General features: G+C 66.4%; 50 protein-coding genes, 1 tRNA gene and 5 pseudogenes (2 of these 56 only partly in view). 19 read left to right on the plus strand and 37 right to left on the minus strand.

Annotated features, from left to right (window positions below):
• From dcd to SHTP_RS23110, 5 genes are all read right to left on the minus strand, one after another.
• Window positions 1–130, minus strand: the 5' portion of a protein-coding gene (dcd, locus tag SHTP_RS23090; RefSeq protein ID WP_012392561.1) for a dCTP deaminase. Its footprint begins 443 nt before the window's first position; only the first 130 of its 573 coding nucleotides appear in the window; its start codon is at window positions 128–130; its stop codon lies off the left edge, out of view.
• A gap of 45 nt (window positions 131–175) precedes the next feature.
• Window positions 176–844: a VldE C-terminal domain-containing protein gene (locus SHTP_RS23095; protein WP_015354318.1), complete on the minus strand. Its 669-nt coding sequence runs from the start codon at window positions 842–844 to the stop codon at window positions 176–178.
• A gap of 202 nt (window positions 845–1,046) precedes the next feature.
• On the minus strand, window positions 1,047–1,715 hold the full coding sequence (gene pcp / locus SHTP_RS23100; protein WP_015354317.1) for a pyroglutamyl-peptidase I: 669 nt from the start codon (window positions 1,713–1,715) through the stop codon (window positions 1,047–1,049).
• A gap of 23 nt (window positions 1,716–1,738) precedes the next feature.
• Window positions 1,739–2,155: a DUF1330 domain-containing protein gene (locus tag SHTP_RS23105; protein WP_096371900.1), complete on the minus strand. Its 417-nt coding sequence runs from the start codon at window positions 2,153–2,155 to the stop codon at window positions 1,739–1,741.
• Between the two features lie 86 nt (window positions 2,156–2,241).
• Window positions 2,242–3,576: an MFS transporter gene (locus tag SHTP_RS23110; protein ID WP_096371901.1), complete on the minus strand. Its 1,335-nt coding sequence runs from the start codon at window positions 3,574–3,576 to the stop codon at window positions 2,242–2,244.
• A 212-nt stretch (window positions 3,577–3,788) separates the two neighbouring features.
• On the opposite strand from SHTP_RS23110, the gene SHTP_RS23115 reads away from it, so the two are divergent.
• The 4 genes from SHTP_RS23115 to SHTP_RS23130 all read left to right on the plus strand — a co-directional run bounded on the left by SHTP_RS23115 (window position 3,789) and on the right by SHTP_RS23130 (window position 5,540).
• Complete coding sequence (locus tag SHTP_RS23115; protein ID WP_050674470.1) at window positions 3,789–4,568, plus strand: ZIP family metal transporter; 780 nt, start codon at window positions 3,789–3,791, stop codon at window positions 4,566–4,568.
• A 55-nt stretch (window positions 4,569–4,623) separates the two neighbouring features.
• Window positions 4,624–4,697, plus strand: a tRNA-Gly gene (locus tag SHTP_RS23120).
• Between the two features lie 171 nt (window positions 4,698–4,868).
• Window positions 4,869–5,291 (plus strand): hypothetical protein, encoded by a 423-nt coding sequence (locus SHTP_RS23125; protein ID WP_231991201.1) that lies wholly within the window; start codon window positions 4,869–4,871, stop codon window positions 5,289–5,291.
• Window positions 5,292–5,366: 75 nt separating this feature from the next.
• Window positions 5,367–5,540: a hypothetical protein gene (locus tag SHTP_RS23130; protein ID WP_231507232.1), complete on the plus strand. Its 174-nt coding sequence runs from the start codon at window positions 5,367–5,369 to the stop codon at window positions 5,538–5,540.
• On the opposite strand, the gene SHTP_RS23135 is transcribed toward SHTP_RS23130, so the two are convergent.
• Window positions 5,537–6,739, minus strand: a complete 1,203-nt coding sequence (locus SHTP_RS23135) for an ISAs1-like element IS2404/ISMul1 family transposase (RefSeq protein ID WP_420873044.1) — start codon at window positions 6,737–6,739, stop codon at window positions 5,537–5,539. The genes SHTP_RS23130 and SHTP_RS23135 overlap by 4 nt on opposite strands.
• Before the next feature lie 382 nt (window positions 6,740–7,121).
• On the opposite strand from SHTP_RS23135, the gene SHTP_RS23145 reads away from it, so the two are divergent.
• Complete coding sequence (locus SHTP_RS23145) at window positions 7,122–7,331, plus strand: hypothetical protein (protein ID WP_011738864.1); 210 nt, start codon at window positions 7,122–7,124, stop codon at window positions 7,329–7,331.
• Window positions 7,332–7,415: 84 nt separating this feature from the next.
• Here the strand turns inward: SHTP_RS23145 and SHTP_RS23150 are convergent, their stop codons facing one another.
• The 7 genes from SHTP_RS23150 to SHTP_RS23180 form a co-directional block, all read right to left on the minus strand.
• A complete protein-coding gene (locus SHTP_RS23150; protein WP_096372625.1) occupies window positions 7,416–8,309 on the minus strand; it encodes a class I SAM-dependent methyltransferase in 894 nt (297 codons plus the stop codon).
• Window positions 8,310–8,413: 104 nt separating this feature from the next.
• Complete coding sequence (locus SHTP_RS23155) at window positions 8,414–9,199, minus strand: TIM barrel protein (protein ID WP_096371903.1); 786 nt, start codon at window positions 9,197–9,199, stop codon at window positions 8,414–8,416.
• The gene (locus tag SHTP_RS23160; protein WP_096372626.1) at window positions 9,196–10,305 is read right to left on the minus strand and encodes an alcohol dehydrogenase catalytic domain-containing protein; all 1,110 of its coding nucleotides are present in this window, start codon (window positions 10,303–10,305) and stop codon (window positions 9,196–9,198) included. Before SHTP_RS23160 ends, SHTP_RS23155 begins: the two co-directional genes overlap by 4 nt.
• Window positions 10,302–11,303: an ROK family protein gene (locus SHTP_RS23165; RefSeq protein WP_096371904.1), complete on the minus strand. Its 1,002-nt coding sequence runs from the start codon at window positions 11,301–11,303 to the stop codon at window positions 10,302–10,304. The genes SHTP_RS23160 and SHTP_RS23165 overlap by 4 nt, the downstream gene beginning before the upstream one ends.
• Window positions 11,304–11,309: 6 nt before the next feature.
• The gene (locus SHTP_RS23170; RefSeq protein ID WP_096371905.1) at window positions 11,310–11,978 is read right to left on the minus strand and encodes an HAD-IA family hydrolase; all 669 of its coding nucleotides are present in this window, start codon (window positions 11,976–11,978) and stop codon (window positions 11,310–11,312) included.
• 10 nt (window positions 11,979–11,988) lie between these two features.
• Window positions 11,989–12,747, minus strand: a complete 759-nt coding sequence (locus SHTP_RS23175) for an SDR family oxidoreductase (protein ID WP_096371906.1) — start codon at window positions 12,745–12,747, stop codon at window positions 11,989–11,991.
• Window positions 12,747–13,271: a 3-dehydroquinate synthase family protein gene (locus tag SHTP_RS23180; RefSeq protein ID WP_338101616.1), complete on the minus strand. Its 525-nt coding sequence runs from the start codon at window positions 13,269–13,271 to the stop codon at window positions 12,747–12,749. The genes SHTP_RS23175 and SHTP_RS23180 overlap by 1 nt, the downstream gene beginning before the upstream one ends.
• Window positions 13,272–13,309: 38 nt before the next feature.
• On the opposite strand from SHTP_RS23180, the gene SHTP_RS23185 reads away from it, so the two are divergent.
• Window positions 13,310–14,512 (plus strand): ISAs1-like element IS2404/ISMul1 family transposase, encoded by a 1,203-nt coding sequence (locus SHTP_RS23185; protein WP_420872943.1) that lies wholly within the window; start codon window positions 13,310–13,312, stop codon window positions 14,510–14,512.
• A 110-nt stretch (window positions 14,513–14,622) separates the two neighbouring features.
• On the opposite strand, the gene SHTP_RS23190 is transcribed toward SHTP_RS23185, so the two are convergent.
• Window positions 14,623–15,276: an iron-containing alcohol dehydrogenase gene (locus SHTP_RS23190; RefSeq protein ID WP_231991204.1), complete on the minus strand. Its 654-nt coding sequence runs from the start codon at window positions 15,274–15,276 to the stop codon at window positions 14,623–14,625.
• A 576-nt stretch (window positions 15,277–15,852) separates the two neighbouring features.
• On the opposite strand from SHTP_RS23190, the gene SHTP_RS23195 reads away from it, so the two are divergent.
• The 4 genes and pseudogenes from SHTP_RS23195 (at window position 15,853) to SHTP_RS23210 (ending at window position 21,726) form a co-directional block, all read left to right on the plus strand.
• A complete protein-coding gene (locus SHTP_RS23195) occupies window positions 15,853–17,028 on the plus strand; it encodes an MFS transporter (protein WP_096371908.1) in 1,176 nt (391 codons plus the stop codon).
• 117 nt (window positions 17,029–17,145) lie between these two features.
• Window positions 17,146–19,729 (plus strand): annotated as a pseudogene (locus tag SHTP_RS30200) (flavin-containing monooxygenase).
• 38 nt (window positions 19,730–19,767) lie between these two features.
• Window positions 19,768–20,528 (plus strand): annotated as a pseudogene (locus tag SHTP_RS23205) (alpha/beta hydrolase family protein).
• Window positions 20,529–20,625: 97 nt separating this feature from the next.
• On the plus strand, window positions 20,626–21,726 hold the full coding sequence (locus tag SHTP_RS23210; RefSeq protein ID WP_096371909.1) for a ferritin-like domain-containing protein: 1,101 nt from the start codon (window positions 20,626–20,628) through the stop codon (window positions 21,724–21,726).
• A 114-nt stretch (window positions 21,727–21,840) separates the two neighbouring features.
• On the opposite strand, the gene SHTP_RS23215 is transcribed toward SHTP_RS23210, so the two are convergent.
• The gene (locus SHTP_RS23215; RefSeq protein WP_096372627.1) at window positions 21,841–22,923 is read right to left on the minus strand and encodes an alpha/beta hydrolase family protein; all 1,083 of its coding nucleotides are present in this window, start codon (window positions 22,921–22,923) and stop codon (window positions 21,841–21,843) included.
• 99 nt (window positions 22,924–23,022) lie between these two features.
• Entirely contained in the window at window positions 23,023–24,492 is a 1,470-nt protein-coding gene (locus SHTP_RS23220; RefSeq protein WP_096371910.1) for a PE family protein, read from the minus strand.
• A gap of 521 nt (window positions 24,493–25,013) precedes the next feature.
• Here SHTP_RS23220 and SHTP_RS23225 point away from each other — a divergent pair.
• Together SHTP_RS23225 and SHTP_RS23230 are read left to right on the plus strand one after the other, a co-directional pair.
• A pseudogene (locus SHTP_RS23225) lies at window positions 25,014–26,418 on the plus strand (mannitol dehydrogenase family protein).
• Between the two features lie 49 nt (window positions 26,419–26,467).
• Entirely contained in the window at window positions 26,468–27,910 is a 1,443-nt protein-coding gene (locus tag SHTP_RS23230) for a xylulokinase (protein ID WP_096371911.1), read from the plus strand.
• Here SHTP_RS23230 and SHTP_RS23235 read toward each other — a convergent pair.
• From SHTP_RS23235 to SHTP_RS23245, 3 genes are all read right to left on the minus strand, one after another.
• Window positions 27,858–29,354 (minus strand): bifunctional phosphatase PAP2/diacylglycerol kinase family protein, encoded by a 1,497-nt coding sequence (locus SHTP_RS23235; RefSeq protein WP_096371912.1) that lies wholly within the window; start codon window positions 29,352–29,354, stop codon window positions 27,858–27,860. The two genes, SHTP_RS23230 and SHTP_RS23235, sit on opposite strands and share 53 nt — an antisense overlap.
• Before the next feature lie 34 nt (window positions 29,355–29,388).
• On the minus strand, window positions 29,389–30,048 hold the full coding sequence (locus SHTP_RS23240) for a muconolactone Delta-isomerase family protein (protein WP_096371913.1): 660 nt from the start codon (window positions 30,046–30,048) through the stop codon (window positions 29,389–29,391).
• A gap of 99 nt (window positions 30,049–30,147) precedes the next feature.
• The gene (locus SHTP_RS23245) at window positions 30,148–31,026 is read right to left on the minus strand and encodes a glycoside hydrolase family 16 protein (RefSeq protein ID WP_096371914.1); all 879 of its coding nucleotides are present in this window, start codon (window positions 31,024–31,026) and stop codon (window positions 30,148–30,150) included.
• 276 nt (window positions 31,027–31,302) lie between these two features.
• On the opposite strand from SHTP_RS23245, the gene SHTP_RS23250 reads away from it, so the two are divergent.
• Window positions 31,303–32,604, plus strand: coding sequence for an ISAs1-like element IS2404/ISMul1 family transposase (locus SHTP_RS23250; RefSeq protein ID WP_096371915.1), 1,302 nt, complete (start codon window positions 31,303–31,305; stop codon window positions 32,602–32,604).
• On the opposite strand, the gene SHTP_RS23255 is transcribed toward SHTP_RS23250, so the two are convergent.
• Window positions 32,605–33,633, minus strand: a complete 1,029-nt coding sequence (locus SHTP_RS23255; protein WP_096371916.1) for an NADP-dependent oxidoreductase — start codon at window positions 33,631–33,633, stop codon at window positions 32,605–32,607.
• Window positions 33,634–33,696: 63 nt separating this feature from the next.
• Between SHTP_RS23255 and SHTP_RS23260 the strand changes: the two genes are divergently transcribed.
• Window positions 33,697–34,407, plus strand: coding sequence for a DUF3060 domain-containing protein (locus SHTP_RS23260; RefSeq protein WP_015354297.1), 711 nt, complete (start codon window positions 33,697–33,699; stop codon window positions 34,405–34,407).
• Window positions 34,408–34,454: 47 nt separating this feature from the next.
• On the opposite strand, the gene SHTP_RS23265 is transcribed toward SHTP_RS23260, so the two are convergent.
• The 4 genes from SHTP_RS23265 to SHTP_RS23280 form a co-directional block, all read right to left on the minus strand.
• Entirely contained in the window at window positions 34,455–34,841 is a 387-nt protein-coding gene (locus SHTP_RS23265; protein WP_011742259.1) for an Rv0313 family protein, read from the minus strand.
• Window positions 34,842–34,908: 67 nt separating this feature from the next.
• Window positions 34,909–36,345 carry a DUF7159 family protein gene (locus SHTP_RS23270; RefSeq protein WP_096371917.1) on the minus strand — a complete coding sequence of 479 codons (1,437 nt, stop codon included), beginning with the start codon at window positions 36,343–36,345 and terminating at the stop codon, window positions 34,909–34,911.
• Between the two features lie 221 nt (window positions 36,346–36,566).
• A complete protein-coding gene (locus tag SHTP_RS23275) occupies window positions 36,567–38,447 on the minus strand; it encodes an Hsp70 family protein (RefSeq protein ID WP_096371918.1) in 1,881 nt (626 codons plus the stop codon).
• 152 nt (window positions 38,448–38,599) lie between these two features.
• A complete protein-coding gene (locus tag SHTP_RS23280; RefSeq protein WP_096371919.1) occupies window positions 38,600–39,829 on the minus strand; it encodes a hypothetical protein in 1,230 nt (409 codons plus the stop codon).
• A gap of 59 nt (window positions 39,830–39,888) precedes the next feature.
• Between SHTP_RS23280 and SHTP_RS23285 the strand changes: the two are divergent.
• Window positions 39,889–40,397, plus strand: a pseudogene (locus tag SHTP_RS23285) (nuclear transport factor 2 family protein).
• Between the two features lie 8 nt (window positions 40,398–40,405).
• Here the strand turns inward: SHTP_RS23285 and SHTP_RS23290 are convergent.
• Together SHTP_RS23290 and SHTP_RS23295 are read right to left on the minus strand one after the other, a co-directional pair.
• A complete protein-coding gene (locus tag SHTP_RS23290) occupies window positions 40,406–41,062 on the minus strand; it encodes a L,D-transpeptidase family protein (RefSeq protein WP_096372628.1) in 657 nt (218 codons plus the stop codon).
• A 105-nt stretch (window positions 41,063–41,167) separates the two neighbouring features.
• Window positions 41,168–41,836 carry a phosphatase PAP2 family protein gene (locus tag SHTP_RS23295; RefSeq protein WP_096371920.1) on the minus strand — a complete coding sequence of 223 codons (669 nt, stop codon included), beginning with the start codon at window positions 41,834–41,836 and terminating at the stop codon, window positions 41,168–41,170.
• A gap of 56 nt (window positions 41,837–41,892) precedes the next feature.
• Between SHTP_RS23295 and SHTP_RS23300 the strand changes: the two genes are divergently transcribed.
• A complete protein-coding gene (locus SHTP_RS23300; RefSeq protein ID WP_096371921.1) occupies window positions 41,893–42,375 on the plus strand; it encodes a hypothetical protein in 483 nt (160 codons plus the stop codon).
• Here the strand turns inward: SHTP_RS23300 and SHTP_RS23305 are convergent.
• Window positions 42,359–42,718 (minus strand): hypothetical protein, encoded by a 360-nt coding sequence (locus SHTP_RS23305; protein ID WP_015354289.1) that lies wholly within the window; start codon window positions 42,716–42,718, stop codon window positions 42,359–42,361. The genes SHTP_RS23300 and SHTP_RS23305 overlap by 17 nt on opposite strands.
• Before the next feature lie 85 nt (window positions 42,719–42,803).
• On the opposite strand from SHTP_RS23305, the gene bluB reads away from it, so the two are divergent.
• The gene (gene bluB / locus SHTP_RS23310; RefSeq protein WP_096371922.1) at window positions 42,804–43,454 is read left to right on the plus strand and encodes a 5,6-dimethylbenzimidazole synthase; all 651 of its coding nucleotides are present in this window, start codon (window positions 42,804–42,806) and stop codon (window positions 43,452–43,454) included.
• Window positions 43,455–43,520: 66 nt separating this feature from the next.
• Window positions 43,521–44,918, plus strand: a pseudogene (locus SHTP_RS23315) (sulfatase family protein).
• A gap of 17 nt (window positions 44,919–44,935) precedes the next feature.
• Here the strand turns inward: SHTP_RS23315 and SHTP_RS23320 are convergent.
• Window positions 44,936–45,727 carry a trans-aconitate 2-methyltransferase gene (locus SHTP_RS23320; protein WP_096372629.1) on the minus strand — a complete coding sequence of 264 codons (792 nt, stop codon included), beginning with the start codon at window positions 45,725–45,727 and terminating at the stop codon, window positions 44,936–44,938.
• 156 nt (window positions 45,728–45,883) lie between these two features.
• Here SHTP_RS23320 and SHTP_RS23325 point away from each other — a divergent pair, with 156 nt between their 5' ends.
• On the plus strand, window positions 45,884–47,104 hold the full coding sequence (locus SHTP_RS23325; protein ID WP_096371923.1) for an alpha/beta hydrolase: 1,221 nt from the start codon (window positions 45,884–45,886) through the stop codon (window positions 47,102–47,104).
• Here the strand turns inward: SHTP_RS23325 and eccE are convergent.
• The 9 genes from eccE to eccCa form a co-directional block, all read right to left on the minus strand.
• Window positions 47,091–48,104, minus strand: coding sequence for a type VII secretion protein EccE (eccE, locus tag SHTP_RS23330; protein WP_096371924.1), 1,014 nt, complete (start codon window positions 48,102–48,104; stop codon window positions 47,091–47,093). The genes SHTP_RS23325 and eccE overlap by 14 nt on opposite strands.
• Window positions 48,094–49,518: a type VII secretion system ESX-3 serine protease mycosin MycP3 gene (gene mycP3, locus SHTP_RS23335; protein WP_096371925.1), complete on the minus strand. Its 1,425-nt coding sequence runs from the start codon at window positions 49,516–49,518 to the stop codon at window positions 48,094–48,096. The genes eccE and mycP3 overlap by 11 nt, the downstream gene beginning before the upstream one ends.
• The gene (gene eccD / locus SHTP_RS23340) at window positions 49,515–50,933 is read right to left on the minus strand and encodes a type VII secretion integral membrane protein EccD (RefSeq protein WP_096372630.1); all 1,419 of its coding nucleotides are present in this window, start codon (window positions 50,931–50,933) and stop codon (window positions 49,515–49,517) included. The genes mycP3 and eccD overlap by 4 nt, the downstream gene beginning before the upstream one ends.
• 71 nt (window positions 50,934–51,004) lie before the next feature.
• Window positions 51,005–51,901 (minus strand): ESX secretion-associated protein EspG, encoded by an 897-nt coding sequence (locus SHTP_RS23345; protein ID WP_015354282.1) that lies wholly within the window; start codon window positions 51,899–51,901, stop codon window positions 51,005–51,007.
• Window positions 51,902–51,909: 8 nt separating this feature from the next.
• On the minus strand, window positions 51,910–52,200 hold the full coding sequence (locus tag SHTP_RS23350) for a WXG100 family type VII secretion target (protein WP_012392512.1): 291 nt from the start codon (window positions 52,198–52,200) through the stop codon (window positions 51,910–51,912).
• Between the two features lie 28 nt (window positions 52,201–52,228).
• On the minus strand, window positions 52,229–52,522 hold the full coding sequence (gene esxG / locus SHTP_RS23355) for a type VII secretion system protein EsxG (protein ID WP_011739406.1): 294 nt from the start codon (window positions 52,520–52,522) through the stop codon (window positions 52,229–52,231).
• Between the two features lie 36 nt (window positions 52,523–52,558).
• Window positions 52,559–54,112 (minus strand): PPE family protein, encoded by a 1,554-nt coding sequence (locus tag SHTP_RS23360; RefSeq protein ID WP_096371926.1) that lies wholly within the window; start codon window positions 54,110–54,112, stop codon window positions 52,559–52,561.
• Window positions 54,113–54,114: 2 nt separating this feature from the next.
• Window positions 54,115–54,423, minus strand: coding sequence for a PE family protein (locus SHTP_RS23365; protein WP_011739404.1), 309 nt, complete (start codon window positions 54,421–54,423; stop codon window positions 54,115–54,117).
• Window positions 54,424–54,425: 2 nt separating this feature from the next.
• Window positions 54,426–57,533: the 3' portion of a type VII secretion protein EccCa gene (gene eccCa, locus SHTP_RS23370; protein WP_096371927.1), read on the minus strand. 891 nt of this gene lie beyond the right edge of the window; the window shows 3,108 of its 3,999 coding nt (coding positions 892–3,999); the start codon falls outside the window, past its right edge; its stop codon occupies window positions 54,426–54,428.

A 57,533-nucleotide genomic window follows, 5' to 3' on the forward strand; every position in this document is an offset into this window, starting at 1 on the left:
TGAACACCCGGAACATGCAGTCGAGCCGGACGTCGACGCTGGACGGCTGAACCAGGCTGTCATCGAACGGGTCGATACCCAACCGCCCGGCGGAAATTTCGGCTCTGAGGTCTCGATCAGAGAGCAGCACGCGATGAGCGTATCTGCTCTCGGATCGCCGCCGCCGCGCGACGAGTCAGCGGAGGTAGATTTCCTTGCCAGTGGGGTATCCGCCACCAGTGGTGGTGACGTGGACGTGGTCATAGTGACCGAGGCGGCTTCTGGTTGCACCGGTGGGCGTGTAGTAGACGCCACGCCAAATCGCATCCTGCATCCCGAAGCGCTCGGCGTTGGCCAAGACGTAGGCGACGATCTCGTTGCCCAGCGCTATCCCCTCAGCACTGCCGGGGTTGGGGATCATCACGTCGAGCGCCAATCCGTTCGGATGCCAGCGCAACGCATCGGGGCGCACCCCACCGATTTCGTGAATCTCCGGGAAGACCGCGCTGATGCTGCGCGCCGCCAGGATGGTCTTGACCTGTAGCCCGCGTTCCGGTGCCACCCCGACCGGCAGCAGGCGCGCTGACCTGTCCACCCGCAATCTCGATGCCGCGGCGAACTGACCGGCCGCAAAACCCATCCCCACCGCACCGCTGGATATTTTCGACGACAACTCGATGGGCGTTGCCGCGACAATCTCCACACAACACGCTTCATCACCAACGGCCATTTGGTCGATGCGATCACGCGCGGACGATGGGCCGATATCCCCTGCCACCGCGAAGAAGGCGGCCGCGGGCGCTACCACTGCAGCCAGCAGAACAGACGGCTTGCGCCGCTTCCTGGCTAACTCGTGCCGACCCACGGAAGCAGATTACGACACGATAACGAAATAATAAACACCGGATTGGTTAGCAATCCTGTGGCATATATCGCAGTTCGTCACTTATCAAGACAATAATGGCACCCGACTTGACGCGGGGCCATTTGTCCTGCTCAGCGCGACATTTCTTGTGCCATAAGACACAGCCGAACAGGATTGTCTGGCCGCCAAGAGTTTAGTGCCCTCAGATCTGCAAACGTGACGGGACGGGCTGGCGAGTATCGGCCGCATGCTGCACCGCCGCCTCGATGCCGGCGACCAGTCCCGCGACCGCCGTCTCCACCGACATGCTCGGAACACCCAGGTTGCGATCCAGGGCGGCAACCATCGGCAGACAGGGCAGATGGACCCAGCCGGCGCGGATGGGCAGGTTCCGCGAGGCGATGTGGTGCAGCACGCCGTACATGAGGTGGTTGCACACGAAGGTGCCCGCCGCGTCGGAGACATCGGCCGGGATCCCGGCCGCGCGCATCGCCAGCACCATCTCGTGGACCGGGACGGTGGCGTGGTAGGCGACCGGGCCGTCCGGATCGGTCGGCTCGCCCACCAACACCTTGCCGGCGGTGTCGGCGAGGCCATAGCGCCCGCAATCGTTGATGTTCTGGGCCAGCCGCTCGACGGTCAGCATGGCGCGCCCCGGGTATTCGCCCAACATGATCACCAGCTGCGGATCCACCTCGGCGATGGCCTGCTCAGCCGCCGCGATCGAGTCGAAATAGGCGCCGGGCACAATCCGCGAGACCACCGTCGCCCCGGCGATGGTGCGTCCGTCCAGCGCCTCGGCGGTGAACTGGGCCGGATTGTCCGGCGTCACGCCATACGGTCCGAACCCGGTAACCAGCACCTTGGTCATGTGGTGTTCCTTCCTGGTCGAAACTAGGTGAGCGGGCGTTCGGCCATGGGTATCACCCTGGAATCCTCCAGCATCGCGAACCGATGCGGAAGATCGGCCTGCGCCTGTTCGCTGGACATCACCGCGATGAAGGCTTCCAGCGAGGGATACCGCACGACTTGAATGACGTCCCAGCGCTCCTCGGGCGGGCCGATGAAGCAGCCGCCGGCGTCGGCCACAAAGACCCGCTCGGCGCCGACCTTCGCCAGCACCGACTCCATCCCGGCGGCGTAGCGCTCGAACAGTTCGCGACCGCTGATCGGCGCCGGGGGCGCAAGCTCGGGGTTCGCTGAGTAATCGGCGACCTCGCGGATGCGGTAGAGGTTGAGCATGACGAAGGGGCCGGGCGGCATTGCGGTCAGCATCGCCTCAGCCGCTTGCGGTGTCGGAACGATGTGCACGATCGATCTCCCTCGTCGCCTCTATTTGTACGTGGTGTTGGCGATTCCCGTTGGTCGCGTTGCGGCCAGCGCTCGGCGCCACGGCATCAATTCGGGCGCTCGGCAGCCGTCGGGGAGCCCGGCACGGCGCGCAGCAGGACCACCACAAAGGCCGACATCAGCATCATGGCGCCCACCGCCCACATGCCCGCCTTGTCGGTCCCGGTCACTTGTTCGAGCGCCCCGGTCAGATAGGGCGCGGCGAACCCGCCCAGATTGCCCACCGAATTGATCAGCCCGATGGCGCCGGCTGCCGCAGTGCCGGTCAGGAAATTTGACGGCAACGCCCAGAAGCTGCGGATGGCAGCGAACACCCCCATCGCGGTGATCGCCACGGCCACCATCACCAGCACCGGGGTGTGCAGGTGCAGCGCGACGGGAATGGCCAGCCCGCCAAGCAACATCGGGACGGCGACATGCCACACGTGCTCACCGGTGGCGTCCGCGTGCCGCGACCACAGGTACATGGCCACCGCCGCACAGGTGTACGGGATCGCCGCGATGAGTCCCACTCGCACGATCGAGAAGTCGATCCCGAAGGTCTTCTTGAAGCCCGAGATGATGCTCGGCAAGAAGAACGTCAGGGCGTAGAGCCCGTAGGCGATGCCGAAGTAGACCAGGGCCAGCGCCCAGATCCGTGGGCTGGTCAGCGCGCGGCGCAGCGGAAAGTGAAAGTCGCCGGCAACCTGGCGCTGCTCCTCGGCCAGGGTGTCGACGAGCCATTGCCGTTCGTCGGGCTCTAGCCATGCGGCGTCACCGGGCCGGTCGACCAGGTAGTACCAACAGGCGAACCCCAACACGATCGCCGGGACACCGACGGCGATCATCATGAACTGCCAGCCCGCCAGCCCGAACACCCCGTTGCCGAGGTGGATCAGCCACGCCGCCAACGGGGTTCCAAGCGCTGCCGCGATCGGGCTGGCCATCATGAACAGCGCGACGACCCGGGCCCGGTAGTCGCGCGGGAACCAGCGACTCAGGTAGTAGATGACCCCCGGGAACAGGCCCGCCTCGGCCACCCCTAACAGGAACCGCAACACCAACAGCGTCGTCGCGTTTGGCGCAAAGCCGGTGGCCACCACCACGATTCCCCACGACACCGCGATCCGCGCTAGCCAGCGTCGGGCGCCGTAGCGATCCAGCGCGAGATTGGACGGAACCTCGACCAGCACATAGCCGATGAAAAAGATGCCCGAGGCCAGGCCGAACATCGTCGCTGTGAGCTGTAGGTGCGCGCTGATGTCGGCGCGGGCGATGCCGAGGTTGGTGCGGTCCAGGTAGTTGACGAAATACAGGGCCATCAAGAACGGCACGATGCGAATGCCCAGTTTGCGGATCGTGCGCGCTTCCAGCGAGCGTTCACCGGTGTCTAAAACGGCCATCGTGTCTCCTGCGTGAGGACCCGGTGCCGTCGAGTTCCGCAACGCTCGTGTCTGTTGGATGTCGGGGTCACGGTGGCCCGCGAGGCCAGCGTGCGTCACGTCGGAAACGTACGAACCGAGGCTCCGGTGCCGTCGGCCCGTCCGCCGAGCACTGTATACGCCGGCGCGCCATCCGGCCTCCGCCGATACCGGCCGATCGAGCGCACCCGAGTATGTTCGTCTCAATCGGCCCCGGGAGGTTTGGCGTGAGCACCCTGACAACCGCTGCGGCTTTGGTCGCCTTCCCGGTGATCGCCGGAATCATCGGTGGCGCTGTGGCAGTCGTGCGCACGCCGTCGGCGGCGCTGGTCAGCGGTGTGCAGCATTTCGCGGCCGGTGTGGTCATGGCCGCCGTGGCCACCGAGGTGCTGCCGGACCTGCGGGCGCGGGGCCCGCTGTGGCTGATCATTCTCGGGTTCAGTGCGGGGGTCGCGCTGCTGGTCGGATTCCGCCAGTTCGAAGACCACGGACCGCACGGCGAGGACGAGGACGGCCACGACGACGTCCGTGCGGGCGGTCAAGTGCCGGTGGGTTTTCTCGCCGTGGTCGCCGTCGACCTGTTCATCGACGGGCTGCTGGTGGCGACGGGCGCGACCGTCTCCCGGCGCACCGCGATCATCATCACCATCGCGCTGACCGTCGAGGTGCTGTTTTTGGGGGTGTCGGTGGCGCTGCGGCTGACCCGCTCCGGAGTACCCAAGGCCCGGGCCGCCGCGCTCACCGGCGGGGTCAGCCTGGCGACCGCCGTGGGCGGCGTGCTGGGTGCGCTGGTGCTCGCCAACGCGGGAGGTACCGTGCTGACCCTCGTGCTGGCGTTTGCGGCGGCGGCGCTGTTGTGGCTGGTCGTGGAAGAACTGCTCGTCGAAGCCCATGAAGGCGAGGAGCGGGCGTGGATGGCGATCATGTTCTTCGCCGGCTTCCTGATCCTCTACAGCCTGGGAGTGATGGAGTGAGGCGGATCCCGCACACCGCGCCCGGTGCTGGGTGCTAGCCTTTCGGGGCAACAGCGCCGATGTAGTTCAATGGCAGAACATCAGCTTCCCAAGCTGAATACGCGGGTTCGATTCCCGTCATCGGCTCCACGAAAGACCTGGTCAAATCCCATACTGAAGCGTCACAATCGCTAGCCCATCTAACCGATGACCGTCTGGTGACCGTGACCGATTTGAGAGGCGTTTGCTACAGCCGCCAGATAGCACACGCATCGAACATCCGTTCGGAAACCTGTCGGCCCCCGTCGATACCGTCCATGCATGAGCGGCCACGCGGAAGACACGGAAATCTCGACGGCCCTCCACCGGCAGACCTACACTGCCTCCATGACGAACGTGGGGAGCCCGGTTCACCATCGGATCGCCGTCGAAGACATCGCAAACACCATCGCCCGCCGATGGCAAGACGAGTCGAACACTACCGTTCGAATGCTGACCAGTACTGCTGTGTACCTCCATGAGCGCAAACTCGTTGAATGGGTATTTGAAAGCACCAAGTCCGCAGCGGACTACGCGGATATTTTAACGCAGATTCGCAAACGAGGCATCGACGTCGGGGTTGTGCTGCCGATGCCGGAACTCGGTCGAGCACATGAGGAATTTTGGGGAACCGGAGTGATCCTGTACGGCTGGATCGACCGAGGCGACGACGTAATAAGGTTCACCGGCCCCGAGGTCGCGTGAATGCCGCCGTCCCTCGTAACCCAAACGATCATTGCCTTCATTTGGGATTTTGACCGGACTCTTACCCGCGGCTATATGCAGAAGCCGCTTTTCGAGCACTACGACGTTGATGAAAGCAAGTTCTGGCAAGAGGTCAACGCACTCAAGAAGTTCTACGGCGGATACGACCTACAACTTGCCGAGGACACTGCATACCTAGAGCACACTCTCAACTACGTTCGCACACAGGGCTCCGGCGTTGTTGATTAGCAGGCTTGTGAGCTGGGGAATTGTGGATTGAGGAGGTCTAGGCGGCGGTTGGCGGTCAAAGCGGTGATCCGGCAGGCTTCGGCGATGTTGTCGGCGCCGTTGAGGCGGTGCAGATTGATCGCGGTGTTGCGTAGCGTTGCTAGGACCTGTGCGCCGTTTCCGGTATGTGCCCTTTGACGGTCTTCGTCGAAGGTGACGTCGCGTATCCAGTGCAGGCTGTTCTCGATTCCCCAGTGTTGACGCATCCAGGTCATGATCGCGGTAGGGCGGGCGTGCTCGAACGGCAGGCTGCAGATGGCATAGACCACCTCCACGCTGCGCTGGTCGGTGGCGGTGATCAAGCGTTCACGAGTGATCCGGATGATTTGTTTTGCGTAGGGGAAGCCGATTCCTCGTGCAGCGGTGATGATTTGCAGGGTGCGGGTCTCGACACGGCCGTGGCCGCGGGAGTCGTCGGTAGCGGCTGCGGGCACCTCGGCCCAGGGCAGCGCGGTGATATGCGCAAGTATTTTGGCTTGGTTGGACTTGACGATCATCAGGTAGTGCGACTTCAAGGTGGCGCAGATCAACTTCGCGGTGACGACCTGGGTATGCATCGCATCCACGGTGACCAGCCACCGCAAGCTACCCGGCAGCAGCGTGAGCAGGGCACGTACGCAGGGAATTTCATTGCTTTTCTCGGCGACAGCGAGTTGACCGAGCACCAATCGGGCACGGTGGGCGAACACCGACACGAGATGCGTGGCTGTCGCTTTGGCGCGTAAAGCACCACGCCGCATCTTGCCGTCCAACGCGATCGGCACCAATCCACTGGGGTCGCTGCTGGCCACGTGTGCAGTGAAGTAACTGCCCATCCTGGCGTTGAGGTCGGCGGGGTCTAGCCGAGACAAAACAGCGCGGAAGGTCTTCTCACTGGGCCGCCGGAACCGGACCCCTAATTGGGCCAACACATCATCGGGAGCGATGGCCGCCCATGTGGCAAAACCAGCATAGCCGCGCATCCCCGCGGCAGTGGCCAGAACCGCGATCGCCAACAAAGCCATCAGCGAATACCTCCGACCGCGTGGGTCCCTCGGGTCTGGCACCGAGGCCAACACATCGAGAAACTCCGATCCGATGAGCTCGCTGCGCTCACCAGGACTCCAGCGGTCGAACACCTCTGGAACCGACGACACAGGCAATACTGAAACGGTAGGCACGGGCAACTCCAGACCAACGACGAACAGTAACCAACTCGAACGTTCTCCAGATAGCCCGTGCCTACACTCCGGCCCCAATAGCGCGGCACCAAAGATCATCAACCCAGCTCACAAGCCTGCTAATCAACAACGCCGGAGCCCTGCTCGAAGCAGCGTGTTCGCCGCGATAAAGCGACTGCATGACACCGGCGTTCTACGCCCATTGACCAACCGCAAACGAGACCAAGTATGGGGAGCAAGCCTTCTACTCGACGAACTGGACGACTTGGGGCACAGGATCGAGCGAGCAAGCGCACCCAGCGTTCGGAAATGGCCTTCGACCCTAGCCCGCACCGGCACGGCGGGGTGACGCTCGGATACACGGAAGCATGAGGAGGGAATCATGTACCGATTCCTGGCCGGCCTGTTTGCCGGATTCGCCATCACCCATCTCGGTTTCGCCTTGTTCGCCGACATGAATACTCTGCAATTCTTCGGCAGGACTTGGAGCACCGGGTACATCTGGGCCGAATTTGTGCTGTATTCCGCGCTTATGCTGCTCTTCGCCTATCTGGGCTGGCGGACCAAGCCCTCGGGCCCCAGGCGGGCCTAGCTCTGCCGGCTAGGCCTGGTGGCGGTCGTGTTCCATTTTCACGATGGCCCACCGGTGGGAGGTTGGCGCCACCCGTAGCGGCTCTTACCGTTCGAGATAAATGCGGCATCCCCCGAGCACCGCGTTCGCTGCCTCTCCGTTGCCGAAAAGGGTGTCTATCGCGGTGAAGAACTGCGCGAGTTCGTCATGCCGGTCCGATTCGCTCCGGCCTAGGTAGTCCGCACAGCGCTGGTGCACGTAGGCGGAGTATTCCTGGGTGACGTCGGTGAACCGCACCGCGGCAATGCCCGCGGCTGTCAGCGCGCCGACGTACTCCTGGCGGGTGAGAAGGCCTGGGCACGCTACCTGATCCTGCAGCAGCGCCCGTTCAGATCCGGAAAGGCGTCTTCGTGCGTAGAAGTCGGCGAGGTAGCCGCGGCCGCCCGTCCGCAACAGGGTGGCGAGCTTTTCCATCGCGGCGTGTTTGTCGGTGACGTGCAGCAGACACAGGATCGAGGTGAAGGTGTCTGCCGGCGTGACGGGTTGATAGGCCATGACGTCGGCCACCTCGTAGTGCACGAAATCCTGTAGCCCGCACGCGGCCATCACCCGCCGGCCCACCGCGGCGATGTCGGCGCGCATCTCGATGGCCGTCACCCGGTAGCCCTGCGAGCCGAACACCAGTCCGGCAGGCCCGAATCCAGCCCCCACGTCGATCAAGGATAGGCAGCGGTTGCCGCCCGGCACCAGCCCGCCCGCCGCAAACCAGCTCCGCGCCGCCTGAAATTCGGCCGGCCCGTAGTTCATCGGGGTGACCGAAAGCAGTTCTGGCACCGGCACGATCGGCTCTTCGCGGTGGCGCGCGAGCACCGCTTCGACCATCTGCAACCGGGGGGCTGTGTATAGGTCCATGGCACGATCCGTGGCCGGTTCAGCGGCAAAGGCTGCCGAAGCCACCGGAGCCGGAGCAGCGTCCGGCGCACCGTTGGGTTCGTACACCCGGCACCACTCCCGGTAGGTCTGGCCGCACATCGAGTCGACGCGGACTATCGCGTTGCCTCACCATCGTCTCATCGTCATTGCAATGACGGGCGCCGCCAGCTTCAGCAGCGGCTATGCATACGAGTCGCGTGCGAGCGGATCAGGCCGCGGCAGACGGCGACATCGGCGGCCAGCCGGCCCGGTATGGCGCGGTAGTCGTTCTCGACCAGCAAGGACCGCACCGGCGCGGGCGAAGACAGCACATCGCGTAGTTCGCTGACCACATCAACGCGGCTGGCGGCCGGGTCTTTGACATGCAGGTCCGGGTGCAGCAACTCCCCTACCGCGCTGACGAATTCGCCCGGCCGGTGCCCAAAGTCGAGCAAGTTCCCGATATCGAACACGACACGCAGGTCGCGATGACCGACCGCCTTGACCAGGGCCGCGCTGGCGGCTCCGCTGAGCGCGGATTCATAGGCGACGGCGATGCCGTGGCGTTCGGCGCGCTGGCATATCGAGCGCAGGACTGCGGCGGTTCCGGCCACCCGTTGCGGGGAATCCGGGGCGCTGCGGCGAAATCCGGGAACGTGCAGAACGCCGATGCCCAGCTCGACCGCACACCACAGCGCCACGCGCAGCAGCGCCGCGGCCTCCGCGTTGGGCTCCCCGTGCTCGTTGATGAGGCCGAGATCGTTGGCGTGATTGACCGCCAGCGCGGTGACGGGGATGCTGCGAGCGATCCGCGCGACGACGGCCTGCTCCGCGGGCACATCAAGGCGCGGGCCGCGATGGGCACCACCGAAGTCGATCTGCAGTTCATCGGCGCCACTACGGATTGCCATGGCCGCAGCGGCCGCACGGCAATCGGCGATGCGCCACTGGGGTGCGGCCACCGCGATGCGGCTCATGCGGCGGCTCCCTCGAGGCGAATGGCGGCCTTGAGAACGCGACGTCCGTCGTGGCACCGGTTACCGCTTTGCAGAACGCCGTTGATGAGTTCGGCGGCCCCCTCCAGATCGGTGACCCGGGTGAGCAGTGACGCGAACGTGGCCGCATTCTCGGTGAGCGCGCCGATCGCGGCGCGCAGGTGCGCGTTGGACACCCCGCGGTGGCCGAACAACCGCAACGGGCCCGCACCCGCGCGCTGCAGGGTTTTGGCCACCGGGACCGAGGACAGTTCGCCACAGTTGGCGGCACGCACGGCGGCGACGTCGGCCTCGCCGCTGCGCAGCGACACCGGACCCGAATCCAGGCCACCGTGGACATCGACGGTCAGCGCGTGGTCGATGTGGCTGTCCAGCGTCGTCAGGGCGGTCACCGTCGCAGAACGAGGGGTGGCCAGCACGGCGCTGACCGGGCCCCGCAGTGCGGCGAGCCTGCTGGGAAGATCGGGGTCGTCGGCGGCGATGCAGTTGTGGGAGTCGCGATTTCGGCCCACGATCAGTTGCTCGGTCTCTGGCATCGCTTGGCGCCAGACCGCGGCGGCGAGCTGACCGACGATGCCATCGCCCCACACCACCAGTGATCTCGGGGTGTCCTCGAAGACGGCCATCGCGATCTCGAGTCCGTAGATGGCCGAGGCCAGCGGCTCGGCAAGGGCACCGATGAGCACATCGTTGGCCGCGCTGCTCGGGACGGACACGACCAGGCCGGCATTCACGACGCTGGCGGGAATTCTGGTCCGCTCGGCCCACAGCCCGGCCACGTTGTGTCCCAGGAGAAAGCCCGGGTCCGTCGGGTGCGTCGGATTGACGGTGACGATATCGCCGGGCGCAAACGCCTTCGATCCCACCACGACTCGCGCGATGCCCTCGTGCCCCAGCACCGGTGAGTCATCGGGACGGTCGCCGCGCAGGATCTGCCAATCGGTACCGCAGATCCCGGCCACCAACGGTGCCAGCAACAGGTCGCCCGGTTCCAGGGCCGGTGTATCGAGGACCGCGACATCAACCAGCGAACATCCGTCGGGCCCTGCGGGACGGCGCACCAGCGCCCGATAGCCGTTGTCGGTCATGCGGTCGCCTTGAGCCGCTCGTCGCACATGAGCTGTGCACCGCGCAGGCAGTCGATGTCGGCGCTGGAGTCAGCGCAGAACACCAGGCGCTCGTCCAGCCACGACTCGCTGAAGCCGCGGTCCGCGTAGCAGGAGCCACCACGAAGCTGCTCGCGCAACTCACGCTCGTAGTGCGAACCCAGACCTTCCACCACTCCGCCACCGATGCCGAGCAGGTCCAGATGCGGGTCTACACACCACAGCATGCGGATCAGGGCGGCGATCGGCGCAACGGCGGCTTGCAGCACCGAAACCGCGGCGGCGTCTCCGGCGGCCAGTGCGCGCGGGAACCATTGCAGCAGCGAGGTGTTGGGCGGCAGTGCCCCGAGCCGGCCGGCGATGCGACCGATGCCCGGTCCCGACGCGTGAGCCGCGAGGTGGTCGGGGACACCGCATTCACAAATCAGGCCGCGCAGCACGGGGTCGGCCTGCGTGGGCAGGTGCCCCACTTCACCCTGCAGCCCCCACTCATCGACGGGGATCTCACTGGTCCGCAGGTCGGCGATGCGAAGGGCGATGCCGCTGCTGATGGTGAGGTAACCGATGCGCCGGGTCGACGGACCGGCCCACCGCGCGGTGAAGTCGGCCAGCCCCGCCGTCAGGTCGTTGACCAGCAGCCATGTCACATCGGGTCGGCGCAACCGCAGCGCCTCCGCCAAGTCGAAGGGCGCGGCCTCCGCGCCCCACAGCGGCCCGGAGCCGTACAGGATCCCCCTGCGGTGATCCAGCGCGGCACCGCAGGAAATGGCCGCGTGCGCCCCGGCGGGGGCCGCCGCACACAGCTCATCGACGAGGCGCTCGCGCAGTTGCGCGACGGACTGTTCCGGGAAATTGAGCAGGCTGGGTGCCATGTGACGCTTGACCTCGGTGCCTGGTCCGCCGACCCGAAGCCGAAGCCAGGTGCCGCCCAAGTCGGCGGCCATGGTGCTGGTCGCGATATCGGTTGCAAGGGTGGTCATGGCTGCTCAGACTCCGCAGTTCATCGGTGCCGGCATGGACAAGATGACCCCGCCCGCCGGCGGCTGGCCGGCGACCTCGAAGCCGTGGAAGTTCGAGAACCGCTCGATGTGGCCGTCGAACGCCGCAAGGGTGCCGATGGCGACGGTCAGCGCGTTGCTCGCGATCCCGGCTCGGATCCCGGCCGGAGAATCCTCGAAGACGATGGTCGAGCCGATGTTGACGCGCAGCGCGTCGGCCGCCAGCAGGTACCCCTGTGGGTCGGGCTTTCCGCGGGTGATGTCGTCGGGGCTGATGAGCACATCGGGCAAGGGGATGCCCGCGGCGCGCATGCGATTGCTGGCCAGAACCCGACTTGCCGAGGTGACCACGGCCCACGCGGATCGCGGGAGCGCGGCGATGAATTCGGCGGCACCGGGCACTTCCCGCACCCCCTCGGTCGTCGACTCTTCGTGCTCGACCAGCCGTCTGGTCTCGCTGGCGACCAGAGCGGGATGGGACAGGAAGTGGCGCACGGTGGCCGCGGTGGGCCTTCCGTGAGCGAAGGCCAGCACCTCAGCCAAGTCCAGCGAGTGCAATTCGGCGAATGCGCCCCAGGTAGCCTCGACGACCGCCGTGGAATCCACCAAGGTGCCATCCATATCGAATAGCAGTGCGGCTGCATGTAATTCGGGCATGAATATTTTCCTATGAGCTCGATTGGGCGGCGGCAAGCGGCCGCGACTGGGAAATGGGGACACCGCTGAAGACCGAGCTCCACGTCCGGTCTTCGTGCACCACCAGCGCGTCGCCTTCGTAACCCGAGCCGCGGGTGCGGGCGAGCTCGCAGGCAAGCGGACCGAAATCGGCGGGCACCATGTAGTCGCTGTAGTCGAAATCGGCGGCCGGGCGGGCGCGGATCCCCGGGGTGTCCGCCATGCCGGCGGGCAAGGTCTGGACGAACACCACCTCGGATGGGGAAATCTCTTGGGCCACCGAATTGATCAGGGCGCTGGATGCGGCCTTCGTGGCGGTGTAGCCGGCGCGTGCCGGACCAGCGTTGTAGACCACCTCCGATGACACGTGCAGGAAGAGTCCGGGCTCGGATTGCCTCAGCGCCGGCAGGGCGGCGTTGAGCGTCCAGAACAGGCCGTGCACGTTGATGTCGAATTGGTCTAGCCAGTCGACCTCGGTCACGTCGACCAGGTACTCCCGGCGCAGGGTGTAGTAGATCGCCGAGTAGCAGGCGAAGTCGATGCGCTTGGGCAACTCCTGGGCCAGCGTCTGCTTGGCGGCTTCTCCGTTGCGGAAGTCGAGCTGGTGCCAGTGCAGCCGGTCAGCACCCGGCCCGACGGGCTTGGTGCGGCTGAAGACGTGGGTCTCGATTCCCTCGGCCGCCCAGGCATCGGCGATGCCGCGGCCGATGCCGGTGGAACCACCGACGACGATTGCAGTGCGCCCGGTCATCACGCGACCCCGCTCGAAGCCGCGACGCTGCCGGTCAGTGTCTCGTGGTGCCGCCGGAGCATGGCAACCGCGCATTGGATCTCCTCGGGGGTGACATCGTTGACAAAGCGGTGGTGGCCGATACCGACCGGTAGCGGGAGCCGTTGCTGGCCGTCGCGGTGGCCAACCGTGTCGATCAGTGCCTCGATGAGCAGCTCGGGCGTGGCCAGGGTGTCGTCCCACAGCGGCAAGCCGAGATCCACCATGACTCGGTAGATCCGGTTCGCCTCGTCCTCGCTGACGTAGCCGCGAAGCGCCCCGATGGCCGTGGTCACCGCCATGTCCAAGTTGACCGCCTCCCCATGCAGCAGTGCGGGCTGCGCGTGCATCTCGATCGTGGGGCTAAAGGTGTGCCCGTAGTCAACACAGCGCTCCAGGGTCAGGGCTCCGGCGTTGTTGATTAGCAGGCTTGTGGGCTGGGTTGATGATCTTTGGTGCCGCGCTATTGGGGCCGGAGTGTAGGCACGGGCTATCTGGAGAACGATCGAGTTGGTTAGTGTTCGTCGTTGGTCTGGAGTTGCCCGTGCCTACCGTTTCAGTATTGCCTGTGTCGTCGGTTCCAGAGGTGTTCGACCGCTGGAGTCCTGGTGAGCGCAGCGAGCTCATCGGATCGGAGTTTCTCGATGTGTTGGCCTCGGTGCCAGACCCGAGGGACCCACGCGGTCGAAGGTATTCGCTGATGGCTTTGTTGGCGATCGCGGTTCTGGCCACTGCCGCGGGGATGCGCGGCTATGCTGGTTTTGCCACATGGGCGGCCACCGCTCCCGATGATGTGTTGGCCCAATTAGGGGTCCGGTTCCGGCGGCCCAGTGAGAAGACCTTCCGCGCTGTTTTGTCTCGGCTAGACCCCGCCGACCTCAACGCCAGGATGGGCAGTTACTTCACTGCACACGTGGCCAGCAGCGACCCCAGTGGATTGGTGCCGATCGCGTTGGACGGCAAGATGCTGCGTGGTGCTTTACGCGCCAAAGCGACAGCCACGCATCTCGTGTCGGTGTTCGCCCACCGTGCCCGATTGGTGCTCGGTCAACTCGCTGTCGCCGAGAAAAGCAATGAAATTCCCTGCGTACGTGCCCTGCTCACGCTGCTGCCGGGTAGCTTGCGGTGGCTGGTCACCGTGGATGCGATGCATACCCAGGTCGTCACCGCGAAGTTGATCTGCGCCACCTTGAAGTCGCACTACCTGATGATCGTCAAGTCCAACCAAGCCAAAATACTTGCGCGTATCACCGCGCCGCCCTGGGCCGAGGTGCCCGCAGCCGCTACCGACGACTCCCGCGGCCACGGCCGTGTCGAGACCCGCACCCTGCAAATCATCACCGCTGCACGAGGAATCGGCTTCCCCTACGCAAAACAAATCATCCGGATCACTCGTGAACGCTTGATCACCGCCACCGACCAGCGCAGCGTGGAGGTGGTCTATGCCATCTGCAGCCTGCCGTTCGAGCACGCCCGCCCTACCGCGATCATGACCTGGATGCGTCAACACTGGGGAATCGAGAACAGCCTGCACTGGATACGCGACGTCACCTTCGACGAAGACCGTCAAAGGGCACATACCGGAAACGGCGCACAGGTCCTAGCAACGCTACGCAACACTGCGATCAATCTGCACCGCCTCAACGGCGCCGACAACATCGCCGAAGCCTGCCGGATCACCGCTTTGACCGCCAACCGCCGCCTAGACCTCCTCAATCCACAATTCCCCAGCTCACAAGCCTGCTAATCAACAACGCCGGAGCCCTGCAACATCGCCGAAGCCTGCCGGATCACCGCTTTGACCGCCAACCGCCGCCTAGACCTCCTCAATCCACAATTCCCCAGCTCACAAGCCTGCTAATCAACAACGCCGGAGCCCTGGTCGCGCACGTCGCGCCCGGATGTCTCCAGAACATCGAACAGCGCACCAGACTTGATCAACGCGATTTTGAGAATTTCGGCGAGTCCATTACTCAGGTGGCGCTGATCGAGGGTACGCAAAAAGCTCTTGTCCAAAAATGTCACCGCCGGGGGTGCATAGGTGCCAAGACGGTTCTTGCCGAGCTGGTAATTGACTCCGGTCTTTACGCCAACTCCGGCGTCGACAAGGCCGATCAATGTGGTGGGAATCCGGATGTACGGGGTGCCGCGCCGGTAGAGGCTGGCCGCGAAGCCCGCGACGTCGGTGAGCACTCCACCGCCGATGACCAGCATCGGCTCGCGGCGCCGGTCGATGCCAAATGCGTTCATGGCGTCGACGATTCGAGTCACCGTGTCCCAGTGCTTGAGGGTCTCGTCGATCGGAATCACAACGAATTCCGCCTCCACACCGTGGTGCGCGAAGAAGGCACGGACCTTACTTCCGTGCAGCGCATCGACGGTCCCATCGATGATCACCAGCCGGCGGTCACCAACCTTTAGTGGCGCATCCGAACATGCCGAAAACAGCTGATTGTTTCCGAGGTAGAAAAGGCCATCGGATTTGATGACGTGGTACCTCACTTGTTTCACGGCTTCGACCGTCCACGCGGTTTGACCGGAAGCGTTCTTGATCATCACTTTCGATTCGCCAATTTCTCGATCACGTTGTGATCACGATGCGATCACGGATTGTGGCGACTCGCGGAGGATACGCACGCGTATCTTATTTATCAAAGGCCTTCAGCGGAACACACAGGTTCCTCACAGCCCGACAGATGGCCCACATGACCACCAAAAACACCCTCCGAAATACCGGCGTTAGTATGTGAACTACGCCGTCCCACAACAGGATTCGTAGCGGCACGGCGAATCTGAACGCCGGCCAATGCGGTCAATAAAATTGGCCCAAGTGTGTCCAACATCAGAAATTGCGTTTGGGTGTCCGCCATCACTCAATTATTGATAGCGCGGTCCGAGTCACATCTTCGGCACCACCGCAGCGCGCCACCCGCCCGATTCTCGCGGTGCGGACGTCGGGAAACTTGATGCCACCAAAAGCCTTGATTCCCTGGCAGTTACAGGATGGGGCCGGGCAGTCGACCACACAGACCCGGGGGTGACGCAGCATACAGGTAGAAATAGTGATCGCTTGCGTATACTTGCCCAATGCCCGAATCCGTGACCGCCCCACCTGAGCTGGGTATACACCACGCCACACCGGGCCTACTCGCACTTACCATCGCCACCTGCCTGGCCATCACCACCGAGATATTGCCGGTCGGCCTGCTGCCCGCCATCGGACATACCTTCGGAGTGCGTGACGCGGTCACCGGCCTGCTGGTGAGTCTCTACGCCGTCCTGGTGGCCCTGCTCGCGGTTCCACTGACCGTGGTCACCGCGCGATTTCCGCGCAAGCCACTGCTACTGACAACACTGCTGGGCTACGCGGTGAGCAACACCCTGGTCGCCATCGCACCCACGTTCGCCATGGTTGCGGCGGGCCGGGCGGTGGGCGGTGTCACCCACGCACTGTTCTTCCCTTTGTGCATCGGATACGCGCCCCGACTGGTGGGGCTCGCCGATGTGGGCCGTGCGCTCGCGCTGGTGGGCGGCGGGGTGTCCGCCGGGATCGTGGTGGGCGTTCCGCTGTTGACATCGGTAGGCACCGCGGTCGGCTGGCGCGGAGCCTTCGCCGTGCTGGCCGTGCTCGCCGCGGTGCTGCTGCTGGTGGTCGCCAAGCTACTGCCCCCGGTCAGCAGCGAGTCCGCCCCACCACCCGCCGGCACCGCCAAAGGCCGGCGACGCCTCGCCGCGGTGGTCTCCTCCAACGCCCTGACCTACACCGGGCAGTTCACCCTCTACACGTTCATCAGCGCTGTCCTGCTCGCGGCCGGGGCCCGGCCGGCGTTCATCGGTCCGCTGCTGCTGATGTGCGGCGTGTGCAGTCTGGCGGGTCTGTGGTACGTGGGCGCCACCCTGGACCGCAATCCGCGGCAGACCACCGTGATCATCATCGTCGTGGTGATCGGCGCGCTGCTGGGCCTGGGTGCGTCGTTTCCGGCGTTGCTTCCGGTGGTCGCCGCCGCCGCCGTATGGAACGGCGCCTTTGGCGGCATCCCATCCATCTATCAGGCGGGCGCGGTGCGCGCTCAGGCCGCGACACCCGAGATGGCCGGGGCTTGGGTGAATGCCACCGCCAACCTCGGGATCGCCGCAGGTGCGGCGATCGGCGCGGGACTGCTGCCGACGATCGGTCTGGCCGGACTTCTGTGTGTGGCCGCCGCACTCATCGCGATCAGCCTGGCGGTCACGCTGGCCACGGGGCGCGGCCCCACGCATTAAGACCGCATTGAGCCGCGGTCGAACCCGCGCGCATTGCGGTTTTTTTCGCCGAATCGGCGGACGGGGCACCGTTAATTGTGGCTACCAAAACGTGCGACCGCGGCGAATGGTAAACGCATGTCTGATGCACACCACACCGATGTGGATGTTGTGGTCGCGGGTGCCGGCTTTGCGGGTCTGTATGCCGCCTACCGTCTGCGGCACGCGGGGCATTCGATGCGCATATTCGAGGCCGGCGACGATATCGGCGGCACCTGGTACTGGAACCGCTACCCCGGGGCACGCGTCGACATCCCCAGCGTCGACTACATGTACAGCTTCGATCCCGACTGGTCGCGCGACTGGCAGTGGTCGGAGAAGTACGCCACCCAGCCCGAGATCCTGCGCTACCTGAACCACGTCGCCGACAAGCACGACCTGCGTCGCGACATCCAGTTCGGCACCCGGGTGACCCACGCACACTGGGACGACGACACCGGCCGGTAACGGGTGCGCACCGACCGCGGCGACGAAATCACCTGCCGCTACCTGATCATGGCGACAGGCTGCCTGTCGGTACCCAAAGACCTCGACATCGACGGCATCGAAAACTTCACCGGCGAACTGTATTTCACCAGCCGCTGGCCCCGTGAACCCGTCGACTTCACCGGGAAACGGGTCGGTGTCGTCGGCACCGGCTCATCGGGCATCCAATCGATCCCGCTGATCGCCGCCCAGGCCGCGCAGGCGGTGGTGTTCCAACGAACCCCCTGCTTCTCGATCCCCGCCCACAACGGCCCGATCTCCCCGGACAAGCTCGGCCAATTGGCCGACGACGACGCCTACCGTCGCGCGGCGCGATACTCCTTCGGCGGGGTCCCGATGGAGCGCTCGCTCACTCCGACATTCTCGGTGTCCGCCGAATAACGTCGACAACGATACGAACGCGCCTGGCAGCTCGGTAAGCTTCTCGAGGCGCTCAATCTCTACGCCGAAGAGATGATCAATCCGCTGGCCAACAGCGAGTTCGCCGAATTCATCCGCGACAAGATCCGCGCCACCGTGCACGACCCGCAGACCGCCGAGGCGCTGTGCCCCAGCGGCTACCCGGTCGGTTCGAAACGGCTCTGCCTGGACAGCAACTACTACGCCACCTTGAACCTGCCCCAGGTGCGGCTGGTGGACCTGCGTAACCAGCCATTGGTGGGCGTTACCAAGACCGGAATCGACACGGTCGGTGAATCTTTCGAGTTCGACGCGATCGTGTTCGCCACCGGATTCGACGCCGTCACCGGAGCGCTCGCGGCGATCGACATCGTCGGCCGCAACGGCCTCGCGCTGGGGGACAAGTGGGCACCCGGCCCATCCACATATCTGGACCTGACCACCGAGGGGTTTCTCAACCTGTTCCTCATTGCGGGCCCCAACAGCCCCTCGGTGCTGTCCAACATGGCGGTGTCGATCGAACAACATGTCGACTTCGTCGCCGACGCCCTGAGCTATCTGCGCGAGCTCGGCTTCGACCGCATCGAGCCCACCGAGCTCGCCGAGGCCGGCTGGATGCAGCATTCCGATGACGCCGCATCGATAACGCTTTTCCCACAGGCGAACTCGTGGTACGTGGGCGCCAACATCCCGGGAAAGCCGCGCACCTTCATGGCCTACACCGCCGGGGTCGACGTCTACCGGGTGGCCTGCGAGGAGGTGGTGGCCCGCGACTATCTGGGCTTCCGGTTGTCCGGCCCGAACGGCTCACAGTGCAACGACGGTGTGGTGCGCCGCTGCAACCCGACATTCAGATGGTGCTCGAGCAGCTGGAGGCGCTGGGCCTTCCGCCCTTGGAATCGCTGCCCGCCGACCAGGCGCGCGCGCTCATGAACGAGATGAACCTGGCACGCCCGCCGGGCCCCGACGTCGGCGAGATCGTCGACGGCACCCTGCCCGGCGCCGCCGGGCCGCTGGCCTACCGCCTCTATCGTCCGGCCAGCCCGGGTCCGCACCCCGTGGTCGTCTACTTCCACGGCGGTGGCTGGGTTCTCGGCGACCACACCTCCGACGATCCGTTGTGCCGCGACCTGTGCGTGCGCAGTGACACGCTCATCGTGTCGGTGGACTACCGGCACGCACCCGAGCACCGCTCCCCGCCGCGCTGGACGACGGCTGGGCGGCCGTGCAGTGGATCGCCGAGCACGCCGGGGAGCTCGGCGGCATCCCGGGCCAGCTGGTGGTGAGCGGTTGGAGCGCGGGCGCCGGCATTGCCGCCGTGGTCTGCCACCTCGCCAGGGACGCGGGTGCGCCGAGCATCGTCGGCCAGGCGTTGCTCACCCCGGTCACCGATTTCGACCCGACCCGCGGCTCCTACCTCGAAAATGCCGACGGCTATGGCCTCACCGCACCGCTGATGCAATGGTTCTTCGACCACTACGCCGATCCGGACGCGCGCACCGACCCGCGGATTGCACCGCTGCGTGCCCCGGATCTGTCGGCCCTGCCCCCGGCGATCGTCGTCGCCGCGGAGTTCGATCCGCTGCGCGATGAGGGCATCGAGTACGCCGAGGCACTCGCCGCGGCCGGGGTACCCACCGAGCTGGTGCGGGCCCGCGGACACACCCACCTGTCGCTGACGATGGTCGATGTGGTCGTCTCCGGGGCCCCGATTCGGGCCCAGCTCGCCGGCGCGCTGCGCGGATTCTTCGCGATCGGCGCCGCCGTGCCCGCCTAGGGCCGCCGCCGGCGCCGCTGGCGTGCTACATGTGGCCCATGGCCGAACGTGTCACGTTCCAGAGTTCAACGGGCCCGACCCTGGCGGGAACCATCGATGTGCCCGAGGCGGCGGTGCGCGGCTGGGGGTGTTTGCGCACGGATTCACCCTGAACAAGGACTCACCGGCGGCGGCCCGCATCTGCAAACAGCTAGCGGCCGACGGGATCGGCATGCTGCGCTTTGACGCACTCGGCCTCGGCGACTCGGAAGGCGGCTGGGGCGACGGCTCTTTCATCGTCAAGGTCGACGACATCGTCAAAGCCTGCGAGTTCATGACCGCCCGCGGAACCCCGGCCGACATCCTGGTCGGGCACTCCTGGGGTGGCGCGGCCGTGCTGGCCGCGGCCCGGCACTCATCGGGCGTGCGGTCGGTGGTCACCGTCGCGGCGCCGGTGGACCCCAGCCACGTCGAAAAGCATTACGACGCGGTCGTCGACCGCTGCCTGTCCGAGGGCAGCGCCGAATGGATGGTCGGCGGGCGCACGCTGACCCTGAAACGGGCATTCGTCCAGGACGTCCGCGCCGCCGACCTGCGCGACAAGATCAAGAGCCTGCGGCTGCCCTTGCTGATCCTGCACTCCCCCACCGACAACACGGTCGACATCGGCAACGCGACCGAGATCTTCCGCCTGGCCCGCCACCCCCGCAGCTTCGTCTCGCTGGAGGGCTCCGACCACCTGCTCACCGCCCGCGGCCAGGCGCATCGGGCCGCCCGGATCATCGGCGCCTGGGCCGACGCCTACCTCGACGAACCATAAAGACCGCACGTCAGGGTAGACGCGCGCCGCCGAACGCGATGCAATGTGATACAAGTCATATGACCGCAGGTCATGACAGTTGGAAAGGTGGCAGCTCATGACCACAAGGGACAAGTACACCGACGTGCCCACGCCGTACTCATGGGAGGTTCCCAGCGCCGGTGACGCACGCTTCACCTGGGAGTACGACGAGGGACGCGCCCGGCTCCTTTCCCTGTACCAAAAGGGGAAGGACAAACAGTGGGACGCCCAGTCGCGCATCGACTGGGGCCAAGACGTCGACCCGATGAACGCGATCGCGCTGCCCGACGAGTTCCATCCGCTGTTCGGCAGCCCGATGTGGAACGCCGCAGACGAGGCGCGTCGATCCGAGATGCGCCAGCACTTCCAGGCTTGGCAGTTCTCACAGTTCCTGCACGGCGAGCAGGGGGCGATGGCGTGCGCGGCCAAGATCGTCGAGGTGGTCCCGGACCTGGACGCGAAGTTCTACGCGGCCACCCAAACCATGGACGAGGCCCGCCACGTCGAAGCGTTCTCGCGGTTCCTGCAGGAGAAGATCGGCCTGGTCTACCCGATCAATAAGCACCTGACCGCCCTGCTCGACGACACCCTGCGCGACTCCCGCTGGGACATGCCCTACCTCGGCATGCAGGTCCTCATCGAGGGACTCGCCCTGGCCGCCTTCGGGGTACTCCGAGACATGGCGGCGCCGGAGTCGTTGGCCAAGCAGGTGCTGGCCTACGTCATGCAGGACGAGGCCCGCCACGTCGCCTTCGGCCGAATCTCGCTGAAGGACTACTACTCGGCGCTGACCGAGGCCGAGCGCGAGGAGCGTGAAGAGTTCGTGGTCGACGCCTGCTACCTGATGCGCGACCGGTTCCGCGGCGAGGAGGTCTTCGAGACACTCGGCATGGACGTCAAAGCATGCGCCGAGTGGGTCGACACCTCGCCGCTGATGATCCAGTTCCGCTCGCACCTGTTCAGCCGCATCGTGCCGATCGTCAAGGACATCGGGCTGTGGGGCGGCAAGGTGCAGCGGGCGTTCCGGGACATGGGTGTGCTCGATATGGCCGGTTCCGCCATCGAGGCGCTGATGAAGGCCGATGAAGATCAGGCCGAGGCGCTGGACAAGGCGCACGCCGAGATGGCCGAACGGGCCATCGAGGTGGACCAGGTGATCGCGGCGGGCGCAAGCTGACTCGCATTCGGTAGTCGATCCCGCCTCCGGCCCAAGCGGGCATCGCGCCGCGGCGGCGCGAGCCTGCGCGTAGTCACGCAAGACTCGGATCGGCCGCAAGTCCGGAATCGCACCTCAACGTAGCTGCGTGTCGAAGAACGTCGTTGCAGCGGGGCTGATTTCGGCGTGCAGCAGGTGCCTATCCACGCTCGGGTCGTCGATACACGCTTCCGGGAACTGTTCGCGTCCAAGTTGGTTGCACTCGTTGAGGAAGATCTCGTGGCCGACCTTGCCGGGCAACACGTTCAGTTGAGCGCCGGGGACGTTGGCCGCGGCGAATTCGGCGTTGTCGCCGGGCGGGGTCTGGGCATCGTGTGCGCCGACGATGATGTAGGTGGGCACCCGGAGCTGATAGAGGCCGTCGGCGTCCATGCCGAAATCCCTGACCATGCCGGGAGCCATCGCGAACACCGCCTTGATGCGAGAGTCGGCGACGTCGAGTGCCGGGCCGGCGTCCACCGGCAACTCGGTGCGCAGATGCGCCGGTATCGCCGGGTCGCTCTGCACGCCGCGCTGGAAGTCCAGGTACCGGTCGGGGTTGACCCGGGCCCCGCCCAGCCACAGCGAGGTGAATCCGCCCTGAGAGTGCCCCACCACACCGATCCTGGAGGCGTCGATGAGCGGGCCCCAAAACGGATCGTGCACTAAGAAGTCGGCGGTCAGGCTCAGGTCGCGCGGCCTTTGCCACAGCTTGTTGGCGAGGTAGACGATCGACGAATCGTAGGTATTGGCACGGTAATGGTTCAGCGCGGCAACTAGGTAGCCCTTGCTGGCCAACGCTTGTGCCAGCCATGCGTAGAACAGCCCGTTGCTGCCGCGACCATGGGACAGCAGGATCAGCGGTAACCGCGACCCGCCCGCACGCGGCGGCAGATCCGGATAGAACGACAGCTCGGTGGCGAACGGCATGGCGAACGGACGGTCATCAGGCGAGGGTTGCTCGGCCAGGTAGAACAGGCTGACCGCCAGCCGGCGCGGACCGTCTGGCCCGTGGGGGTCGACAAACTCGATCTGCCGCAAACCGACTGGAGGCGAAGGGGTTTGGCCGTTGACCCGAACTCCGGTGCCGCAACCGGCTGCCAACCAGACAGCTGCCGACAGGACCGAAACGACCGACAAGACCCTGAGAAGCGAAACCATCGTTGGGCGCACGGCCATGAACCTGTCGCAATTGATCGACAGAAGCAACTCGGAGACAGAGTCGGCGGGAGGTCGATCCCAGCCACAGATCCGGGCCGCGACCGTCGGAGCGGCCCTTCAGCCCGCCGCCCCGGCCTGGCCGAACAACCGCCCACCGATGCCGCCGCTGCCGCCCGCGCCGCCGACCAAAGCCCCGCTTCCGCCGTGACCACCGTCGCCGCCGTTGCCGATCAACCGAGTGTCCCCGCCGTTGCCGCCATTGCCGCCGCCGGCGAGGTTGGCGCCATCACCGCCCGCACCACCCCTTCCGCCGTTGCCGTACAGCAGCCCACCGGCACCCCCGTTGCCGCCGGTACCGCCGGTGCCGCCCCGGTCGAAGATACCCGCGGCGACGCCGCCCTTGCCGCCGGCGCCGCCAGATCCGCCGTTGCCGTACAGCAGCCCACCGCCGCCGCCGTGACCGCCGGCGCCACCACTGCCGCCGACGCCGCCGTCGAGAGCCTCACCGCCCGCCCCGCCGGCGCCACCGAGCCCGCCGTCCCCGTAGAGCAGCCCGCCGGCACCACCTCCACCACCAGCGCCGCCAGCCGCGGCGGCCCCACTGACGGGGGCCGCACCCCCACCACCACCGGCGCCACCGGCGCCGCCATTGCCGAACAGCCCGGCGGCCCCGCCGTCCCCACCGATGCCGCCATTGCCGCCGAGATCGCCGACCGGCCCGCCGCCGTCGCCGCCGGCCCCGCCCGCGCCGGCGCTTCCGGCAAGTAGCCCACCGCCGCCACCGGCGCCGCCATTGCCACCGTTGCCACCGGCCGTCGTGACCGCGCTGGTGAAGCCGGAACCGCCCGTACCGCCGGCCCCGCCGGCCCCGCCCTCACCCACGATTCCGGCGGCGCTGCCGGCGCCGCCGTTGCCTCCGAGCCCGCCATGATTGCCGGGATTCATCCCGCTTACGCCCCCGGCCCCGCCGGAGCCGCCGGCACCGCCAGTGCCGTAGAGCCACCCGCCGGAACCCCCGGCGCCGCCCGCCCCGCCATCACCGCCGTCCCCGGAGCCGCTGGCGGCTGCCCCGGCGCCGCCGGAGCCTCCGGTCCCGCCGTTGCCGATCAGCCCCGCCGCGCCCCCGGCACCCCCGGCCACCCCCGGGTTGGCACCCGGCGCCCCGTTTCCACCGTTTCCGTACAGCAATCCGCCCGCCCCGCCGGCTTGCCCCGGCGCTGTCCCGTCCGCGCCATTGCCGATCAGCGGACGCCCCAGCAACGCCTGCGTGGGCCCATTGATCAGGTTGAGCAGACTCTGCTGAACGTTGGCGGCCTCGGCGGCCCCATAGCCGCCCCCGCCCGCGCTCAGCGCCGCCACGAACTGGTCATGAAACGCGGCCGCCTGCCTACCCAGCGCCTGATAGTTGTGGGCATGGCCGGAGAACAACGCCGCCACCGCCGCGGACACCTCATCACCGGCGGCGGCCAGTACCGAGGTTGTCGACGCCGCGGCAGCCGTGTTGGCCGCGCTGACCGCGGACCCGACACTCGCCAAATCCGTTGCTGCCATTGACAGCATCTCGGGCACCACCACGGCAAACGACATCTGACACCTTTCGGCCAGGCCGCATGGCCCGGTCAGCGCCGACGCATCCTGAAGGATTCGATGCTATCGCGATCCCGCCGGCCCATCTGGTGTTTGACCAGGCCACTCGCCCCGCCGTCCCGCGGCCGGACGGCGCCATCAACCCGCCAACCAGCCCGGCCATGCCGGACCGACAGCAAAGCGGTGAGCCCGGTTCGGCCGACACCGGATGCCGCGCACGACCGCGCGCAGGACGCGAGTCGGTCGCAGCTTCGCCGCAGCCATCCGCTAGCAGTAGGCGCGTAGTGCACGCAGGCCGCGGTCCGACGGAATCGATCCCAAATCCCCTGACTTTCTTCGCCACTCAGCCGCACTCCGGCGCCGCCACAAAGTTGCCGCGGTGCACGGTGCACCAGTTTCAACTGGTGCGGCGACGGCAGGCAGAATGCTCAGGGTGGGATCGGCAACGCGGACTTATGGCGGGGTCAGCGCCACCGAGCGCAGCGGCGCAGCCGCGAGGCGGGCTGGGGTGACCCCCCCCGATGAAGCTAACCGCAGCCAACGCGAGCGCCCTCGACATCCCGGTCCCGAACTATTACCGCAGCCAAATCAGCATCGGCATCGCGCATTTCGGCGTTGGTGGCTTCCACCGCGCGCACCAGGCGATGTATCTTGACCGGCTGCTCAACGCCGGGCCCGCACGCGACTGGGGCATCTGCGGTATCGGCGTATTGCCGGGTGATGAGCGGATGCGCGATGCGCTGCGCAGCCAGGACCACCTCTACACGTTGATCCTCGAGCATCCCGACGGCACCCGAGAGCCCCGCGTGATCGGCTCGATCGTCGACTACCGTTACGCACCCGATGAACCCGAGTCGGTCATCGAGTTGCTCGCCGACCCGGCGATCCGCATCATCTCGCTCACCATCACCGAGGGGGGTTACACCGCACCGCGCAGCGCCGCCTTCGAGCTGGTGACCGAGGCGCTGAACCGCCGTCGCCAACGGGGCCACGGGTCACCGACGATCGTCTCCTGCGACAACATCGTGGAAAACGGCAAAGTTGCCGAGCGCGCGTTCACCAACTACGCGGACATGTCCAATCCCGCACTCGCACAATGGATGCGAGAAAACACCAGGTTCCCCAACTCCATGGTCGACCGGATCACGCCGGTCACCACCCCCAAGCTGATCGAGCGGCTGGACTGCGAATTCGGTGTGCGCGACGCCTGGCCCGTCGCCGCCGAGCCATTCGCCATGTGGGTTCTCGAAGACGACTTCAGCCACGGGCGGGCCCCCACTGGAACAAGCCGGCGTCGAGCTGGTCGACGATGTGGCCCCGTACGAGGCGATGGAGCTGCGGCTGCTCAACGCCGGACACCAGGGCCTGTGCTACTTCGCCTACCTGGCCGGGTATCGGCTGGTGCACGAAGCCGCCCAGGACCCGCTGATCGCCGAGTTCCTCCGCCGATACTTCGACGAAGAGGCGGCGCCGACCCTGACCGCGATTGGAGGCCTGACCGAATTCAAGAACGGACTGCTCCCACGCTTCGCCAACGCATATGTCCGCGACACCGTCGCCCGGTTGTGCGCCGAATCCTCGGACCGCATCCCAAAATGGCTGCTACCGGTGGTTCGGGACAACCTCCGCTCGTCCGGCCCGGTTCGGCTGTCGGCCGCGATCGTCGCCAGCTGGGCACGCTATGCCGAGGGCATCGACGAGGCCGGCCAGCCGATCGATGTGGTGGATCGCCTCGCCGACATGTTGGGGCCGATAGCGCGTTCGCAGCGCCACGACGCACGCGCATTTCTGGCCAATCGCGCCGTGTTCGGTGACCTCATCGACCAGCCCCGCTTCGTACAGCCCTATCTGGGGGCGCTGGACTCGCTGCACCGGGTCGGTGCCCGCGCGACGCTGCAGGCGCTGCTCGACAAGGACGGATCCTGATGCCCATGTCTAGACGCGGTGCGGTCCGAATGGCATCGGCGGCGCGAACGTGACCCTCGTCGCCGGCATCGACTCGTCCACCCAGTCCTGCAAGGTGCTGGTATGTGACGCCGACACCGGTGAGGTGGCCCGCAGGGGCCAGGCCGCACACCCCGATGGAACCGAAATCGATCCTGCCGCATGGGAATCCGCCGCACACACAGCGATCGCGACCGCCGGCGGATTCGACGATGTCGAGGCGGTGGCGGTGGGCGCCCAGCAACACAACATGGTGTGCCTGGACATGGCCGGAGTGGTGGTGCGGCCCGCGCTGCTGTGGAACGACGTCCGCTCGGCCGACGCGCCCCTGGCGCTCATCGACGAACTCGGTGGCCCACGGGCGTGGGCACAAGCCGTCGGCCTGGTGCCGTTGGCCGCGGTCACGGTGGCCAAGCTGCGCTGGCTCGCCGACAACGAACCGCAACATGCCGACCGCACCGCCGCGGTCTGTCTGCCTCATGACTGGCTGACGTGGCGGTTACGCGGGGACACCGATGTCGCCACGCTGACCACCGACCGCAGCGACGCCAGCGGCACCGGCTACTACGACGCCGGCAGCGATCGCTACCGCTTTGACCTACTCGAACTGGCCATGCACGGCCGCCGCCCCAACCTGCCCAGGGTGCTCGGCCCGTCGGCGCGAGCTACCCGCGGCAGCAAAATATTCGGCGCGGGTCTGGGCGACAACGCCGCCGCGGCGCTGGGCCTGGGGGCCGACGAAGGCGACGTGATGGTCTCGATCGGGACCTCGGGGGTGGTGTGCGCCGTCGCGGCCGATCCGGTTCGCGACGAGGCGGGTCTGGTTGCCGGGTTCGCCGACGGCACCGGACGCTATCTGCCGTTGGTGTGCACGCTCAACGGTGCCCGGGTCCTCGATGCGGCGGCGGCGATGTTGCGGGTCGACCACGACGAGTTGTCCCGGCTGGCGCTGTCGGCGCCGCCCGGCAGCGCCGGACTGGTTCTTGTCCCGTACTTGGAAGGCGAGCGAACCCCTAACCGGCCCAAGGCAACTGGCGCACTACATGGCCTGCGGCTGGCCAACGCCACGCCCGCGCACCTGGCCCGGGCGGCGGTGGAAGGGCTGCTGTGCGCATTGGCTGACGGCCTGGCGCAGCTCACCGAACACGGCGTGGTCGCACGCCGGGTCCTGCTGATCGGCGGCGGCGCCCGATCGCAGGCGCTGCGCGAGATCGCGCCGCTGATATTCGGTGTGCCCGTGCTGGTTCCGGACCCCGCGGAGTACGTCGCCCTGGGGGCTGCCCGGCAGGCCGCGTGGGCGCTGCGCGGCTCGACTCGGACACCCTCGTGGCAGCCACCGGCAACCGACGAGTACACCGGCGAGCCGTCACCCGCCGTACGCCAGCGCTATGCGCAGGTGCGCGAGCTGACCGAAGGAGTGGCTAGCGTCCCACGCCCGGGCGAAACACCGCCAGCACCCGATACTTCGCGGTGAAACTGGCCTGGTCGTATTGCTCACCCACCTCGCCGTCATGAGCAAGCACGGTCGGCGCGTCCACGGTGCTGAAGCTGAATTCGGGCACTTGCAGTTCGTGGTAGAGCGGGCTGCGCTGCAGCCGGCCCAGGGCCAGCGCGGTGAGGATCCTGACGGTCGCCAAGCGGCGTCCGGTCTCGAGGATGCGCACGTCGATCAGGCCATCGTCCATGAGGGTGCGCCGCGAGGGGGCGAATCCGGCCGGCAGGTACACCGAGTTGCCGATGAGCAGCAGCGATGTCTGCAGCGTCTTGTTGTCGTACCGGATGCGCACGGGCTGGTCTTTGCGCAGTGTGTGCAACATCGCGTACATGCTGGCCAGCGGTTTGCCGATGCGCTTTTCCAGCTTTTCCCGGTACCGGACGAATTTGGGGTAGGCGCCGATGCTGGCCGTGTTGATCACCATCTGGCTTTCGTTCAGACACAACAGGTCGACGCGCGCCACGCTGCCGCGCCGGATCGCGTCGATGGTCTGTGCCACGCTGTCGCAGCCGATGTCCTTGGCGAAGTGGTTGAAGGTTCCGGCGGGAAACACCGCCAGCGGCAGTCCCGCGTCAACCGCCGCCGCCGCGGCGGCGGCCACCGTGCCGTCACCGCCACCGACCGCCAGCACTTCGGCCTGTGCGGCCGCCTCGCGCAGCACCCGCTGCGGGTCGTCGCCCGCGGCCAGTTCGACGATCCGCGCCTTCGGCAGGCCCGCACGCACCTCGTCGATGACCTGGGCCCCGGTGCCGCTGCCCGATGCCGGGTTGACCACCAAGACCACTCCGGAACCGTCGGGCCGCTGCGGTGTTTGCACCCAGAACGGTTCCGTTTTGGGCAGCGCCGTCTCGATAATCGGTGGGACCAGCCGGCCGCCCAGCACGGCAACGCCGGCACCAATGCCGAATCCGGCCAGCACATCGCCGGGATAGTGCACCCCGGTCGCCACCCGCGACAGCCCGACCAACGCGGCCAGCACCGAAAAGCCTAGGCCCAGAGGCGGATTCTCCAGACCTACGCCGATGGCAAATGCGGCGGCGCTGGCGGAGTGCCCGGACGGCAGCGAATTGGATGTCGGCCGGCGTCGGACTCGTCTGGCCAGCGGCACCGAGTCCGAGAGCGGACGCGGGCGCTGCCGGATCCGCTTGGCCACCTGGTTGGTAAACAAGCTGGCCGCCCCCAGCGTCACCACCCCGCGCACCGCGCCCCGTTGCGCGGACTGACTTCTCGACGCGAGCAGGCCCGCGGCCATCGCGAACCACAGCTTGGAATGGTCGGCCGCGCGGGTCAGCGGCGGCATGACCGTGTCGAGCAGCGGGGTGGGTGTGTCGGCAATCGCTTCGAACAATTCCCGATCCAGCGCCCCCAGGCCCCGGGTGATCTGTTTGATGCTGCGCGCTCGTTGCCACGGCCGCCCGTTCATTCGCTCCACCCTAACCAGCGCCCGGGCGCGGGCTTCAGCACTGGCGGTTCGGTTTGCGCCAGTCTCCCGCGCGACGCGCCCAAGACAGCCGGATCGGGTCGCTGGGGTGTGGTCGCAGCGGGGTGGTTTCGATGGTCATCCACCCCGAAAGCGGGAGCGACTCCACGACGGCCATCAGCTCGCCGGGGTCGCGCGCACGCCATAACCCCAGCATCCGCGGGCCGTCCGGGCCGGCCGGCAGCGCCCAGAACCGCACCAGATGACCGGCCTCGGCCAGCTCGTGACAACGGCGGGCCTCGCGCTCGGTGGCGTCGTCGACAACCCGCGCCGACGTGCCGGACGGGCCGGTGAGCGTGGTCGTGATCAAGAATTCCGGCCCCTTACCGGGCCGAGGGGTTACCCCAGCACCGAGCGGGTCGTTGGGGTGGGCGCTGAGCACGGCGACCTCGTCGCTGCGCCAATCCTGCAGCGGCACCGTCGCCAGCAGCTTGCGCAGTGACGGCTCGTCGCGCGCGGCGAACAGGCCCAGGGTGCACCATTGGCCCGGTCCGCACGGCGGATGCCACAACCGCAGCAGGCGACCCTGGGCACCCAGCTCACGCCAGCCGGCGTTCTCGCTCACCCGGGCCCGATCGATCTCAGCCGCCGGTGTGCCCCGGGGAACCTCGATGGTCATGCTGACCAGAAATTCCATGCTGTCTCCCGGTGCCACCGTTGCGCACCGGATGCCTACAGCGCAAGAACTGCCAGGAACTTCGGGTACCGCGGTCACGCGGTAGAGCGTGTGAAGCCCTTAGAAGACGCGCACCCAGTCGACGAGCATTTCCTGGGGATACGTACCCGCCGCGGGGTCGCCGCCACCGGAACCACCGACCGCAAGGTTCAACACCGGGAACACGGTGTAGTCGGGGTCGTTGAACGGCCATTCACGGATGGGCTCGTTCAAGTCCTCGATGCCGGTGGCCGGAACGCTGAAGTAGGGCTGCATGCCGTCGGCATAGTCGAGCCAGAAGTACATGCCGGTCACGTTCCAGGTGACCCGCCAGTTGTGCCAGTTGTCGTCCACACCGATCGGGAAGGTCTCGAATGCCGTTCCGTCGGGGTTGGCGTGCACGGTGGTCCCCGACGGCCAGGAGCCGTTGCCGTACCACTCAATCAGGTCGATTTCGCCGCTGCGGCCGGGATCGTCGTTGGACAGCCACCAGGCCGGCCACATACCGGGCGCCAGGCAGTTGAACTTGATGCGGGCTTCCCAGGTGGTCCCGATGCCGCCGCGCCAGAGGCCATGCACCAGGCCACCGAAGTAGTCGTTGCCGCTCCTGGTGGCGCGCAGGACCAGGTTGGAGTTGCCGTCGAGGAAGACGTTTTGACGGTTGTCGCGGTACTGCCCCCAAAATTCGGGCCGGTCAAAGCCCACTGGGTTGCGGATTGGCGTCCGGTGGTTGGACACCTGCCACTTGGACGGATCGGGGGCAGAGCCGGCCGGGCCGTCAAACTCGTCGTGCCACAGAAATATGGGGCCGGCGCCCGCCGCGGGGGCGGCGGGGGCGGGTTCCGGCGCGGCCGGCGGGATCGGTGCGGCGCCGGCAGTCGGGGCCGGGATAGCGGCCGCAAGCGCGCCAAATCCTGCCATCATGATCATGCGACGGCGATCAATCTCCTGCATGAGCATGGGACGATAGCAGCTAACGCCCCGCTACGTTGACTCCGAGCGAGCAATACTGGGATAACCGCAGGTCACAACGCTAACCGGGGAATAATTCCGCGGCCCGCCAACGGGTGCCGGTCGCGGCGGGACGGCTCGGTTCCGCGATCGATCCGCGAAAAGCAGATCAGCACAACGCATCTCGGTACAGCGCGAAGTCCACCAACCCCGAAGCGCCCTAGCCACTTGAGGGTTCGCCCAGGGCTCCGGCGTTGTTGATTAGCAGGCTTGTGAGCTGGGTTGATGATCTTTGGTGCCGCGCTATTGGGGCCGGAGTGTAGGCACGGGCTATCTGGAGAACGATCGAGTTGGTTACTGTTCGTCGTTGGTCTGGAGTTGCCCGCGCCTACCGTTTCAGTATTGCCTGTGTCGTCGGTTCCAGAGGTGTTCGACCGCTGGAGTCCTGGTGAGCGCAGCGAGCTCATCGGATCGGAGTTTCTCGATGTGTTGGCCTCGGTGCCAGACCCGAGGGACCCACGCGGTCGGAGGTATTCGCTGATGGCTTTGTTGGCGATCGCGGTTCTGGCCACTGCCGCGGGGATGCGCGGCTATGCTGGTTTTGCCACATGGGCGGCCACCGCTCCCGATGATGTGTTGGCCCAATTAGGGGTCCGGTTCCGGCGGCCCAGTGAGAAGACCTTCCGCGCTGTTTTGTCTCGGCTAGACCCCGCCGACCTCAACGCCAGGATGGGCAGTTACTTCACTGCACACGTGGCCAGCAGCGACCCCAGTGGATTGGTGCCGATCGCGTTGGACGGCAAGATGCTGCGTGGTGCTTTACGCGCCAAAGCGACAGCCACGCATCTCGTGTCGGTGTTCGCCCACCGTGCCCGATTGGTGCTCGGTCAACTCGCTGTCGCCGAGAAAAGCAATGAAATTCCCTGCGTACGTGCCCTGCTCACGCTGCTGCCGGGTAGCTTGCGGTGGCTGGTCACCGTGGATGCGATGCATACCCAGGTCGTCACCGCGAAGTTGATCTGCGCCACCTTGAAGTCGCACTACCTGATGATCGTCAAGTCCAACCAAGCCAAAATACTTGCGCGTATCACCGCGCTGCCCTGGGCCGAGGTGCCCGCAGCCGCTACCGACGACTCCCGCGGCCACGGCCGTGTCGAGACCCGCACCCTGCAAATCATCACCGCTGCACGAGGAATCGGCTTCCCCTACGCAAAACAAATCATCCGGATCACTCGTGAACGCTTGATCACCGCCACCGACCAGCGCAGCGTGGAGGTGGTCTATGCCATCTGCAGCCTGCCGTTCGAGCACGCCCGCCCTACCGCGATCATGACCTGGATGCGTCAACACTGGGGAATCGAGAACAGCCTGCACTGGATACGCGACGTCACCTTCGACGAAGACCGTCAAAGGGCACATACCGGAAACGGCGCACAGGTCCTAGCAACGCTACGCAACACCGCGATCAATCTGCACCGCCTCAACGGCGCCGACAACATCGCCGAAGCCTGCCGGATCACCGCTTTGACCGCCAACCGCCGCCTAGACCTCCTCAATCCACAATTCCCCAGCTCACAAGCCTGCTAATCAACAACGCCGGAGCCCTGAGGGTTCGCCGAGCTTGACCAGCGTCTTGCCGATATTTGCCCCGGTGAACAATCCGTTAAGCGCATCTACGCAGGAGTCAATACCTTCGTAGACGGTCTGCCGGTGCTTGAGACGCCCCTCGGCCTCCCATTTGCGCAGGTTGGCGAAGGCCTCGTCGAAACGGCCCCATTGATCGAGCGCGTTGAACCTCTGCATCAACGCGGTCTTGGACAGCAGGTTGACGTAGTTGGCCGGCCCCGGATGTTCACCGGTCAGATAGCTAGAGATAACCCCGCACAGCACAACTCGGGCCTTGGGAGCGAGCCGGCCCAGCACCGCGTCGAGGATCGGGCCGCCGACGTTGTCGAAATAGACATCGACGCGCCGGGGGCAGTGCGCTTTGAGCGCCGCGTCCAAGTCGTCGTTCTTGTAGTCGATGCACGCGTCGAAACCGAAGTTCTCGACCACCGCCCGGCATTTCTCCCGCCCACCGGCAATGCCCACCACTCGGGCGCCGGCGATCTTGGCGATCTGCCCGGCGATCGACCCGGTGGCGCCGGCCGCGGCGGAGACCACCACGGTCTCCCCCGGCTGCGGCCGGCCGATGTCGGTCATGCCGAAGTAGGCGGTGGCGCCGGTGGGGCCGTACACCGACATGATCGCCAACTGGTCATCCTCGCCCGGAATCGGCGTGCTGAACACGTCGTCGCGGATGATCACGTACTCCTGAAACCCCGTCAGCGTGGTCACCACGTCGCCGACGGCGTAAGCGTCGCAACGTGATTCGACCACTTCACCGATCCCGGCGGCCCGGATCACCTCACCCAAGCGCACCGGCGGCAGGTAACCGGGCTGGTCATCGAGCCAGGTCCGTGCGGCGGCATCGATACCGACGTAGGTGGTACGCAGGAGCGCCTCACCGTCGGCCGGTTCGGGTGCCGGCATGGTGACCAGCATCGTGTCTCCGGGTTGGACTAGGCCGCTGGGGCGACGACGCAACACGATCTGACTGTTCAGCAAGTCCGACACATACCGAAACTACCCAAGGAAGAGGCCCTATTCGGCACGAATCCGGTGTGGGAGCATCTGTGCATGAATCCAGAGGATGACCCCGAAGCTCGGATCCGCCAGCTCGAGCAACCGCTGGCCGATGCGGCGCGCGCATCCGAACTGGGCAGCTCACAGCCGGCCGGCGAGTCTGCCTACCAGAACTACCAGGGTTATCCGGGTTACCAGCCGCCGCCGGGCTCGGTGCCACCGTCACCACCGCCTTATGGCTATCAGCCGGCCTTCCCCGGGGCCACGCCGCGTTCGTCCTCGGGCAACCGGGCGTTCTGGATAATTGCCGCCGTTTTTGTCGTCGGCATCCTGGGGGCGGTGGCAGCGGTCGCCCTGTTCGCGGTAAACCGGGTTTCCGAACCGTTCACAACTTTGTCGCCCGGCACCACGGTGATCTCTACCCCACCGGGGCCGATGTCCCCGGGGAACAAGACCCAAACCCCGACCGCCGGGCCATCGACGTCGGCCGGGCCGCCCGCGGGCAGCACGATCAGCGTTGTGGGTGTCAACCAGAGCCAGACGATTACCTGCAATGACAACATCGTCAATGTCAGCGGAATGTCCAACACGGTCACCATCACCGGCCACTGCGCCAGCGTTTCGGTGTCTGGGCTGCAGAACACGGTCACCGTCGAGACCGCCGACCGCATCACGGCCTCGGGACTCAACAACAAGGTGACCTACCAGTCGGGCTCACCCAAGATCAGCAAGTCCGGCAGCGGGAATGTCATCGAACAAGGCTGACCAGCGCGGCACCCGCATCTCGCGGGCCGGCACCGGCGCGGGTCCGACTACTCGGGCTCGCCGGACGAGTCGTCCAGGACGCTGACCGCGATGCCGTACGGCAAGAAGCGGACCTTGCGCCTGGAATCGGTGTTGTCCTTGTTCGCCCGCAACGCGTCCAGTTCGGTCGCATAGACCTGTTCGACGCGGGCACCGCCATCGGCATCCACCGTGTAGATGGCCCACACGCCGTCGCCGGCTTCGCCCGCGGTTTCCGGCGCGGGGCGCCGGCGATGCCCGAGATCTTCGAAGATCATCGACCACGCGGGCCGGTCACCCGGGCCGGAGACGAACCTGCCGATTCGCTCGAACGCGTCGCGCAGCCCCTCACTTCCCTCCCTGATCACCCGATCGAAGTCGTCGGGATCAAATCCGAAACCACCGTTGTCGCCCACACCATCTCCTCGCGGTTCATGCCCTTGATGCCCAGTCTGCGCGCACCCAAGCCGATGCGCCACGTGCCTACGGCCCGGGTTCGGGCGGTGGCGGCTCGACCGGCGCCGGCTCCGGCGGCGGTGCTGGGGGTGGGGGCGGGTTGATCGGAATGGGAATCGATACGAACGGCAGGTGCAGGTACATCGTCATCGGGGCTTGGGTAGGCACCGGTGGGGCCGGGGCGGGTTCGGGCACCGCGACCGGCGGCGGCACTTCCGGGGCCGGGGCCTGCACCGGGGTCAGTGCCGGAGCCTGCGGGGCCGGAGTCCGCCGGGGTTGCGTCGCGGGCGCAATGTATTGCGGCGGCGGCTTGACCACCGTTGGGCGCGGCGCCCGCACCACCGGGGGTGGCTGTACCACCGACGGCGGGGCGGCCACCGGAACCGGGGACGCTGCCGGCGCCGGACCAGGGGCGGGCACCTGCGCGGGCGCCTTGGCCGGCACCGGAGTCGCCGTCTTCGGCGGAGCCGCCGGCGACGCTGGGGTCAGAACCCCTTCTCGCGGGCTTGGCTGGGTGGCCGCAGCGGGACGGACGTCCGAGGTGAGCGTCACCACCATCAGCCCGGCGGCAAAGGCGGCAATCCCCAGCATCGCGCTACCGGCCAGCACCAGCGGCCGGCGCCGGCCCTCGACGGCGTCTTCGCCGTCATCGGCGAGGGCACTGTAGGCCAGCGCGCCGGCGCCGCGGTCCGCGTTGGCGCAGACGTCGAGGTAGCTGGGGGCGAGCGCACGAGGATTCACCTCGCCGGTGCCCGGATCCAGCGCGTAGGCCAGCGCCGAGGTGGACGAGGCGAACAGCGGCGCATTGGCCGACGCCAGCGCCGCTCCCCGGGCCAGCGCCATGTCCGGCTCCTCGGGAACGCTCACCACCAGCGACGTCGCCGCCTCCAGCACGGGCTTGAGCGCGACGATGTCGACCCCACAGCCGACGACGAACACGCCCTCGGCCACCGACTGCGCGGTCGCCAGCCCGCCCACCAGCGAAGTCAGATCGGCCGCCGTGGATTCGGCACCCAACGACCTGCGGTGCAGGTCGACGATCGAGCCGTCGCCGATGTCAACTACGGCCAGCGTCGCGCTGTCGGCCTCGACGAACAGCATCGCGATGTATTCGTAGTCGAGCGCGCAGCCAACCGTTTGGGCCAGCGCGGCGGCGGCCAGCAGGGGCGAGACCAGCATGACGCTGCCGACATCATGTCCGGCGAGTTCGGCACGCAGGGCCGCGACGTCGGTGGGGTCTGTCCAGGTCACGCCCGCCGACATCAGCCGGTAGCCGCCTTCGATCGCACCCTCGCGGGTGCCGATCAACGCGGCCACCGCGGCAGCGGGTGCGCCTTGCGAGCGGTCGGCCGTGTCGAGCTCGAACGTGTCTTCCTCGACCGTCACCCCGTCCGCATCAATGCCTTCGACCAGCACCAAGCGAACCGCACCGGGCTCCATCGATACCCCAAGCACGATGTCCATAGCCCCTCCAAGCCGGGTGATAGCTAGCCATGGAGTCTGGGGCGGACGAGCGCACCGCGCGGGCCGCCGTCGACAGTCTTCGCGCCGCAATGCGGGTGCGACGAGTTACATCCGGATCAGCTGGCGCGTATGCAGTTTTGCCAGCTCAAACACTACTCGCCCGGGCCAGGGCGCGGACCGATTCTGATCAAGCTCAAATCGGCCGGCGCTGCGGTGCTAGCTCAGGGGGTGCCGGGGCTCATGAAGGGGTTCTGCGGGCCGGGGTTCTGCGAGACGGGACTCGGCGGCGCCTGACTGGCCGGCACCCGGATGGGTATCGGGATCGGCAACAGCGGGACATGCAACCACTCCGTGGTCATCTTGACCGTCGAGGTGGTGCTCGGCGGCGCGGTCGTGGTTGGGGGCGCCGTCGTGGTCGGCGGCGGCGTGGTCGTCGGGGTGGTCGTCGCGGCGGTGGTGGGCGGCACCGTCGTCTTGGTGGTCGTCACCGGGGGCGCCACCGTGGTTGTCGCCGTTGCGACCGGACGCGGCGGTGGCGGCGGCGGCGCGACACTGGTGGGAGCGGGCGCGGCGCTGGGCGCCCGCGCGGCGCTGGCGGGCGGTGGGACAAAGCTTGGCTCCAGCGCCTTGGGCGGCGCGGAGCTCGCGGCAATGGATCGAGATGGCGCCGGTAGCGGCCCCACACTGGGCACTACCGGACTCTGGCGGCGCTCGATGGCCGTCAACGTGAATGCCACGCCCCCGATCGCGGTCATCGCCACCACGGCCGAGAGTCCGATCAGCACCTGGGACACCCGAAATCGCCGCCACGCCGGTTCTTTGAGCGGTTCGATCATGTTCAACCGCATCGACCAGCAGGGGCCCTCTTCGCTGTAGGAATCGCCCTCGAATCGCACCAGCCCTTCACTGGGAAAGTCGGTCTGTGACCAGGCCAATTCGCGATCGGTCAGGGCGTCCTGGTCGATCACCATGACGTCACCGGCCGGCGGCTCGATCACTGTCGTTGCGGCGGTAGCCGCCGAAGCCGCCGGCAAACCGATCGACGTTCGGGTGCGGAAGTCGAGTTCCTTGCCGCGGGCGGCCAGCGCCAGCGCACCGTTTGCCGCCGCGCACGCCGGTTCCGGCACGGCCAGCACGGGTAGCCTGGTATGGACGGAAAGACGTTGTGTGACAAGCGGAATACTGGCGCCGCCACCAACGGTGACCACCGCCGAGAGATCGGCCCAGCTGGCGTTGTTACGGGCGAGCAGGTCATCGAACGCATAGACGAAACCGGTGAGCTGATCCTGGATCAGGTCTTCTAGCTGATCTCGCGTGACCTCAATGGTCGCCGCGGATCCGGCGAGATCGACGGCCAATTCCGTTACCGCGTCAATGGACAACCGCTCTTTGGCGGCACGACACTGCTCTCTGAGCAGGCCGAGTTGACTGGCCGCGGCGGTCCCGGCCTGGTCGACGCCGTTGGGGCCAAGTTCCTCGATGACGTGCAGCATCAACGCCTGGTCGATCTGATTGCCCGAGAAGTCCTCGTAACGCATTGTGGCGCGGACGGGCTCGAAATCCGACTTGGCCTCCATCAGCGTGACGTAGGAGGCCGAGGCACCCAAATCCAGCAGGCCCACGACCCCATCGGCCGGAATACCCAGTTCCGAGTTCGCCGCCGCCATCGCCGCCACCGCATCCGGGACCAGCCGAGGCGCCATGCCACTGCGGACAAAGCCGACGTGTGTCCGCAAGCCGTTACGCAGCGCCTGTACCGCTGTCGGTTTCCAGTGCGCCGGAACAGCAATCACAATTTCGGAGGAACTCGAATCAGCCCCGGCAGCAACAACCATCGCGTCCAGCGCCTCGACCATCAGAAGATCCGGATCATGAGCCGATCCGTCCGGAGACACCAATGCGACCGAGTCACCGATGCGCTCGACAAAGCCGCTCATGAAGGTGCCGGGCTGGTCCAGGCTCGGGTTCTCGCCGAGCACACCAATTTTCGGGGCGCAGTGCGGGTACAGTGTGAGCACGGCACGGCGAATAACAGCAGGCTTACCGTTAGACGCCGCAACCAAGTTCATGGTCCCGATCGACAACCCCAGCGGGTCGTACATATGAGAATACTTTCGTCGAAAGGGTCGGTGGCCAGCGTTAACCATAGTCGTGAACGGGCCGTATATAGTTCCTTGCCAATCTGATTGGTATGCGCTCGAGGCCGTATCGTCATCGAAAAGGTATAGACGCCACCTTGACAGGCGGTGCCAAATCAGACCACGGTGAGGGGCAGCGAACGCCTGGGCTGGAACTGAAACTGTGCACCATGACTTACCTTGGCTACCAACACCTCCGGCAGCTCGTCGGCCGGTTTTTCGGTTCGCACCAGCTCAGCAGTCCAGTCGGTGTCCGTCCCGGCCACCCGAACCTCGAGGTGGGGTTCGACGGCGGTCGCGATCGCCTGCAGCGGCTGCACGGATTCCGGCGTGCACAGCGAAATCCATGCCCCGTCGTCGTGGGCCGGCGAGCGATGAACCAGCAGTCGGTCCGCAACCGTCTCGGCCACAACGTAGCCAGCGAGATTGAACAGTGGATGCAGTTCGAACACCCGCAGCACCCCTTCGGCGCCGCCGGGTAGTCCCAGCGCCCGTTGAATGCGTTCGGCGGCCAAACCGGCCACTCCGGTCAACTGGCGGGTGCCCACGGATACGGCCAGTTCGGCGTCCGCCCCGGCCCGTTCGCGCACCGCGATGCCGAACGACAGGTTGAGCAGGTGCATCTGCAGACACACTTCCTCCGCCATCCGCACCAGCGCGGAGTGCGAGAAGTCGGTGAAGTCCAGATCGGACAGGAGCGCACCCGAGTAGTCCGCCAGCCCCTCCTCGGAGGGATCGATCGCAGCTAATTTCCAAGCGGCGGCCTTGGTTTCACGGACCACGTCCAGCGCCGGAATTCCCTTGACCTCGGGATAGGCCTCGTCGATGATGACCGTCCAGGCACAGTGCGGATGCCGGTCCGCTGGGCTACGGGGCGGGCGGTGAATCGGACGCACCTGGGCGCGTGGGTTGGTTGCGATCGCGGTCGCATCGAACGTCGGGTCCTCGATGGTGTGACACATCCCGAAGACGTACTCATCGCCCATTGGTTCGACGTCGAGCAGGGCGCCGCAATGGTCCAGGTGGAATTCACCGTGCCAGCGATCATGGAGCCCATAGCGGAAGTCCATGAACTGCGGCGGAGCGCCGATGTCCAGCTGGAGGCCTTTGAAGATGGTGGGCACGTCGGTGCCCTCGAAGTTAAGCGCCCGCTGCATGCGCTTGGTGTAGATCGGGCTGGCACCCGCCCATTCTTCGATGGCGATCTGCAGCATCTCCTCGCGGCCGAACGCCTGAATGCACCAAGCCATCCCCGAACGATCGATCAACTGGCCGATCAGCAGCAGCTCAGGTACCAGGATTGCCAGCTCGCTGCGGGACAACCCCGCGTACCGGGATTGGCTCATACTCCCAAGGTAAGCCACCGCGGGCCGAGTCCAAAGACGCGGGGCGCGCCGGGCAGCAGTTGTGCTGCAATGGCGTGATGAGCCGAAACGATGTCTCGCCCGATGTCACCGCCGACATTGCGGCGATCCAACAGGTCAAATACCGCTACCTGCACGCGCGCTGGACACCAAGCATTGGGACGAATTCGCCGACACCCTGACCGAAGATGTCGTCGGCGACTACGGGTCGTCGGTCGGCACCGAGCTGCACTTCACCAACCGCACCGACTTGGTGGACTACATGCGCTCAGCACTGGGCCCCACCATCATCACCGAACATCGGGTTACCCATCCGGAAATCACCGTCACCGGCGATACGGCGACCGGCCGCTGGTATTTGCAGGACCGGGTGATCGTCGCCGAAGCCGATTTCATGCTCATCGGTGCGGCGTTCTACCGCGACCAGTACCGGCGCACCGCGGCCGGCTGGCGGATCAGCGCCACCGGCTACGACCGCACCTACGAGGCGACGATGTCATTGGCCAATATCGGCTTTCAGGTGAAACCCGGTCGCGCTCTTGCCGATTGATCTGAGGGTCACTTGGCGATTGCGATCACCGCGCCGGGACGCAGCCAGCGGATGATCTGCACCAGCGTGGCATCGTCGATCGCCACGCACCCGGCGGTGGGGCCGCCGTCGGTGGTGTGAAAGAAGAACGCCGAGCCGCCCCCGGGAACTTTGTTCTTGTTGACGCCCATCACCACCGAGTGCTTGTACTGCGGAATCTGCAGGTTTTCGCTCGCGGACGTGCTGAACGGACAGTCGGTCTTCTTACACACCTGCATGGAGTTGAAGGTGGGGCTGTTGTCGTCGCCGCTCCACCAGTGATTGGGTCCGACTTGGGTATAGGGCAGTCCCCCACCGGGATTCGGGGCAGTGCCGAACGCGGAGTCGAGGCTGTAGACGCCCATCGGGGTTGCCGGATAGCCGCTCTTGGCCTTCGGCGCCATCCCCGCCGAACCGACATGGGTGGTGATCCCGGCCTTGAGCGGCTGCCAGCCGGCGGTGGTGCGCTGATAGATATCCATCTTTGCGTTCGAGCCGCCGGTTGAGACCACCGAAACCACCTGGGTGGCGTTGCCGACCGAGTTGGCAAACCAGGGATTACCCGCCGCCGCGGTCACCGGCGCGAGCCCTACCGCCACACCGACGGTGCACACTCCAGCGAACAGAACAGCTACCAGTCGACGCACCGTTTCATCGTCAAGGTTGCCAAACCTGAAGGTCAAGTAAAGGTTTCGTTCCGGTTGGGTCACTGCTCCGAGATCACCCGGCGAAACCCGCAGCGCGGTAAGGCGTTAACCCGCGCTGACCAGCTCGGCCGGCTCCTGCTCAGCTACCGGGACCGGCCGAAGCACCCACAGCCGGAACAAGAAATACACGTAGCCCAGCGCCCAACCGGCGATTACGTCGGAGGGGTGGTGCACGTTCAACGCGACTCGGGATATCCCCACCAACAACACGCTCAGCGCACCCACGACCACTGCCAGGATGCGCATCCAGTGCACCCGGATCATGGGAAGCAGGAAGGTCAACATCGCCAGGACACTGGCCGTGAGCTCCAGGGCGTGCCCCGACGGGAACGAGGCGGAATGCGCAGCGACGAGCTTGGTCACCGGTCGCGGCCGGTCCGCCAGTCCCTTGGCGATCATGGTGACGATCCAGTTCAACGGCACACAGGCCAGTAACAGCAGCGCCATCCGCATCTTGCGCTGCACCAGCGCGATCGTGATCGCCACCAAGCCGACGATTCGCGTGGTGATCGGGCCCAGCACAAACGAGACGGCGAACCAGAAGTTGACCCATCCCGGGTGCTTGACCCCAATGTCATGGGACGCGTTCAACAACGACCAGTCCATGGCGTGCAGCCAGCCCCAGTCCTGGCGATAGCCGATCCACATCAGTGCGTAGACAACGATGGCGGCCAGGGCGAGCAGAAGAGGCAAAGTCATTCGTGGGCGGGTCATGCTCAACGGATACCAGCATCGATGCAGCGCCGCGAAAACGGGCCCATACTGGCGGCATGGCGGTGATCATTCGGCGGCTGTTCGGCATCGGCAAGCTCAGCGAGGATTTTCGGGCTCAGGTCGAGGCCGAAGGGCTCATCTACCTCGAGGAGTATGTTCCGGTCACCAGGCGATTTACCGGAACCATCCCGGGCGTACGGGCCTCACACAGCGTCGCGAGCTATCCGGGCGCCTTGGCGTTCACCCAGGAGCGGGTACTGGGCACCCTCTCCTCGCTGCCCAAGCTAGCCGGCCGGGCCATCGACGTGCGCTGGGACGCACCCCACAGCGGTGCGGCGACGGCCGAGATCTCGTCGACGGGGGTGCAGGTCGATATCGATGTCGCCAAGGTCGACCCGCGGTTTCACGGCGACCTCTCGCTGCACTTCAAAGCGGACATCCCCGAGGACGTGCTGGCGCGGCTGCCGCTGCGTTCATTCGCCTTCGACGTGCCGCCGGAGTACGTCTTCCGCGCGGTCGGGGTTACCTACAGTCCCTGATGGTGATGTCGGGCCACGGCGGACGCCGCAGCACCGCGAGACTGCCGATCACCGCCGCGAACAGGCCGGTGAGCACTCCGACCAGCGCGATGCGGTTCGCATCGACGGCAGGCACCCATTTCGCGTCGCCGCCGTGGATGACGAACACGCCGATCGGGACGGCAGCCAGGCCGTAGGGCTGCCCGGAGTCGGCGTCCGGGCCGCGGCGGAGCCGGCCGCGGCCTTCCTGGATCTTGGCCACCGGAATCACCGTCGCACCGTCGGGGGTGACGTGTGGCTCGCCATAGACACGTCTGACCGCCGGGTCGGCGGGCAGGTCGTCGAAAACATCGGGAACCTTCACGGGCCACCCTTTCGTTTGTCTGCCTTCGCAATGCTCGTCTTAGTGTTCGTACTCTTCCTAGTCTTCACATTTCTACGATGGCTGTGTGACTGACTACGCATTCACCGCCCAAGAACGGCAAGCGGTGTATCGCGTGATCACCGAGCGGCGGGACATGCGCCACTTCGTCCCGGGCGCCGTGGTGCCCGAGGACGTGCTGACACGCCTATTGCATGCCGCGCACGCCGCACCCAACGTGGGCCTGATGCAGCCCTGGCGGTTCATCCGGATCACCGACACGGGGCTGCGCAGACGCATCCACACCCTGGTCGACGAGGAACGGGCGCTGACCGCCGGGGCGCTGGGCGAGCGGGCCGAGGAATTTCTCGCACTGAAAGTCGAAGGCATTCTCGAGTGCGCGGAGCTGATGGTGGTGGCCCTGCGCGACGGGCGCGACGAGCACATCTTCGGACGGCGAACGCTGCCGCAGATGGATCTCGCCTCGGTGTCCTGCGCGATCCAGAATCTGTGGCTGGCCGCCCGCGCCGAGGGCCTGGGCATGGGTTGGGTGTCGCTGTTCGACCCGCATCGGTTGGCGGATCTGTTGCGGATGCCCGACGGGGCCGAACCGGTGGCAGTCTTGTGCCTGGGCCCGGTGCCCGAGTTTCCGCAGCAGCCGGCGTTGGAGCTGGACGGATGGGCCGTTGCGCGGCCACTGCCGGAGTTTGTTTCGGAAAACCGGTGGGACCAGCCGTGACCTTCGGCGCATCCGCTGCACCCGGTATCGTCGCCGCCGCGAGCGCGCTGAAGGGGTGAGGCCAAGATGACGGGTGCGGGCAGCGGCAGCAACGACGGCGGGCAAAATGTCCTGATCGTGCACTGGCGCGATCTGGGGCGCTACCTGGGCGCCTACGGCCACCGCGATGTCGACAGCCCGCGGTTGGACCGGCTCGCCGGCGAGGCAATCCTGTTCACCCGCGCGCACGCCACCGCCCCGCTGTGCTCGCCATCGCGCGGCTCGCTGTTCACCGGCCGCTACCCGCAGAGCAATGGCCTGGTAGGTCTGGCCCATCACGGCTGGGAGTACCGCTCCGGTGTCCGGACCCTGCCCCAGTTGCTCGGTGAACATGGCTGGCATTCAGCGCTTTTCGGGATGCAACACGAGACTTCGCAGCCGAGTCGACTGGGCTTTGATGAGCTGGACGTCTCGAGTTCCTACTGCGACTACGTGGTGGACAAAGTGCAGAACTGGCTGCATGAGGGCGTCGCAGCCCTTGCCGGGTAGCCGTTTCTGCTCACCGCCGGGTTCTTCGAAACTCACCGCCCCTACCCGCACGAACGCTACGAGCCCGCGGTCAGCTCGACCGTCCACCTGCCCGACTACCTGCCCGACACCCCCGAAGTGCGTCAGGATCTTGCGGATTTCTATGGCGCCATCACCACCGCGGACGCGGCCGTCGGCCGCATCCTGGACACGCTCGAACAGACCGGGCTGGACGCCAGCACCTGGGTGGTGTTCCTGACCGATCACGGCCCGGCCTTTCCCCGCGCCAAGTCGACGCTGTATGGCGCCGGTACCGGCATTGCAATGATCGTCCGTCCGCCCAAGCGCCTGGCGGTGCCACCTCGGGTCTATGACGAATTGTTCAGCGGGGTCGACCTGCTACCAACCCTGCTGAGCCTGTTGGGAATCGACATTCCCGCCGATGTCGAAGGCCTCTCCCACGCGCACGCGCTGATCTCGCCTGAGGCCGACGCGGATGGCCGGCCGGTTCGTGAGCATGTCTACGCCATGAAGACCTACCACGACTCGTTCGATCCCATTCGGGCTATCCGCACCATGGAATACAGCTACATCGAGAACTACGTCTCGCGGCCAATGCTGGATTTGCCCAAGGACATCGAGGAAAGCCCGTCCGGGCTGGCGGTCGCACCCCTGGTTTCGTCACCGCGTCCGGCGCAAGAATTGTATGACCTGCGCAGCGACCCCACCGAGACCGCCAACCTGCTGGCCGGCGAGGGCGCCGCGTCCGCGGATCCTGTCGCGGCCGAACTGGCGGCGCTCCTCAACGATTGGCGCCAGAGCACCGGGGACGTGATCCCTTCGGATTTCGCCGGTTCCCACATCGCGGCGCGCTATACCGAAACCTACCTGAAGAGCCATCAGCCGACGCCACGCGAGGACTCGTCAGCCGCGGCGGACCGTGACATCGAAGGTTAAGTCGCACAGGACAATAACTAGGAAACGTCAGCGGAGCGGCGGGCGCCACCCACCTCGGCCACGATGAACAACCGCCGGAAGGGGAACATGGTCGTGCCATCGGACCGCGGCGGATAGGCGTCATCCAACAGCGGAATCAGTTCTTGGCGGAACTGTTCCCAGCTCACGTCGTCGAGCCGTTCCCGCACCGGAACCAGCGCGGTGCCGGTAATCCATTCCAGCACCGAATTCTTGCCGGTGAGCTGGTGCAGATAGGTCGTCTCCCAGGCATCGACCTTACATCCGGCGTCCATCAACAAACCTGCGTAGCTTGCCGGTGAGCCGACCACGGCACCAACCCGAAATGGCATGTCGCGCATCAGTTTTGCATAGGGTTCGCGGCGGTCCAGCGCACGCACCACAGCATGCGATGGTGTTTCGAAGTTCCCCGGAACCTGAACCGCGATCCACGATCCGTGCGGCAGCTCCGTTGCCCACTGGACCATCAGGTCGGCGTGTTCGGGCACCCAGTGCAACGCGGCGCTGCTGATCACCACATCGGTGTCAGGCTTCGGCTTCCACGTGCGCAAGTCGCCTGTAGTGGCATCGATTCCACGTTCCCGGGCGGCCGCGACCGTCTGCGGCGAACTGTCCCACGCTTCGATGATCGCCTCGGGCCAGCGTCGCGCCAGGTATCGGGTCAAGTTGCCCGGCCCGCAGCCGAGGTCGACCACTCGGCGCGCCCGTTTGGCACCTATCCGCGAGACCAGGTCATAGAACGGGCGGCCGCGATGATCCGCAAAGGCTAGGTAGACGTCGGGATCCCACATATCGGTCCTCCTGATCAACACCGTCGCCAGATGGGTGCCATAGGACAAACCTACTTACCGAAAACGCCCCTAACACGCACCCAAACCCACGCAGAAATTGACGATACTGTCGGAACAACCCACGCTCTGGGATATCGACGCGATAGCATCGACGGGATGTCGGAGATTTCGGAGACGTCCGGGACTTCTGAGACCGATCCCATTGATCCGCCGGTCCCGATTCCCGATGTGCCCGGCGGGGAAGCCGGTGCCGAAGGCCTGCCCCCACTGTCGGCGCTGTCGCTTCGGCAACGCCTCGTTGTCGAGTCATCGGCAGTCGGCGATATCGCGCTACGCACCTACGCGTCCTCACTGCTGTCCACCACCGTGGCACCCGCCGTGGTCGCTCACGCACTGCGCCGCCTCGACTCCGGTGGTGAGCGGGCAAACCTGAATTTCTATGCCGAGCTCGCGGCCGAACAAGATCCACGCAAGTCCTTTCCGGCGCCCACCGAATTGCCCAGGATTTCGGCCCGCCCGGCCAGCCCGCTGGCGGAGTGGATCGCCCGTGGCAGCGTCGACGACATCTCTTTCACCAGCGGCTTTCGCGCGATCAACCCCAACATGCGCCAGCACTTGAGCGCACTGACTTCCAACAACGTCGTACGCGCGCAACACTGGCGCCACGACGACGGGCCACGGCCCACCCTGTGCGTCATTCATGGCTTCATGGGGTCGTCGTACTTGCTCAACGGACTGTTTTTCTCCCTGCCGTGGTATTACCGATCCGGCTATGACGTGCTGTTGTACACGTTGCCTTTTCATGGGAAGCGAGCCGAAAGATTCTCGCCATTTAACGGTTTCGGATTCTTCGCAAGCGGGTTGAGCGGTTTCGCCGAGTCGATGGCCCAAGCGGTGTACGACTTCCGGTCTATCGTGGACTACCTGCACCACACCGGTGTCACGCGAGTAGCACTGACTGGCATATCGCTGGGCGGCTCTACCTCCGCGCTGGTGTCGTCGGTCGAAAACCGGCTAGAGGCCGTGATCCCGAACTGTCCGGTCGTCACACCAGCAAAGCTATTCGAGCAATGGTTCCCGGCCAGCAAACTGGTCCGGCTCGGACTGTGCCTGTCCAGCATCAGCCGCGGCGAGCTGGATGCCGGGCTGGCGTTTCACAGCCCGCTGAACTACCGGCCGCAACTACCCAAGCACCGCCGGATGATCATCGCCGGCCTGGGCGATCGGATGGCTCCACCCGATCACGCGGAAACGCTTTGGGAACACTGGGATCGCTGCGCGCTGCACTGGTTTCCCGGCAGTCACGTGCTACACGTGAGTCAGTTGGACTATCTGCGGCGGATGACCGCGTTCCTGGGCGACTTCATGTTCGACTAGCGGTTTCGGTCGGCGCAGCGCGGTGCAACCCGGCACCCGGGGTGAACCACACCAGCCGCATCAGCAGGTTCTCCGGCGCGTCGGCGTATCCGTCGAGCGCACGGGTGGAGGACAGTTCCATGGCCGCAAGCGTGGGCCCATGGTTTCCCCGTTGCGGTATCAGGGTGGCCAACGGTGCTGCGACGGCCGGTTGCTCATCGGTGCGGAATGCGCACGCGGCGGCAACCGAATAATCGGCTCCCGACCGACCGCGCGCGGCGATCTCGATGGCCATCCAGGTTTCCAACGCCGGATGCGACCAGATCTCGGCCAGTGTGTCGGGCAGCGCAGCGTCCACAATCACCCGATATGCGGCCAGATACTCCGAGTCGCCGTGCTGCACGCCCCGCCAGGTCTCGCGGAGAGCGTGATCGGAGTCGGGATCCAGCAGCGACGGCAAGTCCTCGGCCGCGACCAAGCTGACCTCCCAGCCGATCTCGCGCAGGTGATCAGCGAGCCGGCGGGCGGTAACCCGGGCGGTCTCGTGCAACGGGATGCGCGCTGCGCGAGCCTGCAGCGCCGCCAGGTTGGTGGCCGCCGACACCGTCAGTCCGATCCAGGTCTGAGTTTCACCCGACCCGGTGGTGCGGCCGGTGATGCGAATCGCGTCAACGCGGATGCCGTAGCAGTTCAGGTATCGAGCTATTACCGGCAGCGGCAGCACGTCGATGTCGGAGGCGGGCGGCCCGATGCGCAATGTCACCGTCGTGCTGGTGTCGGCTTCGGCCCCTGGCTCAGCGGGCCGACGGCGCATCATCGCCACTCGCCGGTGCAGGATGGTTGTCAGGTAAAGCCCGCGCCACCAGGCGAAGAGCACGATCACGACGAAGGCGGCGATGCCGATCAGCCAGTAGTCCCTGCGGGAATGCCAGGGATAGGCCATCACGGCGGGCACCACCGCGAGCAGCGCCAGGGTGATCCGCCCGGAGCCCGGCCGAGGTATGGATCGATCAAAGCTCACGCGCAGTCCTTCCTTCGGCGTCCTTGCGTCGGCGCGCTATTGCCACGGTCGCCGCTACACCCGCAACGAGCACCGTCAAGGCGGCGGCGCCGGCGCACGCCACGTTTCGTGGGGTGGTGTTCCGCGGCTGCGGTGCCGGCGGAACTGACACCGGCTTTGCCGGTGCCACCTGCGGCGCACCCCCGTCGGCGGCGGGCAGCTCCCAGGTCAGCGCCGCCGCTGGGTCCAGAATTCCGGCTCCGACGACGTTGGACGGATCCCTCGCACCGCTGTGTGCCGTGGCGGTGAGGCGATGCATCACCTGCGCCGCGGTCAGTTCGGGATACTTGCTGCGGACCAGTGCGGCGACGCCGGAGACGTAGCCCGCCGCGTAGCTGGTGCCGCTGAGCGGCGTCAGTTGCTGGCGCTGGTTGGGCAGGCCGTTGGCCAGACCACCGCCGTCAGCGTTGCTCACCGAGACGATGTTTTCGCCGGGAGCGGCGATGCCCACCCACGGCCCGGCCATGGTGAACTTCGACGGCTGTCCACCCGCAGTCAACGATGCCACCGACAGCACGTAGGGCTGCCACAGCGACGGGATCGACACCGAGGTGACGCCGGCCCAGTTGCGCGGATCGTCCGGATGGCTCAGGTCGGTCAGCGGATTGGACTCACACGTGCCGCCGCTGCCCGAGCCACCAGCTCCGCTGTTGCCGGCGGCGGCCACAATCACCACGTCTTTGTCCACGGCCGCATAGCGGATCGCGGCGCCGAGCGCGGCCTGGTCGACCTGGCGGTCCGCCGGCAGACAGGTGATCGAGGAAATGTTGATCACCCGCGCGCCCCGGTCGGCGGCATGCACAATGGCCCGCCCCAGGGCCGCGACGTCGATCGTCGCTCGCTCCACCGAAGGATCCCCGCCGCTCGAGCGGGCCGAGAACTTGTCCGATGTCACTCTGATGGACAGCAGGCGTGCCGCGGGTGCCACCCCCGAGAAGCCGTCGTTACCGGGCTGGCCGGCGACGATCCCGGCGACCAGGGTGCCACGGCCATCACAGTCGGTCAGCCCGTCCGTCGAATCCACGAAGTCGCCACCGGCATCGACGTTGGGTAGCCGTGGGCCCGGCTGCACGCCGGTGTCCAGGATTGCCACCAGCTGACCTTCACCACGCGAAAACTGCCATGCGGCAGGAAGGTTCAGCATCGCTTGGCTGGCTCCCGGGACGCTGATGTCGGTACCGGGAATCAGCCCCGAGACGCTGCAGGCGCCACGTTGCTCCATCGTCTGTACGGGCCCGGGGGTGCCGCTTGGCGGCTGCACCGAGTCATCAACCGCCGGAGGGCTGATCGCCGATACCGGCGGCGCAGCCCACAACGCACCCGTGGTGAAAATGGCCAGAATTGCTGTGAGGCAGGCCGAATCGGCCCGCTTCATCGATTGAGCACCCAGGTGAACAAGCCCACCAGATACGCCATGACCGGGATAAGCGAGGCGTCCAAGCCCGCGGCGAGGAAGCCCAACAGCCGCCGCAGCGGCAGCGAGTAGCTTTCCGGCGACGCAATGACGGGATTCAGTGCGACCACAACCCAGGCCACCGCCAGCACGGCCAGCACCACCAATGCGCCGAAGGCGGCAATGAAGTGGCCGGTCGCGGCGTAGAGCACCAACAGCGTCCCGCCTACCAGATAGGGCTGGGTGAGCAGCCATGCCTTGCAGGCGGCCGAATCCCAAATTCGGGCGCGCAACGTAGCGGTCGCCGCGGTTGCCGCGACCACGTACCAGCCCAGAGCGCTCACCGTGTCCGGGCGCAGCGCGATTGCCACCGACCCCAGCACGCTGAGCAGTACGGCCGCGGCGATGAAACCGCTCTGGTGGGCGTCACTGACCCGCACCCGCCGCGGCAGGTCTTCCAACACTCGCAGCGATGGAGCCGACGGGGTGGGGTCCCCCGGCGCCGGGATCACCGGCAACGGGAAGCGCGCCCACACCGCGGAGAGCTGAGCAGCCTGGATGGTGACCAGCAGCGCCGCCACGATCAACCCGCAGCCAATGCTCGACACCGGCAGCTGCCAGAGCAGTTCGGCACCGGCCGCAAGCAACAGCGCGGCCCCGACCACAGCCACGGCGGTGAACAGCGCGACGATGCGCTCACGCTGCTCACCGGGAACCATCAGACAGATCAGCGACCAAGCGGTCACGCCGGCGGCCGCGAGCAGCACCTGCGCGGCACCAAACGATCCGGGCACCGCCAGCGCCAGCGCCGCGCCGACGGGCGCCAACGCGGCGATCGACAATGCGATACCGGTTCGTGGCGAACGGGCGCCCAACAGCAGACCGGCCAACGCCATGGCCACCGCGATCACACTGACGATGAGCAGTCCGGCCAGTGCACCGGTGGCCGCCCGGTAGGCGACCGCCAGCCCGGATCCCGCCAGCGCCACACTGATCAACGCCGCCAGCGCGCCGCGTTGCAGATGCCGGGCGTCCCAGTGCCGCAACCGCGAAGTCGAGAAGATCATGGCCGCGTCGGCGATGTCCTCAACGATTCCCGGCGCGGCCGGACCGGTGGGTACCGGCTGCAGCACGAGCAGATCGCCGTCGACCACCCCGACGGCGTCCAGGCTGGCGTCCAGGCTGAACGGCGCCCCACCGACGGGCGCCAGGCTCAGATGTCCAGCTATGCCCAGGTCGGCCGATCCAGCGTCACCGTCTTCGGCCACCGGAATCACCAACCGCTGTACGGCAGGCAGGATTTCGCGTAGCGGTAACTCCGCGGGCAGCGCAACTTCCGTCAGCCGGCTGTCCGCCAGAATCGCAACGCGGACGATCGGCATGACGGTGCCGGACATCATTGGGCCCTCGAAAGGCGCTGCGGCCGTTGCTGGGACATCATGCTCTCTTTCTCATTGCTAGGAGGTCACTAGGAGGGTTGACTCGAGAAATCTCGGGACAACCTTTGGCCGGGGAACCACTGGCCGTCCGGCAGGTTAGCGATCAGTTGGTCTATCGCGACCGCTGTCGCGAAGGGAGTCCCGGCGCTGAAGGTGGAAACCCATTCACCGTCGAAGGCGCGCGACGGGCTGACCAGCACTCGCCCCGCGGTGGTATCGACGATGCTCAGGCCGACGTCGGTGGTGGTGTGCTCGCCGTCGCGATTGCAGCCGGCGACAATCTCGACGTAGCTGCGCGGCCCGGAGAAGACGGCCTGGACCACCGGCCGCGCCGAAACTGGAATGCCGAGGTAGTCGAGAACCTCGTCGAGCGACTCGCCGGAGCGCAACCGCTCATCGGCCCTGGCGCCAACCCGCATCGGCATGCTGAATTCCTCGAAGCGGGCCGGCGGCCGGGCCGACAGTCCGACCCCGAGCACCGGAACCAGGGCCCTGGGGTCGTCGATGTCCATTGCCGTGAAGGTGACCAATTGGGCCTTACGCAGCGCGACAACGGTGTTGAAGCTCGGGTGGGCCTTGCCGGCCTTGCCCATGATTCCGGCACTTTGCGCCACGATGCCGCGCAACAGATCCTCGCCGCCGTTGCCCGTGCCTGGACCCACGTAACGCAGGTCCAGCCACCGCTCGGGAAAGCAGACCACTTTGATCCACTCGGCCACCGCCGGATTGACCACACCGTCCGAGGACAACAGACCTAGCTGGGTCAGCTCATCTCGTTGCCGCGCGAAAAAGGCACTGCGCTGGGCCTCATCGCTGTAGGGCGTGGTGATCGCGAGCACCCACGGAAAGGTGCCCGCGCCAACCATCTCCGCAATGAACCACGCGTTCTCGACCGTGAGTTCAACTGCGTTGGGCATTGACTCCATTTAAAGGATTAGCCGCCCCATTTTGCGGCTTCGGACGTGTCGCGAGCCAGCATGGCCATGGTGTTGGCTTCGTGGGTTCCAGACATCGACTGGTAGGCCCGCACCAGGTCTTCCATCGCCTGGTTCCACTGCGCCTGCCACGCCTGGTAGGTCACCCCGGTGTCACCCTGCCAGGCGCTGGACAACGCGGCCTGCTCGGCGGAGATGTCGGCACCCAGCCCCTGCATCGTGCCGGCGTAGCCCGACATGTCCCCGGCGTGGGCCAGCATCGCCGGGTAGTTGTACATGATCTGTGACATCACAAACCCTTTCGTTCTATGACTGGACTCAGAAACCGGTGTACGCAGAGGCGGCCGCAGCGTCGGCAGCCACATAGGTGCCGGCGGCTTCGCCCAGGTTCGCCTGCGCGATATCCAGCAAGGTGTTCACCTTGGCGGCTGCCGCGACGAAACGCGCGTGGGCGGCCTGAAAAGATGCCGCGGACTCGCCCTGGTGAAAAGCCTGCGCCGACAGCGCAGCCTGCTCGGCCTGGCTGATGGTGTGGCGCATCAATCCGGCCTTCGCACCAAACGCTGCCTGCGACGCCACCAACTGTGGAATGTGTGCATCCAAAAGACTCATAACTATCTCCTTGTCTCCTCTCGGCGTGGGTTTCGGTCACTCACTTTGTAAACCGTCTTCTCTCCCTTCCTGGGGGCTGTCCCAGCTGCCCGGCACCATCGGCATCCGGGGACCGTTTCCAAATTCGTCCACGGCGAGCTCCGTCAGGCCCGCGGCCTGCAACACCGCCTCGGTGGATACGGTGCCGGCGAAGCCGAATTGCCCGGCCCCACGCTCGGACGCCCGTGCGGCGTCGTCGGTCGCCGCCGGCCCGGTGACACCATTTGCGTCCATATCCAGGAACTCGTCGCCGTAGTCCCGCATTTCGGTTCGCCGACGTCGCCGGCTGCGCGCGGAGGCTCGGCTGGCCGCCGCCGCGCCGGCCGCCGGGATGGTCGCAGCCGGCGCCTTGGCACCGCTTCGACCGCCTACCGTTGGCCCCAGGCTGGGACCCCAATCACCGCTGCCACCAACGGCATAGAGAAAACTCGCCGGCGCCGGAGCGCCCGGGCCCGGTGGCGCAGTTCCGGGTGCGCCGGCGCCGGCGCCCGACGCAGGAGCCCCCGCGGAGCCGGTGCCCGGCGAAGCGAGGCTGGCCGCCGGGAACACAGACTTGGCAGTGAAGGCCGCGGCGGCCGGTGGCGCGGCCGCGGCCGGTACCTCCGCCGCAATCTGGATGGGCGTGAACGCTATGGCGCTCAAGGCCAGACCCAGCACCGCCGGCAGCAGGAAAGGAGAACTCAAGATCAGGGCCCAGGTCGGCCAGCCGACGAGGTTGAAGAAAATCTGATAGCTCAACGCGAACAACAGTGGGCCGTAGGTGATGATGGCCTGCAACGGGTTGGTCAGGAACGCGATGATGATCTTGATCGTGTTTCCGATTGGGTCCTGCAGGAATTCCCAGATCAAATCGAACATCCAGGTGTTGAACCCGGTGTAGGCATTCCACAGATATTGCAGCAACTGCCAAAGCAACTGCCAGGGGTCGGAGCCCCCTGCCGCTGCGGCCCCGGACTGCGCCTGGGCCGCCTCGGCGGCAAGGTGAGCCACCTGCCCACCGCCGGGGTTGACCACCTTCGGCGGCGGACCGGTGCGCGGCGCCGAGGCCAGCGCCGCACCCGCAGTCGCCTGATACAAACCCATGGTGGTAGCGGCCTGCACCCACATCCGAACGTAGTCAGCTTCATTGAGCGCGATCGGAATCGCATTGAGCCCAAAGAAGTTTGTTGCGACCAGGACACCGTGCAGGGCGTGATTTGCACCCAGCTCGGTGAGCGTCGGCATTGCCGCCAACGCGCCCGAGTAGGCCACCGCAGCGGCCTCGTGCTCGGCCGCCTTGCCGGCACCATCGGCGCTGGCCTGCAGCAGCCACGCCACATACGGAAGATGCGCGGCCACGTACTGGAAACCGCTTGGCCCCTGCCAGGCTCCCGCTTGCACCGCCGCCAGTACCTCACTGAGTTCCGCCGCCGTCAAGGCATACTCGGCGCTGAGCGCGCTCCAGACTCCGGCCGCTGCAAGCAGCGAAGCCGGGCCGGGACCGCTACTCAGCATCGCCGAATGCACCTCGGGTGGCGACGCAATCCAGATAGGACAGGCGGCAACAGCCATTGTCAGGCGCCTGCGATCCCGTAGGTGGCAGCGGCAACCGCATCGCCGGCGAGATAGCTCACGCCGGACTCACCCACGCCGAGACCGGCTCGTCCCAACTCTTCGACACCCTCGGCCGCCACCGCAGCGTGCTCAATGCCTTGGGCACTGAACCCGGCCGCAGTCTGCAACGACACCGGATCGACCGCGGCGGGCACCACCGCTGAGATCACTGGGGATGCGCTTGCGTGCGCAGCCGCCAGCCGGGCGGTCAGCGCTTCCACCGCAGCACTAGCCGCGGCCAATCCCTCCGGAACCACTCGCAACGTCATGACTAATTTCCCTTCTGCTGCGTTTCAGTAACTGTCGCGGCCTCACCGACAAGCGGATTGACCAATTGCACGTACGTCGGATCATCACTGTCGCCCAACAACATCGCTCGTCCCGCCGGTAGGCGACTGAACCGCTGACCGCGGATCTTGCCGCTGTCTTGCGGGTTGCCCGCCAACATCAACGTGGTCGCCTGCAGATCGTTGAACCGGCGCAACAGCGGGCTGGTCATCAGCGCGTGCGCCGATCCGGACGCGCGCGCCGTGACGATCACCCGCAACCCGAGATCTGCGGCTTGGGCCAGCAGACCGATCAGCGGTGTCCACGGCCGCTGCCCGGCAAAGGGACCCGACATCGCGGCCGTGTCCGGGATCTGGTCAACGTCATCGATGATCAGGTAGTGGGTGTGGCCCTGATAAGTCCACCGGGCCAGCTCCGCGGCAGACATGCCCGTCGGCGGCCGTCGTGAGTCGATCAGGTTGGCCAGGCCCAGCATCGCCGGGACGATCCGGTCGATGTTGGCGGTGTACTCGTTTTCGGGGAATAACGGCTCGTCAACGAGATGCAGCCGTCGATCCAGCACGGTGAAAGCCACCTGATCCTCGGTGGAGTGCTCACGAACGGTGCGGATGATGTGGCGCAGCAGGGTCGTCTTGCCCGATTTGCTGTCACCGAACACCATCAACAGCGGGTTCTCGGCAAGGTTGAGCACCACCGGCGCCAAGTCTTCTTCGCGCTGACCGATGACGATCTGATCCGGGCCGCGGTAGAGGTTTCCGACCGCGTCCGGGGCAAGGTCGATCGGCAACAGCCGCACCGGTGGGGCGGCCATGCCCGGGTAGCGCGCGTTGATTGCCGGCACCTGATCCAGCTCTGGCGCGGCGAACAGGAAATGCTCGGCGGCCATGGTCAGCCCGCGGCCGGGCTGGTCGTGCGGAACGGATTCGGCCGGTCGACGCAGCGCGCCGACCACCCGCACGTTGCTGTCCCGCGCGTCGTGCAACCGCAGTTCGAGACGCATCCCGAGACCGTCGCGCATCGCCAACGGCACCTCCAGCCAGCTGGGGGTGGTGATGATGACGTGGATCCCGTACGCCATGCCGACATTGACCAACTCAGTCACCCTGGCCAGCAACGGGTTACGAGTGTTGAACTGGTCGGTGTTGTCGCGGCTGAACGCGTACAGGTTGTCGATGACCAGGAATACCTCGCCGAAACCGTCGTCGGGGACCGAACCATGGGCCTGACCGTTTCCACCCCGGTCCCGGAACACCTCGCGCTGCTGACGCGCCAGCAGCAACTGCTCCAACTCACCGAAGGTGCGCCGAATGCGTTCGGGTTCCAGTGCGGATGCGACGCTACCGACGTGGGCCAGGTCCTGCAGCGCCCGCAGTTGCCCGCCGTAGTCCAGGCAATAGAACGTGACCTCGCTGGGCGAATGCAGGCTGGCGGCCGACAGCATGAACGACTGCAGCGCGGTGGACTTTCCGGATTTGGGACCACCATGGATCACCAAGTTCCCGGCCGACGAGGTTGCATCGAACACCAGCGGGTCGCGGCGCATCTCGAATGGCTTGTCGATCTCGCCGAGGGGCCAGCGCCATTGTCGTTGCGCCACCCCGGCCGTGGCCAGCAGCGTGCTCAACGGGATGGGCTCGTCCAACGGCGGCAGCCACAGCCGCGGCGCCTGCGGACCGTAGCGGGCCAGCTGTTCTCCGATCGTTGCGATCAGCTTGCGCGGCGGACCAACGGGGTGCTCCTCTTCGACCTCGGAGATGACGGTGTCCGGATCCGGCTCCACCGCGGTGGCGGTGAACAACTTGGGCTCCGGGATGTTGTGCACAACCCGGGTCTTGGTCTGCTGGGGCGGCTCGTAGATGCCGTCGACGTAGGTGCTGCGGAACCGGATCGGGGCCGCACCCGGCGCCGGAACCAGAAAGCCGACGCCCTTGTGCTCTTTGCCCGCCTCGATGTGGTAGGCGTCCTCTACCCCGATGATCTGGCGAGAAACGCTGGCGTTGGCGACTTTCAGCCCGATCCGATAGGAGGTGTTCTTGTCGATGTCCTTGATCTTGCCGACATCGAGGGTCTGGGACGCGAACAGGATGTGGATGCGGAACGACCGGCCTTTACGAGCCACGTAGTCGAACAGCTCCGCGTACTCGGGATGGTCGGCCAGCATCAGGGTGAACTCGTCGGCGACCACGAACAGCGTCGGGATCGGGGGAAGGTCAAGTCCGGCAACGCCCGCCGATTCCCGGGCGTTCTCGTATTCGAGCACCGAGTTGAAGGCGCTGCCCTGGATCTTGCGGCCGGCCTCGCGCAACAGCGTCTCGCGACGAGCCACCTCACCGCGCAGGGTGTCGGCGAACCGGTCGGCCAGCGACTTCTTCTCGGCCATGTTGGAGATCACCGCGACGACCTGAGGGAAATTCCGGAAGCTGTCCGCCCCGGCCTCACCCTTGAAGTCGGCGTAGATGACGATGAGCCGCTCCGCTGAGTGAGTTGTCAACAGCGACAGCAAGATCGACATCAGGGTCTGGGATTTCCCGGACCCGGTCATGCCGATCATCAGGCCGTGTGGCCCCATCCCGCCTTCGGCCTCGTCCTTGAGGTCGAACATCAACGGCTCGCCGCTGGCGGTGATGCCGATCGGCACGCGCAACTCGTCGTCGCGGCGGCGCTGGCCCCAGATTGCCTGTACATCCAGCTGTGAAGCGTCCGGGATGCCCAGCAGCGTGGTGAAGCTCGCGCCGCGGGTGGCCGCCGAGCGCAGCCCGGCATGCGTTGGGTTGGAATCCCACCGCGACAGCCGGCGGGCCAGGTGTGAGGCTTCGTCGGCACCCAACTGGTCCGCGTGGTCAATGTAGGCCTGCCAGCCGCCGCCGGTCTGCCAGCGGGTGATGGCGCCATCCTCGATGCGCAGGATCGGCTTCTCCGGATCCGAATACTGCTCGCGGTGCGGAAGGGTGGACGAACAGTGTACGACGGTGACCCCGGCGCGGCCCATCGCCAGCATCGACGCGTTGATGTCGTAGTCGGGATCGTCGACCACGATCAGCAAGTGCCGCAACGCGTCTGCTGCTGAGCCGGCGTAGGCGGGGCGATCGAG

The sequence above is a fragment of the Mycobacterium ulcerans subsp. shinshuense genome, assembly GCF_002355775.1.
GTDB lineage: Bacteria > Actinomycetota > Actinomycetes > Mycobacteriales > Mycobacteriaceae > Mycobacterium > Mycobacterium marinum.

Excerpts from the sequence above, each read along its gene's own strand:
- SHTP_RS23320 (WP_096372629.1), bottom strand. The coding sequence starts at position 45,727 with ATGTGGGATCCCGACGTCTACCTAGCCTTTGCGGATCATCGCGGCCGC.
- SHTP_RS23175 (WP_096371906.1), bottom strand. The coding sequence starts at position 12,747 with ATGACCGGGCGCACTGCAATCGTCGTCGGTGGTTCCACCGGCATCGGC.
- SHTP_RS23345 (WP_015354282.1), bottom strand. The coding sequence starts at position 51,901 with ATGGAGTCAATGCCCAACGCAGTTGAACTCACGGTCGAGAACGCGTGG.
- SHTP_RS23275 (WP_096371918.1), bottom strand. The coding sequence starts at position 38,447 with ATGTACGACCCGCTGGGGTTGTCGATCGGGACCATGAACTTGGTTGCG.
- SHTP_RS23165 (WP_096371904.1), bottom strand. The coding sequence starts at position 11,303 with ATGACCACCCTTGCAACCGATATCGCGACCAGCACCATGGCCGCCGAC.
- SHTP_RS23270 (WP_096371917.1), bottom strand. The coding sequence starts at position 36,345 with ATGGACATCGTGCTTGGGGTATCGATGGAGCCCGGTGCGGTTCGCTTG.
- pcp (WP_015354317.1), bottom strand. The coding sequence starts at position 1,715 with ATGACCAAGGTGCTGGTTACCGGGTTCGGACCGTATGGCGTGACGCCG.
- SHTP_RS23115 (WP_050674470.1), top strand. The coding sequence starts at position 3,789 with ATGTTCGTCTCAATCGGCCCCGGGAGGTTTGGCGTGAGCACCCTGACA.
- mycP3 (WP_096371925.1), bottom strand. The coding sequence starts at position 49,518 with ATGAAGCGGGCCGATTCGGCCTGCCTCACAGCAATTCTGGCCATTTTC.
- SHTP_RS23300 (WP_096371921.1), top strand. The coding sequence starts at position 41,893 with ATGGCGGTGATCATTCGGCGGCTGTTCGGCATCGGCAAGCTCAGCGAG.
- SHTP_RS23360 (WP_096371926.1), bottom strand. The coding sequence starts at position 54,112 with ATGGCTGTTGCCGCCTGTCCTATCTGGATTGCGTCGCCACCCGAGGTG.
- SHTP_RS23250 (WP_096371915.1), top strand. The coding sequence starts at position 31,303 with ATGATCTTTGGTGCCGCGCTATTGGGGCCGGAGTGTAGGCACGGGCTA.
- SHTP_RS23160 (WP_096372626.1), bottom strand. The coding sequence starts at position 10,305 with ATGACCGACAACGGCTATCGGGCGCTGGTGCGCCGTCCCGCAGGGCCC.
- SHTP_RS23195 (WP_096371908.1), top strand. The coding sequence starts at position 15,853 with ATGCCCGAATCCGTGACCGCCCCACCTGAGCTGGGTATACACCACGCC.
- SHTP_RS23245 (WP_096371914.1), bottom strand. The coding sequence starts at position 31,026 with ATGCTCATGCAGGAGATTGATCGCCGTCGCATGATCATGATGGCAGGA.
- SHTP_RS23170 (WP_096371905.1), bottom strand. The coding sequence starts at position 11,978 with ATGCCCGAATTACATGCAGCCGCACTGCTATTCGATATGGATGGCACC.
- SHTP_RS23215 (WP_096372627.1), bottom strand. The coding sequence starts at position 22,923 with ATGGCCGTGCGCCCAACGATGGTTTCGCTTCTCAGGGTCTTGTCGGTC.
- SHTP_RS23155 (WP_096371903.1), bottom strand. The coding sequence starts at position 9,199 with ATGAGCCGCATCGCGGTGGCCGCACCCCAGTGGCGCATCGCCGATTGC.
- SHTP_RS23210 (WP_096371909.1), top strand. The coding sequence starts at position 20,626 with ATGACCACAAGGGACAAGTACACCGACGTGCCCACGCCGTACTCATGG.
- SHTP_RS23110 (WP_096371901.1), bottom strand. The coding sequence starts at position 3,576 with ATGGCCGTTTTAGACACCGGTGAACGCTCGCTGGAAGCGCGCACGATC.
- SHTP_RS23130 (WP_231507232.1), top strand. The coding sequence starts at position 5,367 with ATGCAGAAGCCGCTTTTCGAGCACTACGACGTTGATGAAAGCAAGTTC.
- SHTP_RS23280 (WP_096371919.1), bottom strand. The coding sequence starts at position 39,829 with ATGAGCCAATCCCGGTACGCGGGGTTGTCCCGCAGCGAGCTGGCAATC.
- SHTP_RS23220 (WP_096371910.1), bottom strand. The coding sequence starts at position 24,492 with ATGTCGTTTGCCGTGGTGGTGCCCGAGATGCTGTCAATGGCAGCAACG.
- SHTP_RS23125 (WP_231991201.1), top strand. The coding sequence starts at position 4,869 with ATGAGCGGCCACGCGGAAGACACGGAAATCTCGACGGCCCTCCACCGG.
- esxG (WP_011739406.1), bottom strand. The coding sequence starts at position 52,522 with ATGAGTCTTTTGGATGCACACATTCCACAGTTGGTGGCGTCGCAGGCA.
- SHTP_RS23365 (WP_011739404.1), bottom strand. The coding sequence starts at position 54,423 with ATGACGTTGCGAGTGGTTCCGGAGGGATTGGCCGCGGCTAGTGCTGCG.
- SHTP_RS23325 (WP_096371923.1), top strand. The coding sequence starts at position 45,884 with ATGTCGGAGATTTCGGAGACGTCCGGGACTTCTGAGACCGATCCCATT.
- eccD (WP_096372630.1), bottom strand. The coding sequence starts at position 50,933 with ATGTCCGGCACCGTCATGCCGATCGTCCGCGTTGCGATTCTGGCGGAC.
- SHTP_RS23240 (WP_096371913.1), bottom strand. The coding sequence starts at position 30,048 with ATGGAATTTCTGGTCAGCATGACCATCGAGGTTCCCCGGGGCACACCG.
- SHTP_RS23260 (WP_015354297.1), top strand. The coding sequence starts at position 33,697 with ATGAATCCAGAGGATGACCCCGAAGCTCGGATCCGCCAGCTCGAGCAA.
- SHTP_RS23235 (WP_096371912.1), bottom strand. The coding sequence starts at position 29,354 with ATGAACGGGCGGCCGTGGCAACGAGCGCGCAGCATCAAACAGATCACC.
- SHTP_RS23145 (WP_011738864.1), top strand. The coding sequence starts at position 7,122 with ATGTACCGATTCCTGGCCGGCCTGTTTGCCGGATTCGCCATCACCCAT.
- SHTP_RS23295 (WP_096371920.1), bottom strand. The coding sequence starts at position 41,836 with ATGACCCGCCCACGAATGACTTTGCCTCTTCTGCTCGCCCTGGCCGCC.
- SHTP_RS23350 (WP_012392512.1), bottom strand. The coding sequence starts at position 52,200 with ATGTCACAGATCATGTACAACTACCCGGCGATGCTGGCCCACGCCGGG.